Source organism: Mycobacterium sp. SM3041 (assembly GCF_039668335.1).
Classification (GTDB): Bacteria; Actinomycetota; Actinomycetes; order Mycobacteriales; family Mycobacteriaceae; genus Mycobacterium.
The window spans coordinates 115,344-172,623 of sequence record NZ_JAYXBQ010000037.1 but is presented as its reverse complement, the minus strand read 5'-3'; the positions used below and the strand labels follow the sequence as shown (position 1 = coordinate 172,623).

General features: G+C 66.8%; 54 protein-coding genes (1 of these 54 running past the window's edge). 26 read left to right on the top strand and 28 right to left on the bottom strand.

Going from position 1 to position 57,280, the window contains the following annotated elements:
• The 3 genes from VXD91_RS10015 to car (VXD91_RS10005) all read left to right on the top strand — a co-directional run.
• Positions 1–826, top strand: the 3' portion of a protein-coding gene (locus VXD91_RS10015) for a DMT family transporter (protein ID WP_346415298.1). 98 nt of this gene lie to the left of the window's left edge; the window shows 826 of its 924 coding nt (coding positions 99–924); the start codon falls outside the window, past its left edge; its stop codon occupies positions 824–826.
• Between the two features lie 98 nt (positions 827–924).
• Positions 925–4,446 carry a carboxylic acid reductase gene (car, locus tag VXD91_RS10010; protein WP_318984032.1) on the top strand — a complete coding sequence of 1,174 codons (3,522 nt, stop codon included), beginning with the start codon at positions 925–927 and terminating at the stop codon, positions 4,444–4,446.
• Between the two features lie 172 nt (positions 4,447–4,618).
• Positions 4,619–8,137, top strand: coding sequence for a carboxylic acid reductase (gene car / locus VXD91_RS10005; RefSeq protein ID WP_318984031.1), 3,519 nt, complete (start codon positions 4,619–4,621; stop codon positions 8,135–8,137).
• A gap of 56 nt (positions 8,138–8,193) precedes the next feature.
• Here the strand turns inward: car (VXD91_RS10005) and VXD91_RS10000 are convergent, their stop codons facing one another.
• The gene (locus VXD91_RS10000) at positions 8,194–9,063 is read right to left on the bottom strand and encodes a type IV toxin-antitoxin system AbiEi family antitoxin domain-containing protein (RefSeq protein ID WP_318984030.1); all 870 of its coding nucleotides are present in this window, start codon (positions 9,061–9,063) and stop codon (positions 8,194–8,196) included.
• 160 nt (positions 9,064–9,223) lie between these two features.
• Between VXD91_RS10000 and VXD91_RS09995 the strand changes: the two genes are divergently transcribed.
• Entirely contained in the window at positions 9,224–10,420 is a 1,197-nt protein-coding gene (locus VXD91_RS09995) for an IS481 family transposase (protein WP_318986522.1), read from the top strand.
• A gap of 88 nt (positions 10,421–10,508) precedes the next feature.
• Here VXD91_RS09995 and VXD91_RS09990 read toward each other — a convergent pair whose 3' ends face one another.
• From VXD91_RS09990 to VXD91_RS09965, 6 genes are all read right to left on the bottom strand, one after another.
• Positions 10,509–12,296 (bottom strand): hypothetical protein, encoded by a 1,788-nt coding sequence (locus VXD91_RS09990; protein ID WP_346415297.1) that lies wholly within the window; start codon positions 12,294–12,296, stop codon positions 10,509–10,511.
• Positions 12,297–12,415: 119 nt separating this feature from the next.
• Positions 12,416–14,464, bottom strand: a complete 2,049-nt coding sequence (locus VXD91_RS09985; RefSeq protein ID WP_346415296.1) for an elongation factor G — start codon at positions 14,462–14,464, stop codon at positions 12,416–12,418.
• A 69-nt stretch (positions 14,465–14,533) separates the two neighbouring features.
• Positions 14,534–14,935 carry a TIGR03668 family PPOX class F420-dependent oxidoreductase gene (locus VXD91_RS09980; RefSeq protein ID WP_061002696.1) on the bottom strand — a complete coding sequence of 134 codons (402 nt, stop codon included), beginning with the start codon at positions 14,933–14,935 and terminating at the stop codon, positions 14,534–14,536.
• The gene (locus tag VXD91_RS09975) at positions 14,935–15,528 is read right to left on the bottom strand and encodes a hypothetical protein (protein WP_346415295.1); all 594 of its coding nucleotides are present in this window, start codon (positions 15,526–15,528) and stop codon (positions 14,935–14,937) included. The genes VXD91_RS09980 and VXD91_RS09975 overlap by 1 nt, the downstream gene beginning before the upstream one ends.
• A gap of 60 nt (positions 15,529–15,588) precedes the next feature.
• On the bottom strand, positions 15,589–16,158 hold the full coding sequence (locus VXD91_RS09970; RefSeq protein ID WP_061002297.1) for an orotate phosphoribosyltransferase: 570 nt from the start codon (positions 16,156–16,158) through the stop codon (positions 15,589–15,591).
• 10 nt (positions 16,159–16,168) lie between these two features.
• Positions 16,169–16,969: a DUF2470 domain-containing protein gene (locus VXD91_RS09965; RefSeq protein WP_346415294.1), complete on the bottom strand. Its 801-nt coding sequence runs from the start codon at positions 16,967–16,969 to the stop codon at positions 16,169–16,171.
• A 38-nt stretch (positions 16,970–17,007) separates the two neighbouring features.
• On the opposite strand from VXD91_RS09965, the gene treS reads away from it, so the two are divergent.
• Positions 17,008–18,747, top strand: coding sequence for a maltose alpha-D-glucosyltransferase (treS, locus tag VXD91_RS09960; RefSeq protein WP_064858046.1), 1,740 nt, complete (start codon positions 17,008–17,010; stop codon positions 18,745–18,747).
• Positions 18,747–20,012: a maltokinase gene (locus VXD91_RS09955; RefSeq protein WP_135355616.1), complete on the top strand. Its 1,266-nt coding sequence runs from the start codon at positions 18,747–18,749 to the stop codon at positions 20,010–20,012. Before treS ends, VXD91_RS09955 begins: the two co-directional genes overlap by 1 nt.
• Here the strand turns inward: VXD91_RS09955 and VXD91_RS09950 are convergent.
• The 5 genes from VXD91_RS09950 to VXD91_RS09930 all read right to left on the bottom strand — a co-directional run bounded on the left by VXD91_RS09950 (position 20,009) and on the right by VXD91_RS09930 (position 23,562).
• Positions 20,009–21,106 carry a cellulase family glycosylhydrolase gene (locus VXD91_RS09950; protein ID WP_346415293.1) on the bottom strand — a complete coding sequence of 366 codons (1,098 nt, stop codon included), beginning with the start codon at positions 21,104–21,106 and terminating at the stop codon, positions 20,009–20,011. The genes VXD91_RS09955 and VXD91_RS09950 overlap by 4 nt on opposite strands.
• A 32-nt stretch (positions 21,107–21,138) precedes the next feature.
• Complete coding sequence (locus VXD91_RS09945; RefSeq protein ID WP_346415292.1) at positions 21,139–21,432, bottom strand: SDR family NAD(P)-dependent oxidoreductase; 294 nt, start codon at positions 21,430–21,432, stop codon at positions 21,139–21,141.
• Between the two features lie 66 nt (positions 21,433–21,498).
• Entirely contained in the window at positions 21,499–22,239 is a 741-nt protein-coding gene (locus tag VXD91_RS09940) for an ABC transporter permease (protein WP_346415343.1), read from the bottom strand.
• Between the two features lie 58 nt (positions 22,240–22,297).
• Complete coding sequence (locus VXD91_RS09935) at positions 22,298–23,107, bottom strand: ATP-binding cassette domain-containing protein (RefSeq protein WP_346415291.1); 810 nt, start codon at positions 23,105–23,107, stop codon at positions 22,298–22,300.
• Positions 23,104–23,562 carry a MarR family transcriptional regulator gene (locus VXD91_RS09930; RefSeq protein WP_346415290.1) on the bottom strand — a complete coding sequence of 153 codons (459 nt, stop codon included), beginning with the start codon at positions 23,560–23,562 and terminating at the stop codon, positions 23,104–23,106. Before VXD91_RS09930 ends, VXD91_RS09935 begins: the two co-directional genes overlap by 4 nt.
• Before the next feature lie 55 nt (positions 23,563–23,617).
• Between VXD91_RS09930 and VXD91_RS09925 the strand changes: the two genes are divergently transcribed.
• Positions 23,618–24,418: an enoyl-CoA hydratase-related protein gene (locus VXD91_RS09925; RefSeq protein WP_346415289.1), complete on the top strand. Its 801-nt coding sequence runs from the start codon at positions 23,618–23,620 to the stop codon at positions 24,416–24,418.
• On the opposite strand, the gene VXD91_RS09920 is transcribed toward VXD91_RS09925, so the two are convergent.
• Positions 24,415–24,963, bottom strand: a complete 549-nt coding sequence (locus VXD91_RS09920) for a nicotinamidase (RefSeq protein ID WP_346415288.1) — start codon at positions 24,961–24,963, stop codon at positions 24,415–24,417. The two genes, VXD91_RS09925 and VXD91_RS09920, sit on opposite strands and share 4 nt — an antisense overlap.
• A 55-nt stretch (positions 24,964–25,018) precedes the next feature.
• On the opposite strand from VXD91_RS09920, the gene VXD91_RS09915 reads away from it, so the two are divergent.
• Positions 25,019–25,588 carry a TetR family transcriptional regulator gene (locus VXD91_RS09915; RefSeq protein ID WP_346415287.1) on the top strand — a complete coding sequence of 190 codons (570 nt, stop codon included), beginning with the start codon at positions 25,019–25,021 and terminating at the stop codon, positions 25,586–25,588.
• On the opposite strand, the gene VXD91_RS09910 is transcribed toward VXD91_RS09915, so the two are convergent.
• Positions 25,565–26,179, bottom strand: coding sequence for a TetR/AcrR family transcriptional regulator (locus tag VXD91_RS09910; RefSeq protein ID WP_346415286.1), 615 nt, complete (start codon positions 26,177–26,179; stop codon positions 25,565–25,567). The genes VXD91_RS09915 and VXD91_RS09910 overlap by 24 nt on opposite strands.
• Positions 26,180–26,327: 148 nt before the next feature.
• Between VXD91_RS09910 and VXD91_RS09905 the strand changes: the two genes are divergently transcribed.
• Both VXD91_RS09905 and VXD91_RS09900 read left to right on the top strand, forming a co-directional pair.
• Entirely contained in the window at positions 26,328–27,626 is a 1,299-nt protein-coding gene (locus VXD91_RS09905; protein WP_346415342.1) for a cytochrome P450, read from the top strand.
• 9 nt (positions 27,627–27,635) lie between these two features.
• Positions 27,636–28,451 (top strand): alpha/beta fold hydrolase, encoded by an 816-nt coding sequence (locus VXD91_RS09900; RefSeq protein WP_346415285.1) that lies wholly within the window; start codon positions 27,636–27,638, stop codon positions 28,449–28,451.
• Positions 28,452–28,499: 48 nt separating this feature from the next.
• Here the strand turns inward: VXD91_RS09900 and msrA are convergent, their stop codons facing one another.
• Positions 28,500–29,003, bottom strand: coding sequence for a peptide-methionine (S)-S-oxide reductase MsrA (gene msrA, locus VXD91_RS09895; protein WP_346415284.1), 504 nt, complete (start codon positions 29,001–29,003; stop codon positions 28,500–28,502).
• 92 nt (positions 29,004–29,095) lie between these two features.
• Here msrA and VXD91_RS09890 point away from each other — a divergent pair, with 92 nt between their 5' ends.
• From VXD91_RS09890 to VXD91_RS09880, 3 genes are all read left to right on the top strand, one after another.
• Positions 29,096–29,608, top strand: coding sequence for a nuclear transport factor 2 family protein (locus VXD91_RS09890; RefSeq protein ID WP_346415283.1), 513 nt, complete (start codon positions 29,096–29,098; stop codon positions 29,606–29,608).
• Entirely contained in the window at positions 29,605–30,624 is a 1,020-nt protein-coding gene (locus tag VXD91_RS09885; RefSeq protein ID WP_346415282.1) for an NAD-dependent epimerase/dehydratase family protein, read from the top strand. Before VXD91_RS09890 ends, VXD91_RS09885 begins: the two co-directional genes overlap by 4 nt.
• Before the next feature lie 63 nt (positions 30,625–30,687).
• Positions 30,688–31,509 carry a class I SAM-dependent methyltransferase gene (locus tag VXD91_RS09880; protein ID WP_346415281.1) on the top strand — a complete coding sequence of 274 codons (822 nt, stop codon included), beginning with the start codon at positions 30,688–30,690 and terminating at the stop codon, positions 31,507–31,509.
• A gap of 18 nt (positions 31,510–31,527) precedes the next feature.
• On the opposite strand, the gene VXD91_RS09875 is transcribed toward VXD91_RS09880, so the two are convergent.
• Complete coding sequence (locus VXD91_RS09875) at positions 31,528–32,484, bottom strand: oxygenase MpaB family protein (RefSeq protein ID WP_346415280.1); 957 nt, start codon at positions 32,482–32,484, stop codon at positions 31,528–31,530.
• Positions 32,485–32,623: 139 nt separating this feature from the next.
• Between VXD91_RS09875 and VXD91_RS09870 the strand changes: the two genes are divergently transcribed.
• On the top strand, positions 32,624–33,190 hold the full coding sequence (locus VXD91_RS09870) for a TetR/AcrR family transcriptional regulator (RefSeq protein WP_346415279.1): 567 nt from the start codon (positions 32,624–32,626) through the stop codon (positions 33,188–33,190).
• Positions 33,191–33,212: 22 nt separating this feature from the next.
• Here VXD91_RS09870 and VXD91_RS09865 read toward each other — a convergent pair whose 3' ends face one another.
• On the bottom strand, positions 33,213–33,683 hold the full coding sequence (locus VXD91_RS09865; protein WP_346415278.1) for an SRPBCC family protein: 471 nt from the start codon (positions 33,681–33,683) through the stop codon (positions 33,213–33,215).
• Positions 33,684–33,833: 150 nt separating this feature from the next.
• On the opposite strand from VXD91_RS09865, the gene VXD91_RS09860 reads away from it, so the two are divergent.
• From VXD91_RS09860 to VXD91_RS09850, 3 genes are all read left to right on the top strand, one after another.
• Positions 33,834–34,412, top strand: a complete 579-nt coding sequence (locus VXD91_RS09860; protein ID WP_346415277.1) for a chitin-binding protein — start codon at positions 33,834–33,836, stop codon at positions 34,410–34,412.
• A 99-nt stretch (positions 34,413–34,511) separates the two neighbouring features.
• The gene (locus VXD91_RS09855; protein ID WP_061002302.1) at positions 34,512–34,877 is read left to right on the top strand and encodes a DUF427 domain-containing protein; all 366 of its coding nucleotides are present in this window, start codon (positions 34,512–34,514) and stop codon (positions 34,875–34,877) included.
• A gap of 9 nt (positions 34,878–34,886) precedes the next feature.
• Positions 34,887–35,783 carry a DNA-3-methyladenine glycosylase gene (locus tag VXD91_RS09850; RefSeq protein ID WP_064858032.1) on the top strand — a complete coding sequence of 299 codons (897 nt, stop codon included), beginning with the start codon at positions 34,887–34,889 and terminating at the stop codon, positions 35,781–35,783.
• Here the strand turns inward: VXD91_RS09850 and aqpZ are convergent.
• A complete protein-coding gene (gene aqpZ / locus VXD91_RS09845) occupies positions 35,780–36,496 on the bottom strand; it encodes an aquaporin Z (protein WP_082934578.1) in 717 nt (238 codons plus the stop codon). The two genes, VXD91_RS09850 and aqpZ, sit on opposite strands and share 4 nt — an antisense overlap.
• A gap of 565 nt (positions 36,497–37,061) precedes the next feature.
• On the opposite strand from aqpZ, the gene gltB reads away from it, so the two are divergent.
• The 3 genes from gltB (at position 37,062) to VXD91_RS09830 (ending at position 44,144) form a co-directional block, all read left to right on the top strand.
• The gene (gene gltB, locus VXD91_RS09840) at positions 37,062–41,669 is read left to right on the top strand and encodes a glutamate synthase large subunit (protein WP_346415276.1); all 4,608 of its coding nucleotides are present in this window, start codon (positions 37,062–37,064) and stop codon (positions 41,667–41,669) included.
• Entirely contained in the window at positions 41,662–43,128 is a 1,467-nt protein-coding gene (locus tag VXD91_RS09835) for a glutamate synthase subunit beta (protein WP_346415275.1), read from the top strand. The genes gltB and VXD91_RS09835 overlap by 8 nt, the downstream gene beginning before the upstream one ends.
• Positions 43,129–43,352: 224 nt before the next feature.
• Entirely contained in the window at positions 43,353–44,144 is a 792-nt protein-coding gene (locus VXD91_RS09830; protein WP_061002300.1) for a polysaccharide deacetylase family protein, read from the top strand.
• A gap of 532 nt (positions 44,145–44,676) precedes the next feature.
• Here VXD91_RS09830 and VXD91_RS09825 read toward each other — a convergent pair.
• Entirely contained in the window at positions 44,677–45,528 is an 852-nt protein-coding gene (locus VXD91_RS09825; RefSeq protein ID WP_061002230.1) for an LLM class F420-dependent oxidoreductase, read from the bottom strand.
• Between the two features lie 72 nt (positions 45,529–45,600).
• Between VXD91_RS09825 and VXD91_RS09820 the strand changes: the two genes are divergently transcribed.
• The 4 genes from VXD91_RS09820 to VXD91_RS09805 are packed head-to-tail and all read left to right on the top strand — an operon-like array spanning position 45,601 to position 47,775.
• Positions 45,601–46,605, top strand: coding sequence for a PHP domain-containing protein (locus VXD91_RS09820; RefSeq protein WP_346415274.1), 1,005 nt, complete (start codon positions 45,601–45,603; stop codon positions 46,603–46,605).
• Between the two features lie 10 nt (positions 46,606–46,615).
• Entirely contained in the window at positions 46,616–47,038 is a 423-nt protein-coding gene (locus tag VXD91_RS09815) for a hypothetical protein (RefSeq protein ID WP_064857329.1), read from the top strand.
• Positions 47,039–47,066: 28 nt separating this feature from the next.
• Positions 47,067–47,387, top strand: a complete 321-nt coding sequence (locus VXD91_RS09810; RefSeq protein WP_064857328.1) for a DUF4333 domain-containing protein — start codon at positions 47,067–47,069, stop codon at positions 47,385–47,387.
• Complete coding sequence (locus VXD91_RS09805) at positions 47,365–47,775, top strand: hypothetical protein (protein ID WP_064857327.1); 411 nt, start codon at positions 47,365–47,367, stop codon at positions 47,773–47,775. The genes VXD91_RS09810 and VXD91_RS09805 overlap by 23 nt, the downstream gene beginning before the upstream one ends.
• A gap of 2 nt (positions 47,776–47,777) precedes the next feature.
• Here the strand turns inward: VXD91_RS09805 and VXD91_RS09800 are convergent, their stop codons facing one another.
• Entirely contained in the window at positions 47,778–48,248 is a 471-nt protein-coding gene (locus VXD91_RS09800) for a hypothetical protein (RefSeq protein WP_346415273.1), read from the bottom strand.
• A gap of 223 nt (positions 48,249–48,471) precedes the next feature.
• Between VXD91_RS09800 and VXD91_RS09795 the strand changes: the two genes are divergently transcribed.
• On the top strand, positions 48,472–48,786 hold the full coding sequence (locus VXD91_RS09795) for a WXG100 family type VII secretion target (protein WP_267325967.1): 315 nt from the start codon (positions 48,472–48,474) through the stop codon (positions 48,784–48,786).
• 41 nt (positions 48,787–48,827) lie between these two features.
• Here VXD91_RS09795 and VXD91_RS09790 read toward each other — a convergent pair whose 3' ends face one another.
• The 5 genes from VXD91_RS09790 to VXD91_RS09770 form a co-directional block, all read right to left on the bottom strand.
• Positions 48,828–49,334: a hypothetical protein gene (locus tag VXD91_RS09790; RefSeq protein WP_346415272.1), complete on the bottom strand. Its 507-nt coding sequence runs from the start codon at positions 49,332–49,334 to the stop codon at positions 48,828–48,830.
• Positions 49,335–49,369: 35 nt separating this feature from the next.
• Positions 49,370–50,656, bottom strand: coding sequence for a C2 family cysteine protease (locus VXD91_RS09785; protein ID WP_082934946.1), 1,287 nt, complete (start codon positions 50,654–50,656; stop codon positions 49,370–49,372).
• Between the two features lie 302 nt (positions 50,657–50,958).
• Positions 50,959–51,390: a pyridoxamine 5'-phosphate oxidase family protein gene (locus VXD91_RS09780; RefSeq protein ID WP_267325965.1), complete on the bottom strand. Its 432-nt coding sequence runs from the start codon at positions 51,388–51,390 to the stop codon at positions 50,959–50,961.
• Positions 51,391–51,418: 28 nt separating this feature from the next.
• Positions 51,419–52,633, bottom strand: coding sequence for a DNA polymerase IV (dinB, locus tag VXD91_RS09775; protein ID WP_064861156.1), 1,215 nt, complete (start codon positions 52,631–52,633; stop codon positions 51,419–51,421).
• Positions 52,634–52,670: 37 nt separating this feature from the next.
• Entirely contained in the window at positions 52,671–53,306 is a 636-nt protein-coding gene (locus tag VXD91_RS09770; RefSeq protein WP_346415271.1) for a TetR/AcrR family transcriptional regulator, read from the bottom strand.
• A 78-nt stretch (positions 53,307–53,384) separates the two neighbouring features.
• On the opposite strand from VXD91_RS09770, the gene VXD91_RS09765 reads away from it, so the two are divergent.
• On the top strand, positions 53,385–54,854 hold the full coding sequence (locus VXD91_RS09765; RefSeq protein ID WP_346415270.1) for an NAD(P)/FAD-dependent oxidoreductase: 1,470 nt from the start codon (positions 53,385–53,387) through the stop codon (positions 54,852–54,854).
• Positions 54,855–54,938: 84 nt separating this feature from the next.
• On the opposite strand, the gene rraA is transcribed toward VXD91_RS09765, so the two are convergent.
• From rraA to VXD91_RS09750, 3 genes are read right to left on the bottom strand one after another with little or no spacing between them, the layout of a single operon-like run.
• Entirely contained in the window at positions 54,939–55,427 is a 489-nt protein-coding gene (rraA, locus tag VXD91_RS09760; RefSeq protein ID WP_133426205.1) for a ribonuclease E activity regulator RraA, read from the bottom strand.
• Positions 55,428–55,451: 24 nt separating this feature from the next.
• Positions 55,452–55,865, bottom strand: coding sequence for a hypothetical protein (locus tag VXD91_RS09755; protein WP_133426204.1), 414 nt, complete (start codon positions 55,863–55,865; stop codon positions 55,452–55,454).
• Between the two features lie 20 nt (positions 55,866–55,885).
• Complete coding sequence (locus VXD91_RS09750; RefSeq protein WP_061006640.1) at positions 55,886–56,542, bottom strand: DUF6474 family protein; 657 nt, start codon at positions 56,540–56,542, stop codon at positions 55,886–55,888.
• Positions 56,543–57,280: the final 738 nt, after the last annotated feature.

The window sequence follows — 57,280 nt, the reverse complement described above, 5'->3', positions numbered from 1 at the left end:
GCCCGAACACGGCGTCAGCGTCGTCATGCTGTCGACGCTGCTGAGCCGCCGGCTGTGGTGGGCCGGGACGGCTGCGGCCGTCGCAGGCTATGTCTTCCAGGCGCTGGCGCTGGCCCACGGCTCCCTGCTGGTGGTGCAGCCGCTGCTGGTGTCGGCATTGCTGTTCGCGCTGCCGCTGAGTGCGCGCCAGGCACATCGCCGGGTGACGCGCGGCGAGTGGTTGTGGGCCGGATTGCTGACCATCGGACTGGCGGGATTCGTCGTCCTGGCGCGGCCTGAACGCGACGAACACCTGGCCTCACCTGGGGTTATCGTGCTGGTCGCCGCGGTGTGCGCCGCGGTGATCATCGGCTGCGTGCTGTTGGCGCTGCGGTGCAGCGGCTGGGCTCGCGCGGTCCTGCTGGCCGTCGGTGTCGGCGTGCTGTTCGGTGTCGTCGCGGTCGTCACCAAGATCTTCATGGCGATACTGCAGCACCGGGGCTGGCTCGGGTTGCTGACGACGCCGGCGCCGTACCTGCTCATCATCTTGGGAGCGGTCGCGACCGTACTGCAGCAGTCGGCGTTCCATGCCGGCGCGCTGCAGACGTCGGTGCCGACCATGCTGGTGCTGGAACCGGTGGTGGCTGTCGTACTCGGCGCCCTGGTGCTCGGTGAGGGCTTCGACACGACCGGCGCCGAGGCCGTCGCGCTCGTGGTGTCCATCGGTGCCATGGCGGCCGCGACCATCGCTCTCGGCCGTGACGAGGGTGCGTACGAAACGCAGGCGGGCGCGAAGGTGGCGGCGCCGATCGCACCGCCGCAGGTGCAATCGACCTCCGAGCGCTGAACAATAGGTGTGGTTTCTCCCACAGCCATTACGGGCATATCGTTAGTTTTGCTAACGTTGTAATTGGCGACGCTGGTGAACCAATTGATGAGGTTGTTATGTCGAACGAAGAAACCGTATTTACCGACGAGCTGACGCAGCGCATCGCTGACCTCTGCGCTGCCGACCCCCAACTTGCCGCCGCGCGCCCCCTCGCCGGGGTCGCCGCCGCACTCGAAGAGCCCGGCATCCGGCTCCCCGAAATCATCCACACGGTCATGGCCGCCTACGCCGACCGGCCCGCGCTCGGACAGCGCGCCGTCGAGTACGTCACCGAGAACGGCCGCACTGTGGCGCGGCTGCTGCCACGCTACGACACCATCACCTACGGCGAAGTCTGGCAGCAGATCCAGGCCGTCGACAACGCCCTGCTCAGCGGGCCCGACGCCGTCGCCCCCGGCGACCGCGTCGCCATGCTCGGCTTCACGAGCGCCGAGTTCACGATCGTCGACACCGCCCTGGCCCGCGCCGGCGTCGTCGCCGTTCCGCTGCAGACCAGCGCACCCGTCGAGCAGCTGCGCCCCATTCTTGACGAGACCGAACCCCGCGCGCTGTTCGCCGATGTGAAGTTCCTCGACGACGCCGTCGAACTGGTTCTGGGCGCCGGCGCCGCACTGACGCGGGTGGTCGTGTTCGACCACCACGCCGCGGTCGACGACGAGCGCGAGGCCATCGAACGGGCGGCCGCGCGCCTGGCCGAGCGTGGCGTCGTGGTCGAGACTCTTGCGGATCTGGTCGCGCGCGGTGGCGCGCTGCCGGCCGTCGAGCCCGCTGTGTCCGCGGACGTGGACCCGCTGCTGGTGCTGATCTACACCTCCGGCAGCACCGGTACCCCCAAGGGCGCCATGTACCCCGAGCGCCTCGTCACCAACGCGTGGCGGACCGGTCTCACGCACCAGCAGCCCGCGCTGCCCTCGATCGTCCTGAGCTTCCTGCCGATGAGCCACATGATGGGCCGCGGCACCGTCTACCGCACGCTGGCCCACGGCGGCACCGTGTACTTCGCCGCCAAGAGCGACCTGTCCACCCTGCTGGAGGACATCGCGCTGGTCCGGCCGACGCAGATGACCTTCGTGCCCCGGGTGTGGGAGATGATCCACCAGGAGGTGCAGAGCGAGGTCGACCGTCGCGCCCTGGACGGTGTTCCCGAGCAGCAAGTGCTCGACGAGCGCAGCCGCAGCCTCATCGGCGGCCGGCAGCTGGTCGCGATGACGGGGTCGGCACCGATCTCGCCGGAGCTCAAGGCCTGGGTGCAGAAGTTCCTGGGGCTCGAGCTGCTGGAGGCCTACGGCTCGACCGAGGCCGGCGGTGTGATGGTCAGCGGCCACGTGAGCCGTCCCCCGGTACTCGACTACAAGCTGGTCGACGTACCCGAACTCGGCTACCTGTCGACCGACCGTCCGCACCCGCGCGGCGAATTGCTCTTGAAGTCAACGGATTTGATCCCGGGCTACTACAAACGGCCGGACGTCACCGCTGATGTGTTCGACGCGGACGGCTTCTACCGCACCGGTGACATCGTCGCCGAGCTCGGTCCCGATCATCTGCAGTACCTCGACCGCCGCAACAACGTGCTGAAGCTGGCGCAGGGTGAGTTCGTGACGGTGTCCAAGCTGGAAGCCGCCTTCGGCACCAGCCCGCTGATCCGCCAGATCTACGTGTACGGCAACAGCTCTCGCTCCTATCTGCTGGCCGTGATCGTGCCCAGTTCGGAGGCGTTGACCGGTGTTTCTGACGCTGAGGCCCTGCGCCCTGAACTGGCCGACGCCCTGCAGACGGTGGCGCGTGAGTCGGGGCTGCAGTCGTACGAGGTACCCCGCGACTTCATCATCGAGACCGAACCGTTCTCGCTGGAGAACGGGCTGCTGACCGGCGTCCGGAAGCTGGCCTGGCCCAAGCTGAAGGCCCGGTACGGCGCCGAGTTGGAGCAGCTGTACGCCGAACTGGCCGAAGGACAGGCCGCCGAGCTGCGTGCGCTGCGGTCACTGCGGGCGTCTGACGCGCCGGTGCTCGAGACCGTGCTGCGCGCCGTCAGTGCCACACTGGGGGCCGCCGGTTCCGAGGTCACGGGCGACGCCCACTTCACCGATCTGGGCGGAGATTCGTTGTCGGCGTTGACCTTCGGCAACCTGCTCGAGGAAATCTTCGAGGTCGAGGTGCCGGTCGGAGTGATCGTCAGCCCGGCCACCGACCTGGCCGGGGTGGCTGCCTACATCGAAGGGGAGCGGGCGCCGGGCAGCAAGCGGCCGACGTTCTCCACGGTGCACGGCAAGAACGCCACCGAGGCGCGGGCTGCGGACCTGACGCTGGACAAGTTCATCGACGCCGAGACACTGGCCGCGGCACCGTCGCTGCCCGGGCCGGCGTCGGAGGTTCGCACCGTATTGCTCACGGGCGCAACCGGATTCCTGGGCCGCTACCTGGCACTGGAATGGCTGGAGCGCATGGACCTGGTCGACGGCAAGGTCATCGCCCTGGTCCGCGGCAAGTCCGACGCCGACGCCCGGGCCCGTCTCGATGCGACGTTCGACTCCGGGGACCCGAAGCTGCTGGCGCACTACCAGGCGCTGGCCGCCGACCACCTGGAGGTCATCGCCGGTGACAAGGGCGAGGCCAATCTGGGTCTGTCGCAAGAGGTTTGGCAGCGCCTGGCCGACGAGGTCGACATCATCGTCGACCCGGCCGCGCTGGTGAACCACGTGCTGCCGTACAGCGAGCTGTTCGGACCCAATGCGCTGGGCACTGCCGAGCTGATCCGGATCGCCCTGACCACGCGGATCAAGCCGTTCGCCTACGTCTCGACCATCGCGGTCGGCGGCGGCGTGGCGCCCGGCGAATTCGTCGAGGACGCCGACGTGCGCGTGATGAGCGCGGTGCGGGCGGTCGACGACAGCTACGCCAACGGCTACGGCAACAGCAAGTGGGCCGGTGAGGTCCTACTGCGCGAGGCGAATGATCTTTGCGGCCTTCCGGTTTCGGTGTTCCGCTGCGATATGATCCTGGCCGACACCACATACGCCGGCCAGCTGAACCTGCCCGACATGTTCACCCGCATGATGTTCTCGCTGGTGGCCACCGGCATCGCGCCGAAGTCCTTCTACGAGCTGGATGCCGAGGGCAAGCGGCAGCGCGCCCACTACGACGGCCTGCCGGTCGAGTTCGTCTCCGAATCCATCTCGACCCTGGCCGTGCAGGTCGCGGCCGGCGCGTCCGACTCGACGTTCGAGACGTACCACGTGATGAACCCGTACGACGACGGCATCGGCATGGACGAGTTCGTCGACTGGCTGATCGAAGCCGGGTATTCCATTGCCCGCGTTGATGATTACGCCGATTGGCTGGGCCGGTTCGAGACGGCCCTGCGCGGCCTGCCGGACCGGCAGCGCCAGGCGTCACTGCTGCCGCTGCTGCACAACTACCAGCAGCCGAGCTACCCGGTGCGGGGATCCATCGCCCCGGTGGAGCGGTTCCGGGCCGCGGTGCAGAACGCGAAAATCGGTGCGGACAAGGACATTCCGCACATCGGTGCGCCGGTGATCGTCAAGTACATCACCGATCTGCAGCTGCTCGGCCTGCTCTGACCCAGGGATTTGTGCACGATTTTCCGCGGTGACCGCGGAAAATCGTGCACAAATCACAGGGAACTGGCAGGAAATCGCCGGAACAACGGCGGCCGCGCCAGCGTCATTCAAATAGTGGGGATGCAACGGGGCGTACCCCATTCGAGATTTCGATTTTTCGTGAGGTTTCTTCATGTCGATTGACCATGCCGAGAGCACTACCGACGGGCTGGCCCGCCGGATCGCAGAATTGTCCGCCACTGATCCGCAGTTCGCCGCGGCCGTGCCGCTGCAGTCGGTCGCCGAGTCGGTCGAAAAGCCCGGCATGCGACTGCCCGAGATCGTGAAGACCGTCCTCGAGGGCTATGCCGACCGGACCGCGCTCGGACAGCGCGCCGTCGAGTTCGTCACCGAGAACGGCCGCACCGTGACCCGCCTGCTGCCGAAGTACGACACCATCACCTACGGGGAGCTGTGGGACCGCATCCGCGCCGTCGCTGCCGCCCTGCACGCCGACGGCGTCAAGGCCGGCGACCGCGTCGCCATCCTCGGCTTCACCAGCACCGACTACACCGTCATCGACACCGCGCTCGGGCAGATCGGCGCCGTCTCGGTGCCGCTGCAGACCAGCTCCGCGGCGTCGTCGCTGCTGCCGATCGTCGCCGAGACCGAACCGGTACTGATCGCGGTCAGCGCGGACTACGTCGCCGACGCCGTCGAACTCGCGGTCGGTGGCCCCGCACCCGCCCGGTTCCTGGTGTTCGACCACCACCCGGAGGTCGATGACGAGCGCGACGCCATCGACCAGGCGCGCGACGCGCTGGCCGGCCTGAACGTCACGGTCGAGACCTTCGGCGACCTGCTGAGCCGCGGCCGTCAACTGCCCGACGTCCCGACCCCGGTCTTCGACGAGGCCGATCCGCTGGCCCTGCTGATCTACACGTCCGGCTCGACCGGTGCGCCCAAGGGTGCGATGTACCCCGAGAGCAACATGACGAGCTTCTGGCGACGGGCCAGCACGGCGTGGTTCGGCCCCAGCGAGGCGTCGATCAACCTGGCGTTCATGCCGATGAGCCATGTCATGGGCCGCGGCATCCTGTACTCCAGCCTGGCCAACGGCGGCATCGTCTACTTCGCCGCCAAGAGCGACTTGTCCACTCTGCTCGAGGATTTCGCGCTCGCCCGGCCCACCGAGCTGAACCTGGTGCCGCGCGTCTGGGAGATGCTGTACCTGGAATTCCAGAGCCGCGTCGACAAGCTGGTGCCCGCCGGCACCGGTGAGGCCGAGCGCGACGACATCGAGCAGCAGGTGATGGCCGACATGCGCCAGAATCTGATCGGTGGCCGCTACATCAAGGCGATGACCGGCTCGGCGCCCATCACCGACGAGCTGAAGGCGTGGGTCGAGAAGTTCCTCGGCATCCACCTGCTGGAGGGCTACGGCTCCACCGAGGCCGGCATGGTCTTCTTCGACGGCGTCATCCAGCGCCCGCCGACCCTGGACTACAAGCTGGTCGACGTGCCCGACCTGGGCTACTACCTGACCGACCAGCCGTACCCGCGCGGTGAGCTGCTGGTGAAGACCCAGTACCTCTTCCCGGGCTACTACAAGCGGCCCGAAGTCACCGCGAGCGTCTTCGACGAGGACGGTTTCTACCGCACCGGCGACGTCGTCGCCGAGATCGGCCCCGACCAGATCCAGTACGTCGACCGCCGCAACAACGTGCTGAAGCTGGCGCAGGGCGAGTTCGTCACGCTGGCCAAGCTGGAGGCGGCATTCAGCAACAACAGCCCGCTGGTCCGACAGATCTACGTCTACGGCAACAGCGCCCAGCCCTACCTGCTGGCCGTCGTCGTGCCGACCGAAGATGCCTTGGCCCGTTGGGATTCCGCCGAACTGAAGCAGCGGATCAGTGACTCGCTGCAAGAGGTCGCCAAGGCCGCCGAGCTGCAGTCCTACGAGATCCCCCGCGACTTCATCATCGAGACCGAACCGTTCTCGCTGGAGAACGGGCTGCTGACCGGCATCCGCAAGCTGGCCTGGCCGAAGCTCAAGGCGCACTACGGCCCGGCGCTGGAAGACCTGTACGCGAGTCTTGCCGCCGGACAGGCCGACGAACTCCGCGAGCTGCGGCAGCACGGCGCCGAGGGCCCCGCCCTGCCGACCGTCATCCGCGCGGCGAGCGCGCTGCTCGGTGCGTCCGGCGAGGTGTCGGCCGACGCCCACTTCACCGATCTCGGCGGAGACTCGTTGTCGGCGTTGACCTTCGGCAACCTGTTGGAAGAGATCTTCGGCGTCGAGGTCCAGGTCGGCATCATCGTGAGCCCCGCCAACGACCTGGCAGCGCTGGCCGCCTACATCGAGAACGAGCGCAGCGGTGGCGCCAAGCGTCCCAGCTTCAGCTCGGTGCACGGCAAGAACGCCGTCGAGGTGCGGGCCGCGGACCTGACGCTGGACAAGTTCATCGATGCCGCGACGCTGGCCGCCGCGCCGTCGCTGCCGGGACCGGCCGCCGAGGTGCGCACCGTGTTGCTCACCGGCGCAACGGGATTCCTGGGCCGCTACCTGGCGCTGGAGTGGCTGGAGCGCATGGACCTGGTCGACGGCAAGGTGATCGCCCTGGTGCGCGCCAAGTCCGACGACGAGGCCCGGGCCCGTCTCGACGCCACGTTCGACTCCGGGGACCCGAAGCTGCTGGCGCACTACCAGGCCCTGGCCGCCGATCACCTCGAAGTCATCGCCGGTGACAAGGGTGACGAGAATCTCGGCCTGTCGCAGGAGGTTTGGCAGCGGCTGGCCGACGAGGTCGACGTCATCGTCGACCCGGCCGCGCTGGTGAACCACGTGCTGCCCTACAGCGAACTGTTCGGGCCGAACGCGCTGGGCACTGCCGAGCTGATCCGCATCGCGCTGACCACGCGGCAGAAGCCTTACATCTACGTCTCGACGATCGGTGTCGGGGACCAGCTGGCCCCGGGCACATTCACCGAAGAGGCCGACGTGCGCGTGATGAGCCCGGTGCGTGCTGTCCACGACGGTTACGCCAACGGCTACGGCAACAGCAAGTGGGCCGGCGAAGTGCTGCTGCGTGAGGCCAATGACCTTTGCGGCCTTCCGGTTTCGGTGTTCCGCTGCGACATGATCCTCGCGGACACGTCGTACGCCGGACAGCTGAACCTGCCCGACATGTTCACCCGCATGATGTTCTCGCTGGTGGCCACCGGCATCGCGCCGAAGTCCTTCTACGAGCTGGATGCCGAGGGCAACCGACAGGCCGCGCACTACGACGGCCTGCCGGTCGAGTTCATCGCCGAGGCCATCGACACGCTCGGTGTGCGCCCCGCGGGCGAGTTCGTCACCTACCACGTGATGAACCCGCACTCGGACGGCCTGGGCATGGACGAGTTCGTCGACTGGCTGATCGAGGCCGGGTATTCCATTGCCCGCGTTGATGATTACGCCGAATGGCTGGCCCGGTTCGAGACCACGCTGCGGGCCCTGCCGGACCGGCAGCGTCAGGCGTCACTGCTGCCGCTGCTGCACAACTACCAGAAGCCGGAGCACCCGCACAATGGGTCGATCGCCCCGGTGGTGGTGTTCCGTGAGGCGGTGCAGGAGGCAAAGCTGGGCCCGGACAAGGACATCCCGCATGTCACCGCGCCGGTGATCGTCAAGTACATCACCGATCTGCAGCTGCTCGGCCTGCTCTGACCCAGGGATTTGTGCACGATTTTCCGCGGTTGCCGCGGAAAATCGTGCACAAATTTTCAGGCGGCGTGCCTGGACAGCAGGGCATTCCGGATTTCGGCGAGCACCCGGTCGGGATATTCGGTCAGGTCGAGCCACGTGAACCGCAAAATCTGATAGCCGAGCAGCGAGATGGCGTTCTGCCGCTTTCGGTCGTTCTCGAAGTCGTCAGCACTGCTGTGATAGGCCCAGCCGTCGACTTCGATGGCGAGTCTTGCTGCCGGAAACACGATGTCGACTTTGTATCCGGCGACCGGGCAGTTGGCCTTCCACCCGCTGATCTTGTTGCGGCGCAATAGTTTTACGAGTAGCCGTTCAGCCTGCGACCGGGCCCCGTCTTCGGCGGCCAGCAACAGTATCCGAGCCGCAGGCGATCCGTGTCGTCCCTTGTTGCGCAGGTGCGCGTCCCAGAGTTTCTTCAGCTCGACGTGACGCTGCAACGCGGTGTCCATGAGTCTCGCGCCACCGCCGCGCCGCGTCGTGGCTTCGATGACGGTCAGTGGAAGCGCGGTGACTCGCAGACCGTCGCGTTCGACGATGTCCTGTGGCTGCAAGTCACGGCGGCGGACCCGGATGCCGTGGCGCTTGCGGTGATTGCTGACCTTCGGCACGGTGACTTCCACCGTCTCCGGCGCGTAGTGAGTGATCCCCAGCCACCACGCGGCGGCCAGTCCGCTGGCGGTGGCCGCTGGGCCGTAGGACCACACGGCACTGCGGACGCGGGCCGCATCGCTGAATGCGCGATCGTCGACGAAGAACACTCCGGGAGCGCAGCGCAGCCAGTGGCCGGAGCGGACTCGGCGGCTGATGGCGTCATCGCTGATCCCCGCGGTCAGGGCTTGGGCGCGGGTGATTACGCCGTCGTGGCGGCGAAGGTAGTCGTCGAGCACACAGATTCGGACGTTTGCGGCGGCGCCGCGGTTCCATCAGCGGGGGTTTGTGCACGATTTTCCGCGCCAGCCGCGGTGTTCTGTTTCGGGACATCGCTGACACATGGATGTCTCGGGACATCGCTGACACCTGAGTGAGGTTGTGGACCCATCGTGGTTCATGGCCCAGAAGGTGACGGCGATGGATATTCGTGCCGCGACGGCGTTGGCCGGGCAGGTCGAGAATGTGGCGGCGTTCTGCCGGGATCAGCAGATCAGTCGGCAGACGTTCTACAAGTGGCGCAAGCGGTTCGGGCAGCTGGGTCTGGCCGGGCTCGAACAGCGGTCACGTCGGCCGATGTCGTGTCCCGGACAGACCGCGGCCGCGGTCGAGGAGCTGGTGCTGCGCCGCCGCAAAGAGCTGCTGGAGGCCGGACGCGACCACGGCGCGCACTCGATCCACTGGACACTGCAGCGTGAGGGCCATGCTGATGTGCCTGCACCGGCCACGATCTGGCGGATCCTGACGCGCCATGGTGCGATCACCCCGCAGCCGCGTAAACGCCCCAAGTCAGCGACCAAACGGTTTGTCTTTGATCGCCCGAACGGCTGCTGGCAATCAGACTGGACCGAATGGGCACTGACCGACGGCACCGCGGTGGCCATTGCGGGCTGTCTCGATGATCATTCTCGCTACCTGGTCGGGTTGGCCGCCGCGGCCGGGCCGGGCACCGGTGAGTTGGTGTGGTCGGTGGTGCTGGCCGGTATCGGTGAGTGTGGGATTCCGTCAATGTCGTTGTCGGACAACGGACTGATGTACACCGGGCGGCGGCTCGGGTTTGAAACGACGTTCGAGGCCAACCTACGCGCCCTGGGAGTCAAAACGATCAACTCCGCCCCCTATCACCCGCAGACATGCGGCAAGATCGAGCGGTTCTGGCAGACCCTCAAAAAGTGGCTCCACGCGCACCCCACCCCGGACACGGTCGCTGATCTCAACGATCTGCTCGAGGCGTTCCGACACTTCTACAACCACCAACGACCACACCGAGCACTCGGCGGAGCCACTCCCGCAGAGGCTTTCGCCGCCACCGAACGCGCCCGCCCCGCCGACCGGCCCTTGCCGGCCCCGGTGTTTGTCACCACCGGCACCGTCAACGACACCACCGGTCGGGTGTTCGTGCCGCCCTACGTCATCAACGTCGGCCGGTACTGGGCTGGACACCACTGCGACTGCATCCGCGACGGCGACCACATCGCCATCTTCAGCGGCACCACCTTGATCCGCGAACTCACCGCCGACCCAACCCGCCGCTACCAGCCCGGCGACAAAACCACGCGAACCTACCGCACCCGCGCACCCAAACCCGCACACTGACTGTCAGCGATGTCCCGAGACATAAGTGTCAGCGATGTCCCGAGACACCACACCGCGCCAGCCGCGGAAAATCGTGCACAAATCCCTGTCACGGGGCGATCAGGACACCGGCGTCGGAGGCGGCCTGCTGCAGTTCGTAGATGTCGAGGTCGCCCCAGTCGTTGATCGGCCCGGTGTAGGAGCCCAGCCACGGCACCACACCGGGATCCGGTGCGACGCCGAGGTTGTAGGCCTGCATGCCGGGCAGGTGGTGCTCGAAGAAGTTACCGAGGATGTCCACCGCGAAGATGATGTCGTTGATCGGGTTCGGACCCCACAGCGCCGACGCGTTGAACAGCGGGTTCACCGCATCCGGGTCACCGATCATCACGATGTTGCCGTAGTGCGGCTTGCTGCCGCCGGTGGGGTCGTAGGCCGCCATGAACGGCTGCAACCCCGGCAGGTCGGTGGAGAAGTACGCCGCGGTGTCACCGTAGGTCTCGATGTTCACGAAGTTCGAGTTGATGCCGTTGCCCGGGACGGAGGTGTTGAGGCCGGGCCCTTCGAAGCCGATGCCGCCGCGGCCCGTCTTCTGCGCGACGAACTGCGCTTCCCAACCACCCAGCGAGTGACCGGTGACGAAGATGTCGTCGGTGGTGTAGCCCTGCTCGAGGGCCGCTGCTTCGACCTTGCGCTCGAACGCCAGCGAGTCCCAGAACGCCTGCGGCGTGGTGTTGGTGAAGATCACCTGCATGTCCGTGAAGATCTGTGACAGCGCGATCAGCGGATGGAACAGCAGATTGGTGCCGCCTGTCGTGCCCTGGTAGGCGACGATGATCTGGCCTTCGGGCGTCACCCACGCCTTGCCGACGGCGCCGGACAACGGATTGAACGTCTGCATCTGAAAACCGTTGACGGTGAACGGCTTCAGATCACCCGGCTGGGCGCCGAGCACGTAGGCGTTGGCCGACGCGTTCAGGAACTGCTCCACCGTCGGGGTGTCGCCACTGGTCGGGCCGTCGTAGGTCAGCTCCGGCACGACGGGCGCCGCGGTGGGGGTCTTGCTCAGCCCGAGCATGTCCTCGATGCGGCGGAACCCCGCGAACAGCGCCTCGGAAATGGGCGACCAGTTGAACGGGCTCTTCGGGCCGCTCTGCGACACCGTCAGGTCCAGCACCTGCAGGACGGTGTTGATGAGGCGACCGGGCAGCTGGATGATCTTCGCGATCGGGTTCAGCGGCTGCGGTGGCGTCGGCGTCGTCAGGGTGCCGACGGTGTTGTTGGTCGCGGACAGGGCCGCGAGCCGGGTGGTCGGCGCCGGCGTCTTGACCGGAGCGGGGGCGATGCTGTCGGTTGCCGCGGCCGGGGCGGTGGCAGCTGTGGCGGCGTGGGAGCCGGCCGTCGCGTCCTTGGCGGGGACGCTCGCGGTGGCGGGCTGGAGCTTAGGTGCCTTCTTGCCATCGCCGGCGGGCTTGACCGAATCCGAGCCCTTCTTCGCCGGCTTGGCGGCCGGCTTGGGGTCGGGATTAACGGCCGGCTTCGGGTCCGGTTTGGCTTCCGGATCGGCACCGGACTTGGGGTCGGTGGCCGACGCGTCAGTCGCCGCGTCCGGCTTGGCGTCGGACTTGTCGGACGTGTCCGCAGCCGTTTGGGCCTTGCCGGCTTTCTTACCGGGCTTCTTCTTGTCCTTCTTGTCGGTGTTCGCCGGCTTGGGTTTGGCTGGACCGGGCTTCTGCGGTCCGGACTGGCTGGTCGAGGTGCCTGGCGAATCGGTCGTCCCGGTCTCGGCCCAGGCGACGTTCTGGCTGGTCGCCGCGGCGATACCCATGGCCGCGGCAATCACTGCCAGGCGGTACCGACCGGATTTACGCAGACTGAGCCCCGACTGTGTCCCCACAGGTGTCCCCTTTGACATCCCTGGTGCCCGCCCGCGCGCGCACGAATCTGACGACACTATGACACGGGTGATGTCAGTCACGATCAGGTTTGCCAAAGTTGTGGGTCACTGTGGCGGGGTCAGCGCACCCGCGCCGCCACCGCCTCGGGCATGGGTTTGTAGCGGGCGAAGGAGCGGGTGAAGGAGCCGGCGCCGTGCGACAACGACCGCAGTTCGATCGGGTACCGGGTCAGCTCGATCTCGGGAATCTCGGCGTCGATGCCGGTGCAGGAGTCACCGGCGGTGTCGGTCCCGAGTACGCGGCCGCGCCGTCCGGACAGGTCGCTCATCACCGCGCCGACCATCTCGTCGGGCACCACGATGTGGACGCTGTCGATGGGCTCGAGCAGATTCACCGATGCGGCGGCGGCCGCCTCGCGCAGCGCCAGCCCGCCTGCGAGTTGAAAGGCGTAATCCGACGAGTCCACGCTGTGCGCCTTGCCGTCCAGCAGGGTCACGCGGATGTCGACCATCGGGTATCCGCAGATGCCCCGATCCATCTGGGCGCGAACGCCTTTCTCCACGCTCGGGATGAACTGCCGCGGCACCGCACCGCCGACGACCTTGTCGACGAACTCGAATCCGGCCCCCTCCGGAAGCGGTTCGACGGTGATGTCACACACCGCGAACTGCCCGTGGCCGCCGGACTGCTTGACGTGCCGACCGTGGCCTTTCGCGTTGCCGCCGAACGTTTCTCGCAGCGGGACGCGCAGTTCCGTGGTGTCGACCGCGACGCCGAACCGCCGCGACAGTGCGTCCAGGACCACCGCGGAATGGGCTTCGCCCATGCACCACAACACGATCTGGTGGGTCTGCGGGTTCTGCTCGATGCGCAGCGTCGGATCCTCGGCGGACAGCCGGGCCAGGCCCACCGACAACTTGTCCTCGTCGGTCTTCGCATGCGGCACGATCGCCATGGGGAGCAGCGGCGCGGGCATCGTCCACGGCCGGCACACCAGGGGAGAAGCCTTGTCCGACAAGGTGTCCCCGGTCTCGGCGCACGTCAGCCTGGCGATGGCGCAGATGTCACCGGCGATCACCTCGGCCGCCGGGCGTTGCTTGCGGCCCAGCGGAAACGACAGTGCGCCGACGCGTTCGTCCTCGTCGTGGTCCTCATGCTCGGCGCATCCCGCGGCGGGATCGGCGAACGAATTGAAATGGCCCGACACGTGAACCGTCGTGTCGGGCCTGATGGTGCCGGAAAATACCCGGACCAGACTGACCTTGCCGACGTACGGGTCCGACGTCGTCTTCACCACCTCTGCCAACAGCGGGGCGGCGTGATCGCAGGCGGGCGCGGACTTCTCCACACCGGCCGGGGTGAACACCTGCGGCGGTACATGCTCTGGGGGAGAAGGGAACCCGCGGGCGATGACGTCGAGCAGTTCGGCAGCTCCGGTACCGGTGGTGCTGCACACCGGGATCACCGGGAAGAACGAGCCGCGGGCCACGGCGCGCTCGAGGTCGGCGACCAGCACCGCGTTGTCGATCTGTTCGCCGCCCAGGTACCGCTCCATCAACGTCTCGTCCTCGGACTCCTCGATGATGCCCTCGATCAACGTGGCATCGTCCGCCAGAAGCGAGACGAGCCCGTCCCCCTCGGGCAGGTACAGCGGAATCACCTTGTCCCCGAACGATTCCTGCGCGGACTGCACCGCCCCGGCGAACGCCGCGCGGGCGTGGTCGAGTTTGGTCACCACGACGGCGCGCGGCATCCCGACGTCAGCGCATTCGCGCCACAGCGCCTTGGTGGCAGCGTCCACCACATCGTTGGCGGCCATCACGAACAACGCGCAATCGGCAGCGCGGAGGCCGGCCCGCAGTTCGCCGACGAAATCGGCGTAGCCCGGGGTATCGAGCAGGTTGATCTTCACCGCCCCGTGCTGAAGCGAGGCGAGCGCCAGGCCCACCGACCGCTGCTGCTCGACTTCGGCCGGCTCGTGATCGCAGACCGTGGTGCCGTCCAGCACCGTCCCGGCCCGCGTCAGCACGCCGGAATGCAGCAGCAGTGCCTCGACAAGGGTGGTCTTGCCGGACCCAGATGGCCCCACCAGGACCACATTTCGGATCGCGGCCGGACTGTCCGCACTGGGCGCGGCTCCGGATGAGCTATTCGACTTGTCGGCCATGGCGTGCCCCTATCGACGACTCACGTCCACCATGCTCCTGTCGCAACCGTCGGCACAAGACTCAAGCCCTCAGGCGTGCCACGAACTCCATCTGCTGATCGCGACACGGATCACCGGGCCGTCCAGCGCCACCCGGTCGTACTGGTGGTACTTGGCGCGCAGCAGCGAGTAACCGATCGCCATCTCGTCGCCACTGGGGTGCACGGTGGCGATGCCGTCGGCCCGGGCCCACCAGAGGTGCGACCAGTCGTCGTCGTATTCCTCGGCGAGCAGACTCACCCGCGGGTTGGCCGCGATGTTGTCCAGCCGCCGCAGATGCTGCGTCGACTTCCGCTTGGCGTCCACCGCCGTATAGAGCCGGTCCCCGCTGACCGCGAAAACCACGGGGACGACGTGCGGCTGGCCCTCGCCGGACACCGTCGCCAGCACCGCAACGGGCGTGGCGGAGAACAGGGCGGCGGGATCGGTCATCAGCGGTGGCGTGGGTTCGGGGCGACGCTCATGGGCATGCGCGTCACGTTGATCTCCGGCGGACGCGTCGGTGCGGGCGGCGCGGCCGGTGCGTGGTACGCCGGGGGCGCCGCGGCCGGAGGCGGTTCGGTCGGCGGTGGGGGAGGCGGCGGCGGAGCGGGAGTCGACGAGGTCGACGGGGCCGGCGTCGTCGTGGTGGTGGTCGTCGTCGTGGCGCTGGGTTCCACCGGTGCCTCGTCGGCGCCGGAATCCCGGCGGGTGGCCAGGACCACCAGTGAGACGACGAGAGCGATCACCGCGACGGTGACGACGATCAGCAGCAGGCGGGCGTCTTTCCTGCGGTACCAGGGTGGCGGCGGCTCGCGGAACCGCCAGGTGTCGGTGTTGAACGCGTCGAAGGTGTCGCCCGTCGGCTCCGGTTCGGGGATGACGAATGAGCCGGTCGTCGGGCCGGCAAACGGTCCCGTGCCGTGCGGCCCCGGGTCGACGGCGCGGAACGGATCGGTGTCCGGGTCGTCGTCCGGCTCCTCGGCGGCTGATTCCAGCACGCCACCCGGCGATAGTTCGCGCTCTGGGTCGTCGCTGTCAGCCACCTCCCAGATGCTAGGGGTGGGTCGCGCCAATTGCTCGGTATCGGCGCGCGTGTCCGCGCTTTAGACGTCCTTGACCGGTTCGATGCCCAGATCCCGGTAGCTGACCAGTGCGGCAAACGGCACGCCGCGCTTGGCGAAACGCTCGGTGGCGATGTCGCCTCGGTCGACCATCGGGATGACACCGGTGACCACCGCGCCGAGGGAGGTGACACGTTCGTAGGCGATCTCGGTGGAGCCGCCGGTGCTGATCACGTCGTCGACGAGCAGCACGCGGGTGCCCGGTTCGATGCGGGTGCCCTCGATCCACTGCTCGCGGCCGCGGGCCTTCTGTTCCTTGCGGACCGAGAACCAGGCCTTGCCGGTGACCATCGCGACGCCGTGCGCCAGCGGGTCGGCACCCATGGTCAGGCCGCCGACGGCGTCGAACTCGATATCGCGCAGCGCGGCGAGTTCCGCCACCGCCTTGCTGACGATCGTCAGGCTGACGCCGTTGTCGACGGCGTACTTGCCGTCGATGTAGTCGTGGCTCAGCTGCCCGCTGGCCAGCCGGAACGGCTCCTCACGGCGCTCGTAGCCGCGGGTGCGGATCAGGTCGAATGCGGCTTCCCAGCTCTCCGGGCGATCAGACATGATGCGAATCCTAAACCTGACGGGACAGTCGAGCCAATTCGACTGTCGCGGAACGTAATTCGTCGATGGATTGGAGTGGCTGTGCATAGCCGACCCGGGTGTAGGCCATGCCGCGGGCGGTGTCGACCCGTAAGTCCAGGCCGTAGCGGTCGGCGCTGGTACAGGTCGCCGACTCGGTGTCGGGGTAGCCGCCCAGAACCCGGGCCATGGCCGCCAGCGAGTCGGCATGGTCGGCGTTCAGGTGCGCGATGGCCCCGGCGGCCGACGGCGTCACCGGATCCGGCTGGGCCGCAGCGTAATCCGCGCCCGTGGTGGAGTCCATGCGGCCGTAGCCGCCGACCCACCGGACCCGGTCGACGTGCAGCACCCACAGGGCGAAGTCGGTGTAGTCGATGTAGTACTTCGCGGCCGGCACCGCCGCGACATGGGCGTCCCGGGCGGCGTCGCGTTCGGCACCCTCCGGCCGCGCCACCCGGCCGGCCAAGGTCACCCGGCCACCGGCCAGCGGATCCTTGTCGGTGCTGGCCGCGATGATCGAGATGCTGGCCCGCTGATCGCCGGCGAGGTTGCGGCCGTGCTCGGCAAGATTCGAGACGCACAGCACCGGCGAACCGCCGAGCAGTCCATACGTGACCATCGACGCCCACGGATCGCCGTCGGCCGTCAGGGTGGCCAGGGTTCCGGTGTTGGTCGACGCCGCGATGGTGCGGGCCTCTTCGGCGGCCGAGGGCCGGGTCGCGTTGACGATTTCGGCCAGCGGCGGCGGGATTGTCGGAGCATCACCTGGGTCGCCATGATCGCGTGTCGCCACGTTTGCACCCTACCCAGGCGCGGGTACGTTGGTTGACGATGGACGCCTCCAACGGTGGCGTGGAACATCCAAGCGCCGCAGACTTCGGACATGCGCGAGTCCTCCCCGAGGACCGCACCTGGTTCAAGCACGCGGTTTTCTATGAGGTGTTGGTCCGCGCCTTCTACGACTCAGACGCCGACGGCTCAGGTGACCTCCGAGGTCTCACCGAGCGACTCGACTATTTGAAATGGCTTGGTGTCGACTGTATTTGGTTGCCACCGTTCTACGACTCGCCGCTGCGTGACGGCGGTTACGACATCCGTGACTTCTACAAGGTGCTGCCGGAGTTCGGCACCGTCGACGACTTCGTCGCTTTGCTGGATGCCGCGCACAAGCGCGGCATCCGCGTCATCACCGACCTGGTGATGAACCACACCTCGGATGCCCACGCCTGGTTCCAGGAATCCCGCCGCGACCCCTCCGGGCCCTACGGCGACTACTACGTCTGGAGCGACACCAGCGAGAAGTACCAGGACGCGCGCGTCATCTTCGTCGACACCGAGGAGTCCAACTGGACCTTCGACGCGGTGCGCAAGCAGTTCTACTGGCACCGCTTCTTCTCCCACCAGCCCGACCTGAACTACGAGAACCCCGCCGTGCAGGAAGCGATGATCGACGTGCTGCGCTTCTGGCTGGGTCTGGGCATCGACGGATTCCGGCTGGACGCGGTGCCGTACCTGTTCGAGCGCGAGGGCACCAACTGCGAGAACCTGCCCGAAACGCATGCCTTCCTCAAGCGCTGCCGCAAGGTGATCGACGACGAATTCCCGGGCCGGGTGCTGCTGGCCGAGGCCAATCAGTGGCCGGCGGACGTCGTCGCCTACTTCGGTGATCCCGAGACCGGTGGCGACGAATGCCACATGGCGTTCCATTTCCCGCTGATGCCACGGATTTTCATGGCGGTACGCCGGGAGTCCCGGTTCCCGATCTCGGAGATCCTGGCCCAGACGCCGCCGATCCCCGACCTCGCGCAGTGGGGCATCTTCCTCCGCAACCACGACGAGCTGACGTTGGAGATGGTCACCGACGAAGAGCGCGACTACATGTACTCGGAGTACGCCAAGGATCCGCGGATGAAGGCCAACGTCGGCATCCGCCGGCGCCTGGCCCCGCTGCTCGAGAACGACCGCAACCAGACCGAGCTGTTCACCGCGCTGCTGTTGTCGCTGCCCGGTTCCCCGGTGCTGTATTACGGCGACGAGATCGGGATGGGCGACATCATCTGGCTCGGTGACCGCGACGGCGTGCGCACCCCGATGCAGTGGTCGGCCGACCGCAACGCCGGGTTCTCCACCGCCAACCCCGGCCGGCTCTACGTCCCGCCGAGCCAGGACCCGGTGTACGGCTATCAGGCGGTGAACGTCGAGGCCCAGCGCGACACCACGAATTCCCTGCTCAATTGGACGCGCACCATGCTCGCGGTGCGGCGGCGGCACGACGCGTTCGCCGTCGGCTCGTTCCGGGAACTCGGTGGTTCCAATCCGTCGGCACTCACCTATGTCCGCGAGCTCGTGCGAGACGATGGTGAGGCTGACACTGTTTTGTGCGTCAACAATCTGTCCCGTTTTCCCCAGCCGATCGAACTGAACCTGCAGCATTGGAACGGCTACACACCGGTTGAACTGACCGGCCAGGTCGAATTCCCCCGCATCGGGGAACTGCCCTACCTGTTGACACTGCCGGGGCATGGTTTCTACTGGTTCTCGTTGCGTGCGCCCGTCGGTGAGGAGCCGTGATGGATCCACAGTTGACCGAATACCTGACCCAGCAGCGCTGGTACGCCGGCCGCAACCGAGAGCTGGCCGATGCCGAACCGGCGTTGGTGGTGGCGCTGCGCGAGGACATCGACCTGGTGCTGCTCGACGTCAGCTACGACGACGGCCCCGGCGAGCGGTATCAGCTGGTGCTGCGTCAAGGCGACGGCGAGGTCGGTGACGCGCTGGGTGACCCGGAAGTCGCGAACCTGCTGCTACGCCTGATCGCCGATTCGGCGACGGTCGGTCCGGTCTCATTCGCCGCGGAGCCCGACGCCGAGTTGCCCGCGGGCGAGACGGCGCGCGTGATGGGCGCCGAACAGAGCAACACCAGCGTCGTGTTCGACGAAGCCGCCATCCTCAAGCTGTTCCGTCGCGTGACGTCCGGAGTGAATCCCGACATCGAGCTCACCCGGGTTCTCGGCCGGGCCGGCAGCCCGCATGTGGCGCCGCTGCTGGGGACGATGTCGCTGGACGGCGGACCGGAGACGGCGCTGGGCATGCTGGCCCGCTTCGCCGACAACGCCGCCGAGGGCTGGGACATGGCCGTCGCCAGCACCCGGGATCTGTACGCCGAGGGTGACCTGTACGCCAACGAGGTGGGTGGTGATTTCGCCGGTGAGTCGGAGCGGCTGGGGCAGTCCGTCGCCGCGGTGCACGCCACGCTGGCCGCCGAACTCGGCACCGCCACGGCGCTGTTTCCCGTCGAGACCATGCTGGAGCGGCTGGCCGCGGTGACCGCGTCGGTGCCGCAGGTCCGCGAGTATGCCGCGGCCATCGAGAGTCGCTACCGCGCGCTGGAGGGGCAGCCGATCACGGTGCAACGGATCCACGGTGACCTGCATCTGGGCCAGGTGCTGCGCACCCCCGAGACCTGGCTGCTGATCGACTTCGAAGGCGAACCCGGGCAGTCCCTGGATCAGCGCCGCGCCCCCGACTCACCGTTGCGGGACGTCGCGGGGATGCTGCGGTCCTATCAGTACGCGGCGTTCCAGCGGCTGACCGAGGGCGGCGGCAACGAACAGCGCCGCAAGCAGCTCGCCGCCCGCGCCCGCGAATGGGCCGACCGCAACCGGGCGGCGTTCTGCGCCGGCTATGCCGAGGGCGGCGGCACCGAACCCGATGCGGAACTGCTGGCCGCCTACGAACTCGACAAGGCGGTCTACGAAGCGGGGTACGAGGCCCGGCACCGGCCGCACTGGCTGGACCTGCCGCTGGGCGCCATCGCGAACATCGTCAGCGGTTAGGTCATTGCCTTGACGGCGGCCTGAGCCGGCTTCGGGGTCCAGTCGGAGCGGTAGACGCCGATGGATTCCTCGGGGTTCGAGCTGCCGGTGACGCGGTCGCGCGTGGTGTAGATGTACGACGGACCGGCGTAGGGCAGCGTGCGCCACTTGGCCAGGAAGTCGCGGATGTAGTCGGCCTGGGTGGCCTCGTCGACGGCCGAGTTGGGCTCGCCGTACTCGGTGGCCCAGATCTTCTTGCCGCCGTCACCGTTGGCCGCCATGGCCTGATGGATGCCGTCGGTCTGGCTCAGCGGTGAGTTGGGCACTCCGGCGCCGGCCGAGAACTTCAGGTTGTAGTGGTACGGGTGGAACGACAGCGCGTCGAACGAACCGGCCGCTCCGGCGGCGTACATGCGCTGGATGAAGGTCACGGGGTCCAGGGTCAGCGAGCCGAACGACACGACCGCGCCGACCACACCGCCGATGACGACGGCGCCACGATCGGCGGCCTTGATCTTCGGGTACGAGGCCTTCAGCATGTCGGCGTAGACGGCGGGCTCCGGACCCTGCGGGCCGGACGTCCAGGACATCACGGCGTTGGGCTCGTTCCAGATCTCGTAGGCGTCCACCCGGCCCTTGTAGTGCGCGGCCACCGCGCCGGCGAAGTCGCCGTACACCGCGGCCGAGGCCGGCGGGCTGCTGATCGGGATGGCGCCCGGCGCCACCGCCCAGGCCGGCGTCGCGACGATCGCGCCGACCACCGACATGTGGCGGGCATTGGCCGCACCGACGACGGTGTCGACCTGGCCCCAGTTGAAGCTGCCCTGGGTGCCCTCGATGCCGGCCCACGGAATGATGATGCGGACGGTGCGCACACCGGTCGCCGACATCAGGTCGAAGGTGTGGTTGATGTCGTCGGCGTTCATGCCGTAGACGTCGGAGTCGGCGAAGCCGACGCTGCTGGCCGACTGGCTGATGCCCGTCGGGATGAACGGGATGGTGGCCGGGCTATTGGCCAGGGTTTCGGTGGCGGCGGCGGAAACTGCCGCGACGGTGAAGACTGCTGCAGCGATCTTGAGGGCGTTGCGCAACGTTCGTTCCAATCTTGTGGCCATGATCTGCCGATTGGCTCGAACCTAACAGCAATTCAGGCGGAAGCAGGCAGGACCGAGCGATACAGCTGGGGGTCGACGATCATGTCGACGCGGCCGAACCGGGCGCGGGTCAGGGCCAGCACCTGGTCGAGCTGGCTGCGATCGTGAGTGTCGGCCGCCAGCGCGTAGACCCGGTCGGCGGCGTAGCCGTGGGTGATGCGGACCAGGGGGCGGGCCTGCCGCGCCGTCACCACCACGCGGTGTCCGTCGGCCAGCAGGCTGTGTGCGGTGGCCAGTCCGGCGTCAGTGCCGGCGTCCAGAACGACGGCGACGATGCTGTGCTTCATGAAACGAGTCAACGCCCGCGGCCTAGGCGTGAGATGAGAGCCGATTAGGTAGCCGAACAGCGTTCGTCAGCGGACCAGCCGCCGCAGCAGTCCCGACGCGGCGGCGATGCCGAGCACTGCCGCGACCGCGAGAACCGCGATATCGAGCAGGGTGTTGCCCGGGGTGCCCAGCAGCAGTGAGCGCATCGCGTTCACCTCGTAGGACAGCGGGTTCACGGTGGACAGCGCGTGCAGCCAGCCTGGCATGATGTCCACCGGATACAGCGCGTTGGAGGCGAAGAACAGCGGCATGGTGATGGCCTGGCCGATGCCCATGAGCCGGTCGCGGTTGCGGACCAGACCCGCCAAAGTCATTGAAAGACAAGAGAAGAACGCTGATCCGAGCATCACCACCGCCATGGCCGCCAGGATGCGCAGCGGGTTGAAGCTGAGATGGATGCCCAGCAGCAGGGCGATCACCAGAACCCCGATCACCTGGGCGATCGAGCGGACTCCCGCCGCGAACGCCTTGCCGGTGATCAGTGCCGACGCCGGCGATGGCGTCACCATCAGCTTGGCAAGGATGCCGGCGTCGCGGTCCCAGACGATCTGGATGCCGTAGAAGATCGAGATGAACAATGCCGACTGGGCGATGATCCCCGGCGCCAGGAACGACAGATAAGGCACGCTGCCGGTGTTGATGACGTGCAACCGCGAGAACGTCTGGCCGAAGATCAGCAGCCACAGCGCCGGCTGAACCGTGCGGGTGACCAACTCGGTGCGGTCGTGACGCAGCTTCTGCAATTCGACCAGGGCGAAGGCGCCCATGCGGCGGGCGAGCCCACCGATGCGCCTGGCGCCGCGGGGTGCGGCGACGAGTTCGACGTCAACTGACACGACGGGCAGTCCTCCTTCCGGCGCGGACGTCCTTGAGGGTCTGACGGTCGTCGTCCTCCGACAGGTCGGAGCCGGCGTAGTGCCGGAAAACGTCCTCGAGGGTGCGGGCCGGGCCGAGCGTCGCCTTCAGATCGGTGGGCGACCCGACGGCCTGCAGAACGCCGTGGTGCATCAGGGCAACCCGGTCGCACAACGCGTCGGCTTCCTCCATGTAGTGCGTGGTGAGCAGGACCGTCATGCCGAACTCTTGCTGCATATTCGCCACCTGGGCCCAGACGCTGTCGCGCGCAATGGGATCCAGGCCGACGGTGGGTTCGTCGAGGATCAACAGCGACGGCCGGTTCACGAGGGCTTGGGCCAGCTCGAGTCGCCGGACCATGCCGCCCGAGAACGTCTTCGCGGGCCGGTCGGCGACATCGAGCAGCTGCATGGCGCGTAGCGCATCGTCGACCCTGTCCCGGCGTTCGCGGCGCGGCACGTCGTACAGGCGCGCGAACAGGTCGACGTTCTGCCGTCCGGTGAGGGCGGACTCGATCGAGAGTTGTTGCGGCACATAGCCAAGGTTCTGGCGGATGTCCATGGTGCGGCGCCCGGCGTCGAGCCCGAAGATGCGGATCTGCCCGTGCTGCACCGGCGTCAGAGTGGTGAGCAGCCGTACCAGGGTGGTCTTGCCGGCGCCGTTGGGGCCGAGCAGCCCCATGGTTTCGCCCACGTCGACGGTGAGGCTGAGGTCATCGACCGCGGTGAAATCGCCGTAGCGGTGCGTGACGTGGTCGCATTCGATGGCGAGGGTACTCATGATCGGCCCTCCTGGAGCATTCGGGTCATCTCGGAAAGGACTGCCAAACCCTTTGTCAGATCATGGATTTGCTCGCCGCTGAGCTGGTTCAGTACGGCATCGAGGGCGGCCCGCCGGGCCGCCCTGGTCTCGTCCGCCAGCTGCTGGGCCGGTTCGGTCAGCCGGAGCCGGCCGATGCGGCGGTCGTCGGGGTCGACGCTGCGGACGAGGAGGTTGTCCGCAGCCAGCTTGGAGACCAGGGTCGACGCGGTGTTGGCGGCCAGGCCCAGTTCCTGTGCGGCTTCCCGAACCGAGATGCCGGGCTGCCGGCCGACGAGTCTGAGCAGTTCGGCTTGCGATTGGGTTACGCCCGCGAAGCTCCCGCCGGCGGTCCGGCGCAGTTGCCGGCGAAACCTGCCGACGGTGTGGAACAGGCCGGTGGTGAGGTCGGAGCTGAGGGCGGTGTCGGCGGGCACGTCCTCATAATAGCTCTGTTGCAGAGGTATTGCAGAACCGTGGTTTACTCGGGCGGTGTTCCCTGAATACCGCACACTGCTGACCGCGTTCGACGGTGGTGTGGTGACGCTGACGCTGAACCGGCCGGAGCGGCGCAACGCTTTTGGTGACGGCATGCGTGAGGAACTCGCCGACGCGTACAGCCGCTGCAACGCGGCCGACGACGTGCGGGCCATCGTGCTGACCGGCGCGCCGCCGGCGTTCTGCGCCGGGGCCGACCTGGCCGCGGGCGACCAGACGTTCGCCGCGCCCGGCCCCGAGTTCAGTGCGGCGGGCATCCCGGTCCCGGCGTGGTCGTTGAGCAAGCCGGTGATCGCGGCGGTCAACGGACATGCGATCGGGCTGGGCCTCACCTTGGCGCTGCAGTGCGATATCCGGATCTTCGCCGCCGACGCGCGTTACGGCGTCGTGCAGGTGCGCCGCGGCGTGGTGGGGGACGCCTACTCGCACTGGGCGTTGCCCCGGCTGGTCGGCATCGCCCGGGCCGCGGAAATCCTCTTGACCGGAACAACTTTCGACGGCCACCGAGCGGCGGAACTCGGCATCGCCGGCCGGGTGCTGCCCGCTGACGAGGTGCTGCCCGCCGCGCTGGCGGTGGCCCATGACATCGCGGACAACACCGCGCCGATGTCGGTGGCGGCCAGCAAGCGGCTGCTCTGGGAGTCCTTCGAGCTGTCGCGCGACGAGGTGGGGCAGCGGGAGACCGAGATTCACCGCGCGGTGATGGCGCATGACGACGCCAAGGAGGGGGTGCGGGCGCTGCAGGCCGGGCGCCTGCCGCGGTGGACGGGCCGTCCGGTGGACCCGACTGTCTAGACCACCGTGACGCCGGAATCTCGCAGGGCGGCAACGGCATTCGCGGTGCCGTCGGCCGACACCCCGGCCGTGTAGTCGAGCAGGACGCGGGTGCGGAACCCGGCTTCGGCGGCGTCGGCTGCCGTCGCCTTGACGCAGTAGTCGGTGGCGATGCCGACCACGTCGACCTCGTCGACCCCGCGGGCGCGCAGCCAGTCCGCCAGCGCAGTGCCGGCGTCGTCCTCGCCTTCGAACCCGCTGTATGCGGCGGAATACGGTCCTTTGCGGAACACCGCCTCGACCGTGGACACGTCGAGCTCGGGATGGAACTGCGCGCCCGGTGTGCCCGCGACGCAGTGCGGCGGCCATGAGGTCAGGAAGTCGGGTTGGTCGGAGAAATGCGCACCCGGGTCGATGTGGTGGTCGGCCGTGGCGACGACATGGTCGTACTCGCGGCGGGCCAGCAGGCCGGTGATCGCGCGAGCCACTTCGCCACCGCCGGAGACCGCAAGGGATCCCCCTTCGCAGAAGTCGTTCTGCACGTCGACGACGATCAACGCCCGCATGTGTCCACGGTAGACCGCTTGCTGCGCTTCGCTGGTTGCCGTAGCGTCCGGACACGTGTCTGAACAGGCGCTTGAGCCCACCCGGCGCCGGTTGACGGCCAAACAGGCCGATACGGTCGACCGGCTGAGCCGTGCCGCGCTCGACCTGTTGCGCCGCGAAGGCTTCGCGGGGCTGACGGTCCGCCGGGTCGCGGCCGACGCCGGTGTCGGCGCCGCGACGGCCTATACCTACTTCTCGTCGAAGGAACACCTGGTCGCCGAGGTGTTCTGGCGCCGGCTGGCGTCGTCACCGCCCGCGGCGCACGACTCCGACGATCCTGCCACTCGGGTGACCGAGGTGCTGCGGCACATCGCGCTGTTGGTGATCGACGAGCCGGAGTTCGCCGGGGCCGTGACCAACGCGCTGCTGGGCCGCGACCCGGATGTCGAAGTGCTGCGGCAGCGCATCGCCGGGGACATCCGGTCGCGATTGGCCGCGGCACTCGGCCCGGACGTGGACAACGACGTCATCGAGTCGCTGGAGATGCTGTATTCGGGCGCGCTGGTCCGGGCCGGCATGGGGTTCACGTCGTACGACGAGATTGCCGAGCGGCTGGAGAAGTCAGCCCGGCTGATGCTGCGCTGACGATCGGGTACCCAGCATCGCCAGCGCGGCGGTGACTGCCGGCTCGGTGAGCTCCGCGACGTCGCGGCCGTCCTCGACGAGCAGTGCCGTGAGTTCACGGAGGCCGCCCAGCAGGATCAGGGCCACCGGCCGGCTGATCGGGGCGATGCCGGCGCGCTCGAATCCCGAACCGCTCGTGAGATCGACGACCATGTCGGTCAGATGCTCCATGGCCAGGCGATTGAGCGGGAGCGCGGCGTCACCGAGCGCCGGGGCCTCCCGGATCCAGCTCAGGGTGATCGCGGGCCAGGAAGCGATGTGCGCGACGTACGCGTCGACCGCGTTGCGCACCTGCTGCTCCCAGTCGCCGTCGGGATCGATCGCGGCGCGGATCCGGGCGATGAGGTCCTCGTTGTTGGCGCGCAGCAGCTCGACGAAGCACTCTTCCTTGCTCGCGAACTGGTCGTAGAACGTGCGCTTCGAGGTCTTGGCGTTCCGGACGATGTCGGCGACGGTGGTGTCGCGGTAGCCCCGGGTCTCCAGCGAGGTGGCCAGCCCGTCGAGCAGCCGCCCGCGGAACGGCTGCGCCGCGTTGACCTCGCCGTCTGCCATCGCTCTCCCAAAACCCTTGTCACCTCTGGTACCAGCCGGTACCGTACCGGATAACGACGCGGTACACCGTGGTACCGCGTAATCAGTGGCTTGGAGCGTGCCATGACCGAAAACCGTCACCGCTGAACTCACCGAGCGTGCGCCGGCGATCCACCTGCCACCGGCGACCGGAGTGCCCAAGTTTCTCCAAGGGGTGGCGTTCGCGACCAACCGGCGGAAGTTCGTCAACCGGATGGTGCCGCGACTGGGCCCGGTATTCACCTGTGACGCACCGGTTTTCGGCCGTGCGGTCATGGTGACCGACCCGCAGCTGGCCAAACAGCTGTTCGCGGCCAACCCCGCCGATGTCGGCAACATCCAGCCGAACCTGTCGCGCGTCCTCGGCAGCGGATCGGTGTTCGCGCTCGACGGTTCCGAGCACCGGCTGCGCCGTAAGCTGCTGACCCCGCCGTTCCACGGCAAGAGCATCAAGAACTACGAGCGCATCTTCGAGGAGGAGACGCTGCGCGCGGCGGCGTCCTGGCCGGAGGGGAAGTCGTTCCCCACGCTCGAGCCGATGATGCACATCACCCTCAACGCCATCCTGCGCGCGGTGTTCGGCGCAGACGGTCACCACCTCGACGAACTGCGGCGCATCATCCCGCCGTGGGTCACCCTGGGATCGCGGCTGGCGGTACTGCCCATGCCGCCGCGCACCTACGGCCGCTTCACACCGTGGGGCCGGCTCGCCGAATACCGGCGACGGTACGACGAGGTGGTCGGCCGGCTGATCGACGCGGTCGCCGCCGACCCTCAGCTCGAGAGCCGTGACGACGTCCTGGCATTGCTGCTGCGCAGCACCTACGAGGACGGAACGGCGATGTCCCGCAGCGACATCGCCGACGAACTGCTGACGCTGCTGGCGGCCGGCCACGAAACCACCGCGGCCACCATGGCGTGGGTGTTCGAGCGGATCTCCCGGCACCCCGAGGTGCTGCGGCGCCTGGAAGACGAGGTGGCAGCCGGTGAGACCGACGAGTACCGCCTGGCGACCATCCTGGAGGTGCAGCGCATCCGCACCATCATCGACTTCGCCGGCCGGCATGTGTACGCGCCGACCTTCCAGCTCGGGGAATGGGTCATCCCGCGGGGCTTCTCGGTCATCGTCGCCATCGACCACATGCACGAGGACGCAAAGGAATTCGCGGATCCGGAGCGGTTCGACCCCACGCGGTTCCTCGGGCGCCGGCCCCCGCTGGCCTTCCTGCCGTTCGGCGGCGGTACCCGGCGCTGCGTCGGGGCGGTGTTCGCCCAGGTCGAGATGGACGTCGTGCTACGGACGGTGTTGCGGCACTTCGCCATTCAGGTCACCAGCGCGCCGGGCGAGAAGGTCTTCTCCCGCGGCGTGGCCTACACGCCGAAAGATGGCGGTCGCGTGACCTTACGCAGGCGCGTCACCCCGCTGTAGGTTCGTGCTGTGACCGAACGGATTACGCAGTACCGCAATGACGGACTGACCTTCGATGTGGTCGACTCCGGCCCCATCGACGGCGACGTCGTGGTGTTGTTGCACGGCTTCCCGCAGACCGCCGAGTCCTGGGCCGCCGTGTCGGAGCTGTTGCACGCCAATGGTTTTCGCACCTTGGTGCCCAACCAGCGCGGCTATTCACCCGGTGCCCGACCGAAGGGCCGGCGCCAGTACACGATTCCCAAGCTGACCGATGACGTCGCCGCGCTGATCGACCTGGTCGGCGGGCCGGTGCACGTGGTCGGGCACGACTGGGGCGCCGCGATCGCCTGGGCGCTGACGGCGACGAAACCCGAGTTGGTGCGCACCCTGACCGCGGTGTCGGTGCCCCACACCGGTGCCTTCCTGAAGGCGATGGCCGTCGGGACGCAGGCGCTGCACTCGTACTACATGCTGATCTTCCAGCTGCCTTGGCTCGGTGAACGATTCGCGCAGCTGGCGATGCCGCGCAGCGGCATGACCGCCGATGCGCTGGCCGTCACCCAGGCCGAGGTGTTCGACAGCGGGGCGCTGACTCCCGCGCTCAACTGGTACCGCGCCATGCCGTTCGTCAACCCGAAGTCGGCGTTCACGCCGGTGGTCCGGCCCACCACCTACATCTGGAGCGACGGCGACATCGCGCTCGGCCGCAAGGGCGCTCTGCTCACCGAGCAGTTCGTCCATGCGCCGTACAAGTTCGAGATCGTCGAGGGCGCCAACCACTGGCTGCCGGATCAGCATCCCGAACTGGTCGCCCGGCTGATCGCCGAGCGCGCCGGGACTTAGCGATTTGTGCACGATTTTCCGCGGCTGGCGCGGAAAATCGTGCACAAATCACGCTCGTTTGGGCAGTTTCCAGCCCGGCCGCGGGAAGTGGCACGTGTAGCCGTTGGGGATGCGCTCCAGATAGTCCTGGTGCTCGGGCTCGGCCTCCCAGAACGGCACGGCGGGCGTCACCTCGGTGACCACCTTGCCGGGCCACAGACCCGAGGCGTCGACGTCGGCGATGGTGTCTTCGGCGATGCGCTTCTGCTCGTCGTCGGTGTAGAAGATGGCCGAGCGGTAGCTGGTGCCGACGTCATTGCCCTGCCGGTTGACGGTCGACGGGTCGTGGATCTGGAAGAAGAACTCCAGGAGCGCCCGGAAGTCGGTCTGGCTGGGGTCGTAGATGATCTCGACGGCCTCGGCGTGGCCGGGGTGATTGCGGTAGGTCGGGTGCTCGTTGGACCCACCGGTGTAGCCGACCCGCGTGGTCAGCACGCCCGGTTGCTTGCGGATCAGGTCCTGCATCCCCCAGAAGCAGCCGCCCGCCAGGATCGCGGTCGCAGTGTCGGTCATGTACGCCTCCTCGCTTTGACTCCAGAGAACCGAAGTCCCGGCGACTGCGCAAGTGCTCGACAAACGCAGCTAGAACGTGTTCTAGTTTTCCTGTGACGGGCAACACCTTCAGTCGCGAGGAACTCATCGCGGCATTCGACGTCTTCGAGCAGACCGTTGACCGCGCCGCCCAGACGCGCGACTGGGATCCGTGGACCGACCACTACACCGAGGACGTGCTGTACATCGAGCACGCCATGGGCACCATGCACGGGCGCGAGGAAGTGCGGCCCTGGATCTGGAACACCATGGAGAACTTCCCGGGCAGCTACATGACGTCGTTCCCGTCGCTGTGGAAGGTGTACGACGAAGCGACCGGCCGCGTCATCTGCGAACTCGACAACCCCATGCGTGACCCGGGGGACGGCACCATCATCGGCGCCACCAACATCTCGATCATGACGTACGCGGGCGACGGCCTGTGGAGCAAGCAGGAAGACATCTACAACCCCATGAAATTCCTCGAGGCCACCATGGCGTGGTGCAAGAAGGCCGAAGCGCTGGGCACGCTGCCCGAGGTCGCCGAGGAGTGGATGCGCAAGGTCGGTGGCAGGGGACGTCGGTGACCGCCCTCGTCATCGGGGCCAACGGCTACCTCGGCTCGCACGTCACCCGGCAGCTGGTGGCGGACGGGGAAGACGTGCGGGTCATGGTGCGGGCCGGCGCCAACACCATCGGCATCGACGACCTCGACGTGACCCGCTACGAGGGCGACATCTGGGACAACGACACCCTGCGCGCCGCGATGACCGGCGCCGACGTCGTCTACTACTGCGTGGTCGACACCCGCGGCTGGCTCCGGGATCCGTCGCCATTGTTCCGTACCAACGTCGAGGGCACCCGCAATGTGCTGGACATCGCGGTGGAGCCCGAAATCGCCTCGCGTCTCAAGAAATTCGTTTTCACCAGCAGCTACGCCACGGTGGGGCGCAAGCGCGGCTTCGTGTCCACCGAGGACGACATCGCCGACGAGCGCACCCTGCCGCCGTACGTGCGGTCGCGCGTGCAGGCCGAGAAACTGGTGCTCGAATACGCCCGCGAGCGGGGGTTGCCCGCGGTCGCGATGTGCGTGTCCACCACGTACGGCGGAACCGACTGGGGCCGGACGCCGCACGGCGCCATCATCGCCGGTGCCGCGTTCGGGAAGCTGCCGTTCGTGATGAGCGGCATCGAACTGGAGGCGGTCGACGTCAACGACGCCGCCCGCGCGTTGATCCTGGCGGCCGGCAAGGGCCGGCCCGGTGAGCGATATCTGATCTCCGACAAGATGATCAGCAATGCCGCGGTGGCGCGGATCGCCGCGGCCGAGGCCGGGGTGCCGGCGCCGGCCAGGTCGCTGCCGCTGCCGGTGACCTATGCGCTCGCCACGATGGGCACCGTCAAAGGCCGGATCAAAGGCACCGACGAGCACATGTCGCTGGCGTCGCTGCGGCTGATGCGCGCCGAGGCACCCGTCGACTGCAGCAAGGCCAGGGCCGAATTAGGTTGGGAGCCAAGGCCGGTCGAGGACGCGGTGCGAGAAGCGGCGCGGTTCTGGGTGGGGCTGCGAAAGGCTCGCCAGGCCCAGAAGTCCGCGGGCTGAACAACGCGCCGTACGGCGTTAAGTCGTGGCGCTGCAGTGGCGGTCACGGCTAGCGTCGAAAACATGACGGACAGATTGCAGGTGGACCTGACCGGGGCACCGCAGACGATGCTTGCCACGCTGTACGGCAAGGCGCTCGACGCCGACCTGCCGAACCCGGTCCTGCACGACACCTATGCCCGGGATGTCGTCGCGCGCATCGACTACGACTGGTCGCAGACCACGGTCACGGCCGCCAGGTCACCGGGTATCACGCTGCGGTCGGCCTATTTCGACAAGACGGCCCGGCAGTTCCTGGCCGTGCATCCGGAAGCCGTTGTGCTGCACCTGGGTTGCGGCCTGGACAGCCGGTACTACCGGCTGGACCCCGGGCCCGGCGTCGACTGGTACGACATCGACTACCCGGAGGTCGCCGATCTGCGGCGTCAGCTCTACCCGCCCCGCGAGCACTGCCACATCGTGTCCGCATCGGTGACGGACCCGGCGTGGCTTGCCGACATCCCGGCCGACCGCCCGGTGCTGATGATCGCAGAAGGTCTCACCATGTATCTCAGCGAGGCCGACGGGCAGGCCCTGTTCCGTCGCATCGTGACGCATTTCCCAAGCGGGGAACTGCAATTCGATGGTTTCAGCCGGCTGGGTGTGAAACTGCAGTGGACGAACTCCGTGGTGCGCCGTTCGGGCGCGACATTGAAGTGGGCCATGGATGGCCCGGACGACGTCCTGTCGGCGGTGCCGGGACTACGGCTGCTGTCGTGGGAGTCCGCCCTGGGCCCCGACGGCTACGACCGGCTGCCCACGGGGCTGCGAGCGATGGCGGCCGTCATGCGCGCGGTCCCCGGCATGCGTCATATGTCGCAGTACCACCGGTATTCGTGGGGCTGACCGGGCGGCCTCGTGATCTCAGCGTGCGGCAGGCGGACACTCGGGCAAGTTGTAGGCGAACGACTTCTGCTGCCGCTGCTTCATCTTGTCAAGGCACTCTTGGTGTTTCCGCGCGTGGTAGGCCAGCGGAAAGTACGTGAGCCGATCAGGTAGGACGCGGTAGGCCGCACGGATCACGGCATAGATGCGCTGAAGTTGACGCTCCTCGGCGTCGCTCCAGGTGACTCCGAGCTTCGCCCGCAGCCGCGGTTCGAGCAGCCCCACCACCGACAGGTAGTTGAACCGCAGCGCGGGGCGGAGCGCGCGCCGAACCAACGGGTGCAACAGCTTCGGCACGGACGATGGGAGTGCGACGTCGCCCGTCTGCATCTCCTCGATCAATTGCAACGCCTGCGGTGTGCCTTGCAGCTTGTCGATCATGGCCTCGTAGTAGTCGGCCATCTCGGCGCGCGTCGTCGGATAGCCGGTCATCGGCACGTGCAGCAGGCGGGCGAGCCGGCGGTTGTCGCGCAGTAGCTCATCCTTCTCGGCGTCGGTGAAGTCGCGTCCGATCAGCAGCTTGCCCCCGCCTTCGGCGTTGACGATGTAGCCGGTGGCGATCACCCACTGATAGGCCTCGGGATTGAGCGCGCTGATCTGTCTTCCGGTCCCGGCGCTCTTCATGGTGATCGGCTGGTGCAGGGCGCGTACCCGGTCGCCTTCGGCGAGCGCCTCGGTACCTCCGTAGGTCCAGCGCAGCACCGAGTCCACGCTGCGGATTGCCCGCCCGCCCGGATCCCCGTGGAACGCAGCCGAATAGCGGCCGGTGATCTCGGCGATGACAGGGTGCATCGCCTGCATCATGAACGCCGCGCCGTCAACGATCAGGAACGTCCACCGGCCGGTGTGCTCGCCGGTGAGCGAGTCGAGCGGAACGAGTTCGATGTCGTTCGATTCTTCGACGGCCGGGACTGAGACATCCGATGTGGCGGTCATTCAGCGCACCTCCTTGAGCGTGATGCGACGGTAATCTGACCCAAAGGTCGCATTCAAGTCGCATTCGGATTCAAGGACTGATATGGAAACCCGCACGTCAGATCAGCGGAAGCTACCGAAGCAGGAGCGTTCTCGTGAGATGGTCGCAAAAATCATTGCGACGGCGGTGAAGATGTTGAAGAAGACGGACCCCGAGCAGATCACCACCAACGCCATCGCGGCGCGGGCCGGCGTCAGCAAGGGCTCCATCTACCAGTACTTCGCCAACAAGGAAGAGCTCATCCATGCCGCGATCGAGCAGCTCGCCGCGGAGCAGGCGCCGCGGATAGAGGACATGCTCCGCTCGGTCACCCTGGAGCAGCCGCAGCACGCCATGCAGGCGTCGATCGACATCCTGATCGATTTCACGATCGCCAACCGGAAGTTGATCCGTTACGTGGCTGACCGGCCGGACTATGCCCGCACGCTGGAGAACGCCTCAGGCCTGAACGCGACGCTGCTGGCGATGACCACCCTGCACATGGCGCACTACCGGGACCAGTACCGCCACGAGCTGAGCCCGCGAGCGTTGGCGTGGCTGTTCTTCAACATGGCCGTGGCCACCACGACGCGCTACATCGAAAGCGACGACCCGATCCAACTCGACGAGCTCCGCTGCGGTTTGAAGTTCGCCTCGGCCGGCTTGCTGGTGGGCGGACCCGGCTAGGCGCCCGGCGTCCCGTTAAGTCCTACGCGGCTTCGGCGCGGGCCTTCAGCCGCTCGAGCGTCAACCGGATGTTCTCGGCGTTGGCCGCATCACGGTCGGCGACGCCGGTGAGCGAGGCGGCGAACAGCTTCAGCAGACCCGGCCGGTTGTCCCAGGTCGACTCGGCGACGCGGCAGCCGTTCGCCGTCTCGGTGATGTCGTAGCGCCAGTGCGCGATGGGCACGATCGAGGACTTCACGGCGAAGCCGAACGTCCGACCCGGCTCGGCCTCGGTGACGGTGCAGCTGGTGGTCCACGTCTTCGAGCCGTTGCGGTTGTGTCCCTTGAACACCGAACCCGGTACCGCCGACGAACCCTTCTGCCACTCCATGGTGTGAGCCTCCTCGGCGAGCGAGGCCAAGGTGGGCAGATCGGTCAGCAACGCGTAGACAGCCGACGGGCTGGCAGCGATCTCGATGGCAGCGGTGACGGAGGCGGGTCCCTGTGCGGTCATGGGGCTGATCGTAGACAGGCCGCCCGGGGTTGGGCAAGCGGTAATTGTCGGCGGCTCAACAAGAATGCCCGACCTTTGCGGGTAACCGTTTGGGGGTATCCCGGCGATATACCGCGTGACGGCACCTTCCAACGAAGGAGTTGGGTTGATATGAGCAAAAAGACGTTTGTGGCAGCTACCGCGCTCACCACCGGTGTGAGCGCGGCGATCATGGGATTGGGAGTCAATATCGCGCAGGCGAAGCCTGCACCCTGCCCGCCGATGCAGGTATGCAATGGTCCGGGTAACGGGCACGGTCCGGGTGGCGGCGGTCCGCCCGGAAACCCCGGCGGTCCGCCCGGAAACCCCGGCGGTCCGCCCGGAAATCCCGGTGGTCCCGGCGGCGGGCCCGGCGGGCCACCGCCCGGCAACCCGGGTAATCACGATGACTGGCATCCGGGCGACCAGGGGAACTGGCATCCCGGAGACCAGGGCAACTGGCACCCCAGGCCGGGCGACCCGGGACCGAATGACTGGCACTGGCGTGGCGGCCCGCCGCCGTGGGGCCATGGGCCGGGCCCGTGGGGCTGGGGACCACCGCCGAGGCCGAACATCATCTGGGTGGCGCCGCCGCCGTGGGCTCCGCCGCCTCCGCCGTTCGACTACTGGGGCTACACCGTGTACCCGGTGTGGGACCCGGGCTTCATGGCGTGGGGTTTCTGGTTCTTCGGCATCTGGATTGCGCTGTAATCCGTCACTAGTTGCCGTCTGATGGCTGGGCCTGTCGCTGGTGACAGGCCCAGCGTCATGTCGGGAATCGGTGTTGCGAGGAAAGGTGTTGCAATGGGCATGACCGAGCGTCCCGTGCTACAGCCCACTGCGGCCCACCCCATCACGATCACGCCGACCGCCGGACGCGTCACCGTCACGGTCAATGGCCAGGTGGTCGCGGAGACATCCGATGCACTCACCCTGCAGGAGTCGAATTATCCAGCGGTGCAATACATTCCGCTCGCCGACGTCGACCGGTCGGCGCTGACCCGCAGCACGACCACCAGCTACTGCCCGTACAAGGGTGATGCCGGCTACTACCACGTCGGCGACGTCGAGGACGTCATCTGGACCTACGAACAGCCCTACCCGGCGGTCGCGGAAATCGCCGGCCGGGTGGCGTTCTATCCGGACAAGGCCGACATCGTGCGGCATCGCGCCTAACCTGAATCCGTGCCCACCGCCAGCCTGGCCCTGGACGGCCCGGCCGGCCTCGGGCTGACGTTGTCGCCGCTGCGCCGTGGCGGGACCGACCCGACATTCCGGACCGTCGACGGCGTCATCTGGCGCACCAGTTTGATGCGCACCGGCGGAGTCACGGCACGGCTCAGCTCGCCTGATCTCAAGACCGTCGAGTGCGAGGTGTGGGGTGACGGCGCGGCCGAATTTCTGGACCGGCTGCCCGGGCTTGTCGGTGCCGAGGACGACGCGACGGGGTTCGCGCCGGCGGAACCGACCATCGCCGAAGCCTGGCGGCGGGTTCCGCATCTGCGGCTGTGCCGCACCGGCCGCGTGCTCGAGGTGCTGATCCCGGCGATCCTCGAGCAACGCGTACAAGGCCGGGATGCGTGGAATTCGTTCCGCATCCTGACCATGCGGTATGGCGCGCCGGCACCCGGCCCGGCGCCGGCCGGGATGCGGCTGCCGCCGACCGCCGAGGCGTGGCGCCGCATCCCGTCCTGGGAATTCCACCGGGCCAACGTCGACCTCGGCCGGGCCCGCACCCTGGTCGGATGCGCGCAGCGGGCCGATGCGCTGGAGCGGTTGACGGCGGAGACCGCGACGACGGCGCTGATGTCGTTGCCGGGAGTGGGGTTGTGGACGGCTGCCGAGACGGTGCAGAAGGCGTTCGGCGACGCCGACGCGCTCTCGGTCGGCGACTATCACCTCGCGAAGATGGTCGGCTGGACCCTGCTGGGTCACCCGATCGACGACGCAGCGATGGTCGAACTGCTGGAACCGCTCCGGCCGCACCGGCATCGGGCGGTACGGTTGCTCGAGGTCAGTGGCCTGGCGCGCAATCCGAGATTCGGTGCGCGCCAGGCGATTCCGAGTTTGAAGAAGATCTAGTCCCGATCCGGCTCCGAGGCGGAACCGAACAACAGCGGGTAGGCAACGCCTGCGACGGCGGCTCCGACGAGCGGCGCCAGCCAGAACACCCACAGCTGCGTGGGTGCCCCGTTGCCGTTGAAGAACGCGACGCCGGTCGAGCGGTCCGGGTTCACCGAGGTGTTGGAGATCGGGATCGAGATCAGATGGATCAGGGTCAGGGACAGGCCGATGGACAGGCCCGCGAAGCCCTTGGGCGCCCGAGCGTCGGTGGAACCCAGGATCACGAACAGGAACATCGCGGTCAGGACGATTTCGGTGATGAGCACCGAGGCCAGGCCGAAATGTTCCGGTGAGTGGTCACCGAAACCGTTCGCGGCCATGTTGCCGGTCGCCGACCAGCCCTTCTGGCCGCTGCCGATCCAGTAGATGACCCCGCCGGCGACGAGTCCGCCGACCACCTGGGCGATCCAGTACACGGGGAGCGCTTTCCACTCGATCCGGCGGGCCAGCGCCGCACCGAGGGTGACTGCCGGGTTGAAATGACCGCCGGAGACGGCGCCGAAGGCGTAGACGCCCGTCAGTACCGTGAGGCCGAAAGCGATTGCGACACCGAGGAATCCGATGCCGATGGAGGTGTGTTCGGTCGGGTTGGCGGCAAAGACCGCGGCGCCGCAGCCGCCGAGGACCAGCCAGAAGGTGCCGACGGCCTCCGCCGCCAGCCTGTGTGTCATCGTGGGAGCACTCATTTGGTCAAACCCTCCAATTCCAGTCGAAAAAGCCGGGTCAGCAAACAGCATTTCGAGCGTCCCGCCGATAGGTCTCGCAGTCGGCGGTCGTTGCTGAACAGCCGCCCAAAGGTGACCGGAGGTTGCCCGGTGTCCGGGCCGCGAATCTAAGAATCTGAGCAATCTTTACAGCAAATAAATTTTTGGTAACAGCCTGCGGAAATGTGATGCATAGCAAACCAAACTGGGGTGTCGTGACCGGTGGTGCGGGTGGGTCCGGTTCGGGTGTGACCGGAATTGATTGGCGAAAACGCAAGGGCTCCAATAAAATTGGCGCTACCGACCGGTAGCTTTCGAGTGTTGTCGACCACAGTCGCAGCAACCTCGTTAGGCCTGCCTAAGTTGGCATGTCAGGCCGGGTTTGTCATATCGTTTTGTCTCAATCGAGGCGAGCGGGACGGCCCGTCGTTCAGTGCTGCACGCTGGCATACCGTCGCTCAGTCCGCTGGCGCCGCTAAAAGCGGCGGTCAAGCGATGCTTCGTAAAGAAGATGGTGAAGGGTTAGGTGGGAATGGCGCCGCAGCACGGCGGACCCAGCAAGGTCGGGCTGTACAACCCCGCGCATGAGCACGACGCCTGTGGCGTCGCCATGGTCGCGGACATTCACGGACGTCGGAGCCGCGACATCGTCGACAAGGCGATCACGGCACTGCTGAACCTGGAGCACCGCGGTGCTGCAGGTGCCGAGCCGAACACCGGCGACGGCGCAGGCATCCTGCTGCAGGTACCCGACGAGTTCCTCCGCGCCGTGTGCGCCGAGGAAGGCTTCGAGCTGCCCGCCGAGGGCAGCTACGCCACGGGCATCGCTTTCCTGCCGCAGTCGGCCCGCGACGCCAAGCTGGCGTGCGAGGCCGTCGAGAAGATCGTCGAAGCCGAGGGCCTGCAGGTCCTGGGCTGGCGCGACGTGCCGTTCGACGAGTCGTCGCTGGGCGCCCTGGCGCGCGACGCCATGCCGACCCTGCGTCAGATCTTCATCGCCGGCGCCGACGGCATGCAGCTCGAGCGCCGCGCCTACGTGATCCGCAAGCGGGCCGAACATGAGCTGGGCACCAAGGGCCCAGGTCAGGACGGCCCCGGTCGCGAGACGGTGTACTTCCCGAGCCTGTCGGGCAAGACCATCGTCTACAAGGGCATGCTCACCACCCCGCAGCTCAAGGCGTTCTACCTGGACCTGCAGGACGAGCGGATGAAGAGCGCGCTCGGCATCGTGCACTCGCGGTTCTCGACCAACACGTTCCCCTCGTGGCCGCTGGCGCACCCGTTCCGCCGGGTCGCCCACAACGGTGAGATCAACACCGTCAACGGCAACGAGAACTGGATGCGGGCCCGTGAGGCGCTCATCCACACCGACGTGTTCGGGTTCCACAACGACCTGAACAAGATTTTCCCGGTCTGTACGCCGGGCGCCTCGGACACCGCACGGTTCGACGAGGCGCTCGAACTCCTGCACCTGGGTGGACGTCCGCTGCACCACGCCGTGCTGATGATGATCCCCGAGGCGTGGGAACGCAGCGAGACCATGGACCCCGCCCGCCGGGCGTTCTACCAGTACCACGCGTCGCTCATGGAGCCGTGGGACGGCCCGGCGTCGGTGTGCTTCACCGACGGCACCATCGTCGGCGCGGTCCTGGACCGCAACGGCCTGCGCCCGTCGCGCATCTGGGTCACCGATGACGGCCTGGTCGTCATGGCCTCCGAGGCCGGCGTCCTCGATCTGGACCCGTCGACCGTGGTCAAGAAGATGCGCCTGCAGCCCGGCCGCATGTTCCTCGTGGACATGGCCGAGGGCCGGATCGTCGACGACGAGGAGATCAAGGACAAGCTGGCGGCCGAGCACCCCTACCAGGAGTGGCTCGACAACGGCCTGTTCCACATCGACGACCTGCCCCCGGGCGACTACGTCAAGATGCCGCACCACCGCGTGGTGCTGCGTCAGCAGGCGTTCGGCTACACCAACGAAGAGGTCACCCAGCTGATCGTGCCCATGGCACGCACCGGCGCCGAGGCGCTGGGCTCCATGGGCACCGACACCCCGATCGCTGTGCTGTCGCAGCGGCCGCGGATGCTCTACGACTACTTCCAGCAGCTGTTCGCCCAGGTCACCAACCCGCCGCTGGACGCCATCCGCGAAGAGGTCGTCACGAGCCTCTCGGGCGTCATCGGTCCCGAGGGTGACCTGCTGAACCCGGACGAGAACTCGTGCCGGCAGATCGTCGTGCCGCAGCCGATCCTGCGCAACGGCGACCTGTCCAAGCTGATCTGCGTCGACCCCGACCACGAGATCCGGGGCCGCAAGCACGGCATGCGCGCCGCGGTCATCAGCTGCCTGTACCCCGTCGCCGACGGTGGCGAAGGTCTGCGCCGCGCTCTGGAGGACGTCCGCACCAAGGTGTCGCAGGCCATCCGCAACGGTGCCCGCATCATCGTGCTGTCGGACCGTGAGTCCAACGAATGGCTCGCGCCGATCCCGTCGCTGCTGTCGACGGCGGCCGTCCACCACCACCTGGTCCGGGAACGCACCCGCACCCAGGTCGGCCTGGTGGTCGAATCCGGTGACGCCCGCGAGGTGCACCACATGGCCATGCTGGTGGGTGTCGGCGCCGCCGCCATCAACCCGTACATGGCCTTCGAGACCGTCGAGGACATGGTCGACCGCGGTGTCATCACCGGTCTGACCAGCGACCAGGCCAAGGCCAACTACGTCAAGGCCGCCGGCAAGGGTGTGCTGAAGGTGATGTCCAAGATGGGCATCTCGACGCTGGCCTCCTACACCGGCGCCCAGCTGTTCCAGGCCGTCGGCATCAGCCAGCGCGTGCTCGACGAGTACTTCACCGGCATCTCCTGTCCGACCGGCGGTATCGACCTCGACGACATCGCGGCCGACGTCGCGGCGCGGCACAGCCTCGCCTACCTCGACCGGCCCGACGAGTGGGCGCACCGCGAGCTCGAGGTCGGCGGCGAGTACCAGTGGCGCCGTGAGGGTGAGTACCACCTGTTCAACCCGGACACGGTGTTCAAGCTGCAGCACTCCACCCGCACCGGGCAGTACTCGGTGTTCAAGGAGTACACCAAGCTGGTCGACGACCAGAGCGAGCGCATGGCCTCCCTGCGTGGCCTGTTCACCTTCAAAGACGGTGTGCGCGAACCGATCTCGATCGACGAGGTCGAGCCCGCCAGTGAGATCGTCAAGCGGTTCTCCACCGGCGCGATGAGCTACGGCTCCATCTCGGCCGAGGCCCACGAGACGCTGGCGATCGCCATGAACCGCCTCGGCGGACGGTCGAACTCGGGTGAGGGCGGCGAGAACGTCGAGCGCTTCGACCGGGACGCCAACGGTGACTGGCGACGCAGCGCCATCAAGCAGGTCGCGTCGGCCCGCTTCGGTGTCACGTCGCACTACCTGACGAACTGCACCGACATCCAGATCAAGATGGCCCAGGGCGCCAAGCCCGGTGAGGGCGGTCAGCTTCCGGGGCACAAGGTGTACCCGTGGGTGGCCGAGGTGCGGCACTCGACCCCGGGTGTCGGCCTGATCTCGCCGCCGCCGCACCACGACATCTACTCGATCGAGGATCTGGCGCAGCTGATCCACGACCTGAAGAACGCCAACCCCGAGGCCCGCATCCACGTGAAGCTGGTGTCGGAGAACGGCGTCGGTACCGTCGCCGCGGGTGTCTCCAAGGCGCACGCCGACGTGGTGCTCATCTCCGGGCACGACGGCGGCACCGGTGCCACGCCGCTGACCTCGCAGAAGCACGCGGGTGCACCGTGGGAGCTGGGCCTGGCCGAGACGCAGCAGACCCTGCTGCTGAACGGTCTGCGCGACCGCATCGTCGTGCAGGTGGACGGTCAGCTCAAGACGGGCCGCGACGTCGTCGTCGCCGCGCTGCTGGGCGCCGAGGAGTTCGGTTTCGCCACGGCACCGCTGGTGGTCTCGGGCTGCATCATGATGCGCGTCTGCCACCTCGACACCTGCCCCGTGGGTGTGGCCACCCAGAACCCGGTGCTGCGCGAGCGGTTCACCGGCAAGCCGGAATTCGTCGAGAACTTCTTCCTGTTCATCGCAGAAGAGGTCCGCGAGCTCATGGCGCAGCTGGGCTTCCGCACGATCAACGAGATGGTCGGCCAGGTCGGCGCGCTGGACACCAGCAAGGCCGTCGCCCACTGGCGCGCGCAGAAGCTGGACCTGACCCCGGTGCTGTACGAGCCGGAGTCGGCCTTCATGAAGCAGGATCTGTACTGCACGTCGAGCCAGGACCACGGTCTGGACAAGGCGCTCGACCAGCAGTTGATCGCCGAGTGCCGGGACGCCATCGAGTCCAAGGTGCCGGTGAGCCTCGCCATGAAGATCACCAACGTGAACCGCACCGTCGGCACCATGCTGGGCCACGAGGTCACCAAGGTGCATGGCGGCCAGGGTCTGCCGGACGGCACCATCGACATCACGTTCGACGGCTCGGCGGGTAACAGCTTCGGCGCGTTCCTGCCGAAGGGCATCACCCTCCGGGTGAACGGCGACGCCAACGACTATGTCGGCAAGGGCCTTTCGGGCGGACGCATCGTGGTGCGCCCGTCGAAGAACGCGCCGGCCGGCTACGTCGCCGAGGAGAACATCATCGGCGGCAACGTGATCCTGTTCGGCGCCACCAGCGGGCAGGCCTTCCTGCGCGGTGTGGTGGGCGAGCGGTTCGCGGTGCGTAACTCGGGCGCCGTCGCGGTCGTCGAGGGCGTGGGCGACCACGGCTGCGAGTACATGACCGGTGGCAAGGTGGTCATCCTCGGGGAGACCGGCCGCAACTTCGCCGCCGGTATGTCCGGCGGCATGGCCTACGTGTACGACCCGAAGGGCGCACTGCCGGGCAACATCAACGGCGAGATGGTCGATCTCGATGCGCTGGACGCCACTGACGAACTGTGGCTGCACGAGATCATCACCGCCCATGTCGATGGCACCGAATCGGCTGTGGGACAGCGGATTCTGGCCGATTGGCAGAATCAGAAGGAGCAGTTCATCAAGGTGATGCCTCGCGACTACAAGCGGGTACTGGAGGCGATCGCCGGGGCCGAGGCCGCCGGCGAGGACGTCAGCGAAGCGATCATGGCGGCCGCTCGTGGCTGATCCGAACGGCTTCCTCAAGCACACCCACCGTCAGACCCCGACCCGCCGGCCGGTCGACCTGCGCCTCAAGGACTGGAAAGAGGTCTACGAGGAGTTCTCCAAGGAGACCCTGCAGGTCCAGGCCTCGCGCTGCATGGACTGCGGTATCCCGTTCTGCCACAACGGTTGTCCGCTCGGGAACCTGATCCCCGAGTGGAACGACCTGGTGTACCGGGACCGCTGGCGCGACGGCATCGAGCGTCTGCACGCCACCAACAACTTCCCGGAGTTCACCGGGCGGCTGTGCCCGGCGCCGTGCGAGGCGTCGTGCGTCCTCGGCATCAACCAGGACCCGGTGACCATCAAGCAGGTCGAGGTCGAGCTGATCGACAACGCCTTCGACCAGGGCTGGGTCAAGCCGATGATCCCGGACGTGAAGACCGGCAAGAAGGTCGCCGTCGTCGGGTCCGGGCCGGCCGGCCTGGCCGCGGCCCAGCAGCTCACCCGCGCCGGACACGACGTGACCGTGTTCGAGCGGGCCGACCGCATCGGTGGCCTGCTGCGTTACGGCATCCCGGAATTCAAGATGGAGAAGCGGCACATCGACCGTCGCCTGGAGCAGATGGCGGCCGAGGGCACGCAGTTCCGCGCCGGCGTCAACGTCGGTGTCGACATCACCGTCGAGCAGCTGCAGGACGACTTCGACGCGGTGGTCCTGGCCGGTGGCGCGACCGCATGGCGTGACCTGCCGATCCCGGGCCGCGAGCTCGACGGCATCCACCAGGCCATGGAGTACCTGCCGTGGGGCAACCGCGTCCAGCTCGGTGACGACGTCCTCGGACCTGACGGCCAGCCGCCGATCACGGCCAAGGGTAAGAAGGTCGTCATCATCGGTGGTGGTGACACCGGCGCCGACTGCCTGGGCACCGCCCACCGGCAGGGTGCCGAGAGCATCCACCAGTTCGAGATCATGCCGCGTCCGCCGGAGGAGCGCGCCGAGTCGACCCCGTGGCCGACCTACCCGCTCATGTTCCGGGTGTCCTCGGCACACGAAGAGGGTGGCGAGCGCGTCTTCTCGGTCAACACCGAGGAGTTCCTGGGCACCGACGGCAAGGTCTCGGCACTGAAGGTGCACGAGGTCGTCATGAAGGCCGGCAAGTTCGAGAAGGTCGAGGGTTCGGACTTCGAACTCCCGGCGGACATCGTCTTCCTGGCCATGGGCTTCGTCGGCCCCGAGCGTGAAGGCCTGCTGACCGAGCTGGGCGTCGAGCTGACCGATCGCGGAAACGTGGCCCGGGACAACGACTTCCAGACGACCGTGCCCGGCGTCTTCGTCGCCGGTGACATGGGCCGCGGTCAGTCGCTCATCGTGTGGGCCATCGCCGAGGGTCGCGCCGCGGCTGCCGGCGTGGACCGCTACCTGATGGGTGAGTCGGCACTGCCGAAGCCGATCAAGCCGACGGCTGCGCCGCAGCGGTAGTTTTGTCAGACGCATAGTTCGCCGGTCCCGGGTTTCCTGGGGCCGGCGAACTGCTATCTGAGCGGCGGATGCAGTTGATAACGACTCGATACCGCCGGGTGTGTCGCATGAGGCTGGTGTAGCTGAAGTTGCACAATTGATCGGTTCGGGTCCCGATCGACCAGAACTGAATACTTATGGCGAACTTTTCCACTGCACCCGGATCCCTGTTCGCCGGCTCCGAGCTGAGCCGGCGACGTTTTCTCGTGGGTTTGTCGGCCTCGGTGGTGGCCGGCGTGGGCCTGGCGCGGTGCGCTGTCGACGGGCCGGCCGCGACCGTGGCCGCGGCGCCGCCTAAGGCTCCGAAGGAACCGGTACAGCGGGGCATGGGATTGGCCTTGCCGGGTGGCGGCGAGCTCAGCAGCCTGCCGGATGTGGCCGGTAACCGCGTGGCGATCACGCTCGACGACGGTGTGAGTTCCGAGGTGGTGCGCGCGTACACCAAGCTCGCGCGGGACACCGGGATGCGGCTCACCTATTTCGTCAACGGCCGGTACCAGTCGTGGACGGAGAATCGGGACCTGATGCTGCCGCTGGTGGAGTCGGGGCAGATTCAGTTGGGCAACCACACCTGGTCGCATCCGGACCTGGCGAAGCTCTCCAAGGACGAGATCGTCGACCAGCTCGAGCGCAACCACAAGTTCCTGCAGTCGACCTTCGGGGTCGACTCGCGTCCGTACTACCGGCCGCCCTATGGCAGCCACAACGCGATCGTCGATCGGATCGCGGCGGAGCTCGGCTACTCGACGCCGACGATGTGGACGGGATCGCTGGGCGACGAGAACATCGTCACCGAGGACTACATCCTCAAGATGGCGGGCAAGTACTTCACCGAGCAGACGGTCGTCATCGGCCACCTGAACCACCTACCGGTGACGCACGTTTACGGCCAGCTGGTCGACCTGCTGAAGGAACGCAATCTGCGGACCGTCACGCTCGACGACGTGTTTCGGAAGCCGCGCGAACTTCCCGTCTGATTCGCCCGCGTGACGTAGCTCATATTGTCTCGTAGGTCACTTGGTCGGCGCCCCACCCTCTTAAATTAAGAAGGCTTTAAGGGTTTCTCCTGCATCAGGAATCACACCAGTCACATCCGACACGCCGCTGTTACTTTCGGCGCGCCTCCAAAGGTTTGCCGATGACCGGCGTTGTAATGAAAACGCGAGGGCCGTGCGATAGTCTGGCCCCACGGTGCAACCAATCGCCGACCGCAGGAGTGATCACCGTGTACAACAACCCGCTTTCACGTTCACGCATGGGACGTATTGCCTGGTCCTTGTTCCGTCACCCGGTCAAGAGCCGCGAGTTCCCGGCCAAGAACGAGCGCCTGGTCACCGCCGCGGACATGGTCCGCTTCGGCGTCTAGCGCCTGATCGACTGCCGCAGCCGGCCGTATTCGGCGGTAACGTCAGCTGATTTGCTGATCGTTATTGATTTGTGACCTCCGCGATAATTAAGAACGCACGCCCGCCCGGAACCGAATTCTCGGCTCCGGGCGGTTGCCGTATCTCAGGCCGTCAGTAGCCCGGAGTCCCGGATGGCTTCGGCCAATGGCTCCAGCACGGCCGGGTCGTGCGGTTGCGGGATGTAGATGATCGCCAGGTCCAGCCCTTCGGCACCCAGGCCCGCGGCCTCGTCGACGACCTTGCGGTAGTCCCGGTCCTGGCCGAGCCGAACGTGCGCCGACAGGGTGATCTCATTGGGATCGCGCCCGATGTCGGCACAATGCGCCGCGAGCACGCCGCGCTTGCGGGCAAACTCCTCCGGCGTCCCGCCGACAAAATTCCAGTGATCGGCGTACTTGGCGGTGATCTTCAGGGTGCGTTTCTCGCCGCTACCGCCGATGCAGAACGGCGGATGCGGCTGTTGCGGGCCCTTCGGCTCGTTGCGGGCGTCCTTCAACTGATAGAACTTGCCGTCGAAGGTCGTGGTGTCCTGGCTGAGTAGGCCTTTGAGCACCTCGCAGGCCTCTTCGAAGCGGTCGAACCGCTCCTTGATGGAGCCCAACTCGATGCCGTAGGCGCCGGACTCCTCTTCGTTCCAGCCGGCGCCGATACCCAGCTCGAGCCGGCCGTTCGACACGATGTCCAGCGCGGACGCCATGTTGGCCAGCACTGCCGGGTGCCGATAGTGGATGCCGGTGACCAGAACGCCGACCCGCAGCCGCTTGGTGGCCTGCGCCAGCGCGGTCAGCGTGACCCAGCCCTCCAGGCATGGGCCGGTCGAGTCGGAGAAGATCGGATAGAAGTGGTCGAAGGTCCAGCCGGACTCGAAAGCGTCGATATCGTCGGCGGCCTGCCAAACGGCGAGCATGTCCGACCAGGTGGTGTCTTGCGGTGAGGTTTTGAAGGCGAATCGCACGCTTATTGAAACTAGTCACGACCGGCTCCGAATTCCTGTGAGTTTTCTCGAAGCATTGGCAGACTGGACGCCATGGACCCGGTGGCCGCGCTGCGGGAGATCGCCTTCTACAAAGACCGCGCGCGTGAGGAGTCCCGTCGCGTCATGGCCTATCGCAAAGCCGTGGACGTCGTGGAGGCGCTGACACCCGAACAACGCGAGAAGCTGGGCCGGACCAACAGCTGGCAGACACTCGCCGGCGTCGGACCCAAGACCGCCGCCGTGATCGCCCAGGCCTGGGCCGGTCGTGAGCCCGACGCGCTGGTCCAACTTCGTACGGCGGCAGCCGATTTGGGTGGGGGAGAACTGCGCGCGGCGCTGAAAGGCGATCTGCACCTGCACTCCAACTGGTCTGACGGCGGGGCACCCATCAGCGAAATGATGGCCACCGCACAGCGTTTGGGCCACGAGTACTGCGCGCTCACCGACCACTCGCCGCGGTTGACGGTCGCGAACGGCCTCAGCGCGGACCGGCTCCGTCAACAGCTGGACGTCATCGACGAAATCCGTGACCGGTTCGCGCCGATGCGGATCCTCACCGGTATCGAGGTCGACATCCTCGAAGACGGCTCGCTGGATCAGGAACCCGAACTGTTGGAGCGGCTGGACGTCGTGGTGGCCAGCGTGCACTCCAAGCTGTCGATGGACGCCGCCGCGATGACCCGGCGCATGGTGCGCGCGGTGTCCGGCGGCCAAGCCAACGTGTTGGGCCACTGCACGGGCCGCCTGGTCGAAGGCTCCCGCGGCACCCGGCCGGAATCGAAGTTCGACGCGGCGGCGGTGTTCGCGGCATGCGCCGCCAATGATGTTGCGGTGGAGATCAATTCGCGCCCCGAACGGCGCGACCCCCCGACCCGGCTGCTGAACCTGGCCCTGGACACGGGGTGTCTGTTCTCGATCGACACCGACGCGCATGCGCCCGGCCAGCTGGACTTCCTCGGCTACGGGGCGCAGCGGGCACTGGATGCCGACGTGCCGCCGGAGCGGATCGTCAACACCTGGCCGGTCGAGCGACTGCTGTCGTGGGCCGGCGCGTAGCGTCGGGCCCATGGTTCTCGGTACGGCGACCGCCGTCACGCTTTTCGCCGCCGGCCTGATCTTCCTGCTGGCGCTGGTTCTCGGCATCTGGAAGTACCGGCAGATGGCCGTCAATCCGGACCATCTGGCGCATCCCTACGTGGACATCGCGCACCGGGCCGCGCTGATGTACTCGTTCGCCACCCTGCTGGTCGCGGTGTTCGTGCAGCTCAGTGCCTGGCCGGCGTGGGTGAACCTCACGGCCGCAATGGTTTTGGTGTTCTTCTTCGTCGTCGCGATCGCCGCGTACATCCAGCATGGGTTTCGCCAGGACACCACCAACCAGTTCGAGCACCCCAGCGGCAGCCTGCACGCCGGGATGCTGGCGCTGATCCTCGGCGAGGTCGGTGGATTTCTCGTGCTGCTGGCGGGTTTCGTGGTTGCGCAGTTCTGAACTCGGCGCGCGGGCATACTGATTCATCATGGCTGGTCGATCGACGCCGCGATGGGCCGCACTGCTCACGGCGGCATGCTTGCTGACTTCGTGCTCCGTGCACGTCGGCGGCGGGGTGACCACCATGTCCAAAGGCCAATTGGAGACGGCGGTCAAGGACAAGCTGAGCACCAAGACCACATCGACCATCGATTCGGTGGTGTGCGACGGCGGTCTCGAGGGCAAGGTGGGAGCGGCGCAGACGTGCACCGTCGTCACCGGCGCGAAGTCGCGCCGCGCCACGGTGCGGGCCGTCGACGTCAAGGGATCGAACATTGCGCTCAGCATTGAAATCATCCCCGGACAGTGAACTGCACGGCTGCCTGCTGCAGCTGAACAGTCCAGCGCGCCCGTGGCTGATCCGCGACGGCGTTCCGGAGGGCGTCGACCTGGTGGCGGAGTGGAAATCCGGCGACCCGGACTGGCGACAGGTGCTCGAAGACCTAGCGGTGGCGCTGACGTTCCAGATCCACCTGCGGCTCGATGCCGACAACCGGCTCGTGCATGCGGTGGACCACCTGATCGAATGGCGCCAGGACGCCGAGGGTCAGTGGATCGAGTGTCACGACACCGGCGACCTGCAGCTGTTCTGGTCGGGCAATTCGAACTGCATGCACCACCTGATCACGACCGACGACATCAAGATTCCGATTCAGCAGTGCGCCGCCGCCGCGGGGTGGGCGTACCAGATCGGTTAGCTTCAATACTCGCCGCGCAGGTACCGCGCGTTCGCCGCTGCCTCGGCCTCGGCTGGCTGGTCCGACGTTGGCAGGTTCATGTATTCGTCCACGTAGTCACGGGCCGTGTGGCTGTCGGCGCCTTGCCACATCAGCATGTCCTCGACGAGATTCCGCTGACTGGCCTGGCCCTTCAGCCTGGCCAGTTCGGCGGTAGCCATGATTTCCCGAGCCAGCTCTGCCTCGTCGATCGACGTCGCGTGTGGTGCCAGCTCAATACGTTGTAGCCAGCCGCTGATGGTCGCCGTCACGGTGACGGTCTCCGCGGCATTGGTCACGCTGACAGTAAGCACGATCGGGGCTGTGGTGTCGGCGTCTGGCAGGGGAGCGCGTGCCGAATCGGACAGGCTGCCGGACGCGGCTGCCTGACGTTCGGTGTCGTCCGTTACGACATCGAAGTAACTGGGCGGGGCAACGTAGTCGTCGAAATCCACGTCGCTTTCGTCGGCCCAGTCGTCTACGTCGTCCGATCGGTCACTGTGCAACATGGACCCCTGAGTGCCTTTTCGAATCTGATGAGATTCTCCTGCCTGTCATGACATTAGCAGCGGTGACAATTGCGTTTCGCGGCGAATTTCGTGCTGATCAGGTGTTCGTGGCGGCGTTAATGTGGATGAGTTGGGCCGCAGTAGTTGGTAAGGCGCGCAAGGGGGACGCATGGGCGAGTTGAAGGTCGATCCGGCCGAGATTCACACATCAGGTGTCGAGGTGGGTGAGATTGCCGCGAGGACGAGATCGGCATTCGCCGACAGCGACACCGCGATTGCGTCCGCTCAGTCGGGTTGGATAGGCAGATCCGCCGGCGCACTTGCGTCATTGGCCTCGGACTGGCGGGAAGCGACGACGGTGTATCCCCAGAAACTTGTCGAGCACGGTGAGAAGTTCGTCGAAGCGGCAGAGAAGTACGTTCAGTCCGACGAATCGGGCGCGGCTTTGGTGAGAAAAGCGGCCCAGGATATTGGAACTCGGTAGCGCATCGGAGAATCTGCGCTTGACCGTGGTCTCGGCGCCGGTCAGTGGGCGGGTTTCAGACGGAAGTAGCCATAGATATGGACCTGCTCATCGCTCGGCCCCGGCGTGACGGGTTCCTGTAAAGCGACTGCAAGTATTCGGTCGTTGCTGTTCGGCCGCCAGAACTTGCTGTCGCGTCGCCACAGTATGTAGGCAAAGTCGATTTCGCTCTCAGGAGTTTGGCCAGCGCGATCCACCGAATAGCCTGCCCTCTGCAGATATCCACCGGCCTCGCTGCGAATCGCATCCCAGGCGAATCCGCCTTTGCCGGCCAGGAATCGGCTGTCGGTGACGACGTAGCCGGGCTCAACTCTCGAAGCAAACTGCGTCAACGCCTGCTCGGCGCGCGTCCGGACCGCTGAATCAACGCTGTCGATCGGCAGCGACACCCCCCGCATCTGATATTTTTCGTACGGATAGGCGGGAATGTCCGCCAATGGCGCGAGCGGCCGTTGGGCAATTCGATACATCGTGATTCCTCCGGCGACAATGACGACGAATGCGACCACAGTAAAAGCTATCCGCACCTTTTTCGTGGACCGTTTCATCCTAGTGATCCAATATTGACGACATTGGTGGGGTGATGCCCGTTGACGCGAGGTATTCCGGAGCCGATGAGATCACCAAGCCTGACGGTAATGGTCGGATTCTCGTTGTCGCTGTTCCATGGATTGCGGAGCGTGACTTGAGCGTCGCTGCCGGTTCCGGTGATTTTCTCGACCATATATGCGTGGCTATTGTGTATCGGGCTGCCATCCGGTGTGCTGCCAATCGTGACCGGTTGGTGGTTCGCCAGGGCCTGTGCAATCTGTTGGTCGAGGTGGTCCCTCGTAAACCAGACATTCTGTGGATTGATGACCGTGCCTCGATTTCCGGTGAGAGCTTCCATCGCGTCTTGAGGGTAGCCACCCTGGCCGATGCCATTGTCCAGCGCATCTCCAAGATTTCGGTCCGGAGCTTTCAACTTCGCATAAGCGTTCTCCAGAACTGCCGGCCATAGCGGCGCATCGGGCCTGCCATTGTCGAGCCAACTCGCGCCGTGATGCGCAATATTGGTGTCGATATCGTCTTGTGTGACAGTGATGTGCTTCCACTGCTTTCCGTCCCACAGCGTGACATCAAAATTTCCAGACGCCGGGTCATATTTTATTCGATCCTTTATCCACTGTGGATTCGCATTGGCAATGGCGCCCATCGTCGAATCCAGGTAGCAGTCGCCGATGCTGTCTTGATTGACATCGTCGGCGGTCGGATCGTGGGGATACAAATTCTTGTCTGTCCACCGATGGGGCGGGTTCTCATCGCCTTTTCCGTCCTCGCCCTGCATCGGTGGCTTTTCGCCGGTCCTCGTCAATGAATCGGCGAGAAGGCCGTCAGCATGATCGGCCGCCTGTCGGATCTGATCCAGGCTCTGCTGACCCGCCTTGGTCACGCCCTGCACAAGCGTGCGAAAGGCCGGTGGCAACGACGATAAATTCGTCGGCGGCACCACGCGGTTTCCCTTGGCGTCAACCGTGATGCCGTACTGGCCGAGCGTCGACCTCAACTCGCTGAGTTGGCTCTTGACCTGCCTGACCTCGTTGGCTGCGGTGTTGGCGGCTGTGCCAACCGCAGACGCTTCCCGGCCATGCCCGTCCAAATTGTCGGCGTATGCCTGAGTGCGCACCCGCGCAGCATCGGCGCCCGTACCCTGCCAGCTGTCAAACGCCGACAAGCCTCTCAACGCACTATTGGCCTCCGCCGCCGCATTCGCGCGCGCGGTACTTGCCGCACCTACCGCATTGAGTGAATCCGGATTCCACTGATCAACGTCTGCGATCGACAGCCCCATCGTGCAGCCGGCCTAGGAGGTGTTCTCGGTCGTTCTACGCGCCGGACTCGCTTTGGCATCGGCAACTTTGCCGCACGCCGTCGCTACGGAGATGAACTTCTCACCCACACGCCCCCCAAGTGCAGTCAACACTCGACCTTCAACCGAGCCTAACCCGGCCCACTGGACCCGACTTGCACCAATTTCGGACCACTCAGTGGACCCTCGGCCAGATTCTCTTGCCGCAAATAAGCTCTGATGCAGCGTCTTTCACTCGATCAAGGGGTCCGGCAGCATCGGCGTTTCCCTGGGCACCCGCCCGCTCACACCTCGTCGGAGAAATCTGCTGTGAGCCACCGGTCAGGGCGAATGGTGAACAGGACGGTGGGAACGCCGGCCATGGAACGGACGAACTCGCGCCCCGCCTCTTCGCCGAGGTACCGGATCGCGATCGCTACCTGCGCGTCCTCCGGCGCGGGTGCGGCGGTGTCGATGACGGTGCCTTCGACGATCACGTACTGGTACGGCGGCTCCTCGCGCTGGACCACCAGGGAGACCACGCCCGCCTGCTGGATCAGCTTCGCCTTGCGACTGCCGGCGCCGGTGTTGATCCGGATCACCCCGTCGGGGGTGTAGTCGTACCAGATGGGCACGCTTGACGGCGGACGGCCGTCTCCGGCGGCCACGGACAGCACTCCCACGTGCTTGTCGGCGAGGAACTGTTCGCGCTCTGCTTCGGTCAGGTTTCTCGGCATGAACCCGTGAACATCGGGCCGCCCCGCGCTATTCCGGCAGCATCGGCATTTCCCAGCCGGGATCTTTGCCGACCAGCACCCCGCGGGTCAGGCAGGCGTTGCCGAACCGTTGACGCACCAGGTCGACGGCGCAGTCCACCGCGACGGTGTCGGGCTCGCCGTCGAAGGGCAGCTCGAGTTGTTCGGTGCCGGCGGTGTCGACGTTCGACACCGAGAACCCCATCAGCGTCAGCCCACGCTCGGCGATCATCGGTCCTGCCGCGGCCACCAATCCGCGTGCGGCCGTGAGGATTTCCTCGGTCGACGCGGTCGTGCGGCGCATGGTGTGGGAACGCGTCACGCGACTGTAGTCGTCGAACCGAAGGCGCAGGACCACGGTACGGCCGGTTCGCCCGCTGCTGCGCATGCGGCGGGTGATGCGGTCGATCAGGTTGATGATCATGGCGTCGATATCGTTGTCGGACATGGTGTTTCCGCGACGTCCCACCGCGCGCTGGGCGCCGACAGAGCGCCGTCGCACACCGGTGGTCACCCGCCTGCGGTCGATGTTGTGCGACAACGCGAACAGCTGGCGTCCCATGGCCGCGCCCACCATGGCGCCCAGTGCCGACTCGGTCAGGGCCGCGACGTCGGCCACGGTCTCGACGCCGTGTTCGCGCAGTTTCTCCGCCGTCTTGGCGCCGACGCCCCAGAGATGTTGCACCGGAAGCGGATGCAGGAACGCCAGCTCGCGATCCGGCGGCACCAGCAGGAGTCCGTCGGGCTTGGCTTCGCGGCTCGCGACCTTCGCCAGAAACTTGGTGCGGGCGATGCCGACGGTGATCGGCAGCCCCACGCGCTCCCGGACCGCTTCGCGCAGTGCCGCGCCGATCTGCACCGGGGTGCCGGACACCCGGCCGAGGCCGCTGACGTCGAGGAAGGCCTCGTCGACCGACAGCGGCTCGACGAGTGGCGTGGTGTCATGGAAGACCTTGAAGACCTCACGGCTCGCCTCTGAGTACGCGGACATCCGCGGCGGTACGACGATGGCCTGCGGGCACAGGCTGCGGGCCTGGTGCCCGCCCATCGCGGTGCGCACGCCGAAGGCCTTGGCCTCGTAACTGGCGGCGAGCACCACGCCGGCGCCGACGATCACCGGTCGGCGGCGCAGCGCAGGATCATCGCGCTGCTCGACCGAGGCATAGAACGAGTCGAGGTCGGCGTGCAGGATGGCTGCCCCGGCGTGTGCTTGGACGTCCGACACCGACCCAGTTTCGCACACACGTTCGATGTGCGAAAGGTCAGCTGCTGTAGATGCTGGTCAGCCAGATGTGGGTGAGGGTGTCGACGACGTCGCCGTGTGCGACGGCTCCGGTCTCGCCGGCCAGGGTGGCCATGATCATGCGCTCGTTCATCAGGTTCAGCGAGGTCGCCAGGTCCCGGGCGGGCAGGGTGTCCGGCGCGGCGCCGCGCGCACGTTCCGCGCTGATCAGCGCGGCGGTGAGGTTGATCCACTTCTGCATCAGGCCGGCCCAGAATTCACGGAGTTCGGGAACTGTCCGCACCGCTTCGACGCCGGCCCGCGCGGTGGCCGGGTGGGAACCGAATGAGCTGAAGAAAATCTCGATGCCGTGCCGGATGGCCTTCTTGGGGTCCGCCGGCATGTCTTCCAGTGCGCCGTCGAAGCCGGTGTCGGCGCGCTTGATCAGCGGATCGAGCAGCGACAGCAGTACCGCTTCCTTGGAGGCGAAGTAGAAGTAGAAGGTCGGGCGGGAGATGCCGGCGCCTTTGGCCAGGTCATCGACGGAAATCTCCGCGAAGGAGCGCTGTTCCAGGAGCGCGGTTGCGGTGGCGAGTATGGCCGCTTCGCGCTCGTCGCCCGAGGGGCGAGCCGCGCGTCGGCCCCGGGGTGCCCGGGTCTGTGCGGCGGTACTCACGCAGCTGAGCCTAACAGTTTGTCGAATTTTTCAACACACCGTTGACCGACTCAACACCATGTTGATACCGTCGGTACCATGATCGAACACTTCGATGTTGTCATCGTCGGCGCCGGCATCTCCGGAATCAGCACCGCCTGGCACCTCCAGGACCGCTGCCCGACCAAGAGCTACGTGATCCTGGAGCGCCGGGAGAACATCGGTGGCACCTGGGACCTGTTCAAGTACCCCGGCATCCGCTCGGACTCCGACATGTTCACCCTCGGTTTCCGATTCAAGCCGTGGGAGTCGGCCAAGTCGATCGCCGACGGTCAGTCGATCTGGAACTACATCAACGAGGCCGCCGACGAGAACGGCATCCGGCAGCACATCCGTACCGGTCAGCACGTCACCTCGGTGGACTGGTCGGACGCCGAGAACCGCTGGACCATCAACATCACCGCCGGTGGCGAGGAAAAGCAGATCACCGCGTCGTTCCTGTCGGTGTGTAGCGGCTACTACAACTACGACGAGGGCTACTCGCCCGAGTTCCCCGGCGCGGCCGACTTCAAGGGCCAGATCGTGCACCCGCAGCACTGGCCCGAGGACCTGGACTACACCGGCAAGAACGTCGTCGTGATCGGTTCTGGCGCAACTGCCGTCACGCTCATCCCGTCGCTGGTGAACGGCGGCGTCGGCCACGTGACCATGCTGCAGCGCTCGCCCACCTACATCGGCGCGCTGCCGCTCGAGGACCCGGTGGCGAAGCAGACCAACAAGTTCCTGCCGAAGCACCTGGCGCACTTCGTGAACCGCTGGAAGCAGATCGGCTACAGCACCGGGCAGTACCAGCTCGCCCGCAAGTTCCCGGCCGTGTTCAAGAAGGCGCTGCGTCAGATGGCCGAGCGTCGGCTGCCGGAGGGCTTCGACTACGACAAGCACTTCAGCCCGCGCTACAACCCGTGGGACGAGCGAGTCTGCTTGGCGCCCAACGGCGATCTGTTCAAGGCCATCCGCTCAGGCAAGGCCGGCGTCGTCACCGACACCATCGAGACCTTCACCGAGAACGGCATCAAGCTGAGCTCCGGCGAGGAGCTGCAGGCCGACATCATCGTCACCGCAACGGGTTTGAACATGCAGCTGTTCGGTGGCGCCGTCGCCCACCGCAACGGCGAGCCGATCGACCTGCCCTCGTGCATGACCTACAAGGGCCTCATGCTCTCGGGCGTGCCGAACATGGCGATCACCTTCGGCTACACCAACGCCTCCTGGACCCTCAAGGCCGACCTGGTGTCCGAATTCATCTGCCGCGTGCTGAACTACATGGACGCCAACGGATTTGACCGCGTCGAGCCGCAGCACCCGGGTGACAGCGTGGACGAGCTGCCGTTCATGGACTTCACCCCCGGCTACTTCAAGCGGGCCATGGACAGCCTGCCCAAGTCGGGTTCGGAAGCGCCCTGGAAGCTCAAGCAGAACTACTTCTTCGACATGCGGACCATCCGGTACGGCAAGGTCGATGAGCAGGGCCTGCAGTTCACCAAGCACCGGGTTGCCGTGAACGCCTAGTTCTCTGGTCAAAAACCGCGAAAACCCCCAAAATCCAAGGATTTTGGGGGTTTTCGCGGCTTTGGATGAAAGGCGTGACTGGGCCTAGTTGTCGCCTCCGGCGACCACGACGATGCCGTCCTCGTCGCAGTACGCGATGTCGCCGGGGACGAAGGTGACGCCGCCGAAGGTCACTTCGACGTCGCGCTCACCCGCGCCGGTCTTGGTGCCCTTACGCGGATTGGTGCCCAGCGCCTTGATACCGACGTCGATGGTGCGCAGCGTCGACGCGTCGCGCACCGGTCCGTTGACGATGACGCCGGCCCAACCGTTGTCGTGGGCGAGGCCGGCGATGATGTCCCCGACGAGGGCGGTGTGCATCGAGCCGTCGCCGTCGACCACCAGGACGCCGCCGTCGCCCGGTGTCGACAGGATCGACTTGAGCAGGGCGTTGTCCTGGAAGCACTTCACCGTGGTGATCCGGCCGGCGAACATGGTCCGACCGCCGTAGTTCTGCAACTGCAGATCGCAGCTGCGGACGTCGGGATAGATCTCGTCGACGAGGTCGGCGGTGGCGCGGGGTTCGATGGTCACCCGCCGATTATCTCAGGGGCGAAGTCAGTCCGTGGCGCGGTGTCGGGCCAGCAGCACGACGAGCAGGGCCAGCACGCCCGCAGCGATCACCGCGGCCACCGGCACCGGCGAGCGTTGCGGAACGGGCGGAGCCAGGTCGAGCACGGGCAGCGGTGCGGGCGCCGGGGGCTCGGGAGCCGGGGGCGGGGGAGCGGGGGTCTCGGGCGTCGGGGCCGCTGGTGGGGCGACCTTCGGCGGAGCCTTCTTCGCGGGGGCCTTCTTGGCCGGGGCGGTGGTCGCGGCCTTCTTGGCGGGCGTCTTCTTCGCCGGCACCTTCTTGGCGGGCGCCTTCTTTGCCGCGGTCTTCTTCGCCGGAGTCTTCTTGGCGGGCGTCTTCTTCGCCGGCGTCGCGGGGACGCTGGGCTCCGACTCGTCGGGGGATTTCTGCTCGTCTGCCATGCGGATGCTCCTCCGGGCGGTTATGCCACTCCGAGGCGGGCCAGGACGTCCGCGTCGATGCCGTCGAGTTGGCTCTCGATGGCTGCGTGCGCGGTCCGCCGCTGCGGGGCCGGCATGTTCTCCGCTGCCGTCACCGCCGCGGACAGGTCGGCCAGCTTGCCCGACAGCGTCGTCACGAACTGCTTGGTCTCGGCATCCTTGGGCTTGTTCTCGGCCACCTGGCGCAGCGAGCGCTCCGCGCCCGCGATGCGGGCGGACAACACGCCGCCGGCGCCGGAGAACTGCCCGATCTGGCTCAGCGGAACACCCAGCTGGTCGGCGCGGCGTTGGTCGATGACGCCGCGCGCGGCAATCGCGGCCCGGTACGCCACCGGGACGACAACCGGGGCGAGGATTCGCGACACCATCAACAGCCGGCGAATCTTGGTCGGCGACAGCAGCTTGCCCTCACGAACCGCCTGCAGCTGCGTCTCAGCAACCTTGAGTGCCATCTTGTCGCTGTCCCGCTGGGCTTTGACGCCGGCCCGGTCCCGCTTCGTTTGCCGACGGCCGTCCGCCTTGATGCGCCGGGCCTCGTTCTTGGCAGACAGCCGTGCCTCGAGTTTTGCCTTCGCCTTGATCGCCTTCGCCTCGGCGCGACGGGTTGCCCGGCTCTTGCGTCGCTTGAACAGGCCCATTCCGGCTGACCTCCCGGTCGTCTCGACACGTGTGCACGATCTTGCTGCGATGGTGACGTCACCCTATCGTCCGTGGGCCGGAATCGGGCACCGGGTCTTGGCTCGAATTGCACCGCAATTCCGGGGTGGAATTTCCCACATTTCTGGCTACTTTATCCAGCAAACAAAGTCGGGCGGCTGTGCGACAATTATTCGGAATTCATCGGAGCGGGTTTTTGATGCCATGAAAGCGGAGGGACCGATGGCGCCACGCCAACGAATAGCTACAGCTGCCGCTCTGATGGCATCTGGGCTGTTGATCGCTGGCATGGGTGGCGCGAACGCCTTCGCTGATACGGCAGCATCCGGTAGTGGATCGAGCGGCCACGGTGGCGGGGCTTCCCGCGAGGGAACGAAGTCCGGCGGCAACTCAACCGCTGGTGGCGGGCACAAGGCCCCTATGCGGCCGGCCAAGCCGACGGATGGCCAGTCGCAGACGCGGTCGACCGGTGGTACAGGCTCGGGCCCGAAGAAGGATAAGCGCGGCGCCCCCGGCGGCGTTGCTCACAGTGGTTCCGAAGCCGGTGCTCACGACTCCGGAAAACCCGGCGATTCTGGCAAGAATACGTCGGAAAGTAATGCCCCCAGCAAACAAAACAATGCCACTTCTCCGGCGCGATCAGAGGATTCTGGAACCCCGAAGCCGGCCGCTGGCGAACATCAGCCGTCGGCCGGCTCGTCGACTCAGCAGAGCGAAGC

Coding starts and splice junctions, on each gene's coding strand:
- car (WP_318984032.1), top strand. CDS start 925: ATGTCGAACGAAGAAACCGTATTTACCGACGAGCTGACGCAGCGCATC.
- car (WP_318984031.1), top strand. CDS start 4,619: ATGTCGATTGACCATGCCGAGAGCACTACCGACGGGCTGGCCCGCCGG.
- VXD91_RS09995 (WP_318986522.1), top strand. CDS start 9,224: ATGGCCCAGAAGGTGACGGCGATGGATATTCGTGCCGCGACGGCGTTG.
- VXD91_RS09985 (WP_346415296.1), bottom strand. CDS start 14,464: ATGGCCGACAAGTCGAATAGCTCATCCGGAGCCGCGCCCAGTGCGGAC.
- VXD91_RS09980 (WP_061002696.1), bottom strand. CDS start 14,935: ATGACCGATCCCGCCGCCCTGTTCTCCGCCACGCCCGTTGCGGTGCTG.
- VXD91_RS09970 (WP_061002297.1), bottom strand. CDS start 16,158: ATGTCTGATCGCCCGGAGAGCTGGGAAGCCGCATTCGACCTGATCCGC.
- treS (WP_064858046.1), top strand. CDS start 17,008: ATGGACGCCTCCAACGGTGGCGTGGAACATCCAAGCGCCGCAGACTTC.
- VXD91_RS09955 (WP_135355616.1), top strand. CDS start 18,747: ATGGATCCACAGTTGACCGAATACCTGACCCAGCAGCGCTGGTACGCC.
- VXD91_RS09950 (WP_346415293.1), bottom strand. CDS start 21,106: ATGGCCACAAGATTGGAACGAACGTTGCGCAACGCCCTCAAGATCGCT.
- VXD91_RS09945 (WP_346415292.1), bottom strand. CDS start 21,432: ATGAAGCACAGCATCGTCGCCGTCGTTCTGGACGCCGGCACTGACGCC.
- VXD91_RS09940 (WP_346415343.1), bottom strand. CDS start 22,239: ATGGGCGCCTTCGCCCTGGTCGAATTGCAGAAGCTGCGTCACGACCGC.
- VXD91_RS09935 (WP_346415291.1), bottom strand. CDS start 23,107: ATGAGTACCCTCGCCATCGAATGCGACCACGTCACGCACCGCTACGGC.
- VXD91_RS09920 (WP_346415288.1), bottom strand. CDS start 24,963: ATGCGGGCGTTGATCGTCGTCGACGTGCAGAACGACTTCTGCGAAGGG.
- VXD91_RS09910 (WP_346415286.1), bottom strand. CDS start 26,179: ATGGCAGACGGCGAGGTCAACGCGGCGCAGCCGTTCCGCGGGCGGCTG.
- msrA (WP_346415284.1), bottom strand. CDS start 29,003: ATGACCGACACTGCGACCGCGATCCTGGCGGGCGGCTGCTTCTGGGGG.
- VXD91_RS09880 (WP_346415281.1), top strand. CDS start 30,688: ATGACGGACAGATTGCAGGTGGACCTGACCGGGGCACCGCAGACGATG.
- VXD91_RS09875 (WP_346415280.1), bottom strand. CDS start 32,484: ATGACCGCCACATCGGATGTCTCAGTCCCGGCCGTCGAAGAATCGAAC.
- VXD91_RS09870 (WP_346415279.1), top strand. CDS start 32,624: ATGGTCGCAAAAATCATTGCGACGGCGGTGAAGATGTTGAAGAAGACG.
- VXD91_RS09865 (WP_346415278.1), bottom strand. CDS start 33,683: ATGACCGCACAGGGACCCGCCTCCGTCACCGCTGCCATCGAGATCGCT.
- VXD91_RS09860 (WP_346415277.1), top strand. CDS start 33,834: ATGAGCAAAAAGACGTTTGTGGCAGCTACCGCGCTCACCACCGGTGTG.
- VXD91_RS09855 (WP_061002302.1), top strand. CDS start 34,512: ATGACCGAGCGTCCCGTGCTACAGCCCACTGCGGCCCACCCCATCACG.
- aqpZ (WP_082934578.1), bottom strand. CDS start 36,496: ATGACACACAGGCTGGCGGCGGAGGCCGTCGGCACCTTCTGGCTGGTC.
- gltB (WP_346415276.1), top strand. CDS start 37,062: ATGGCGCCGCAGCACGGCGGACCCAGCAAGGTCGGGCTGTACAACCCC.
- VXD91_RS09820 (WP_346415274.1), top strand. CDS start 45,601: ATGGACCCGGTGGCCGCGCTGCGGGAGATCGCCTTCTACAAAGACCGC.
- VXD91_RS09815 (WP_064857329.1), top strand. CDS start 46,616: ATGGTTCTCGGTACGGCGACCGCCGTCACGCTTTTCGCCGCCGGCCTG.
- VXD91_RS09810 (WP_064857328.1), top strand. CDS start 47,067: ATGGCTGGTCGATCGACGCCGCGATGGGCCGCACTGCTCACGGCGGCA.
- VXD91_RS09795 (WP_267325967.1), top strand. CDS start 48,472: ATGGGCGAGTTGAAGGTCGATCCGGCCGAGATTCACACATCAGGTGTC.
- VXD91_RS09785 (WP_082934946.1), bottom strand. CDS start 50,656: ATGGGGCTGTCGATCGCAGACGTTGATCAGTGGAATCCGGATTCACTC.
- VXD91_RS09780 (WP_267325965.1), bottom strand. CDS start 51,390: ATGCCGAGAAACCTGACCGAAGCAGAGCGCGAACAGTTCCTCGCCGAC.
- VXD91_RS09765 (WP_346415270.1), top strand. CDS start 53,385: ATGATCGAACACTTCGATGTTGTCATCGTCGGCGCCGGCATCTCCGGA.
- VXD91_RS09755 (WP_133426204.1), bottom strand. CDS start 55,865: ATGGCAGACGAGCAGAAATCCCCCGACGAGTCGGAGCCCAGCGTCCCC.
- VXD91_RS09750 (WP_061006640.1), bottom strand. CDS start 56,542: ATGGGCCTGTTCAAGCGACGCAAGAGCCGGGCAACCCGTCGCGCCGAG.